Raw genomic sequence first — 57,193 nt, forward strand, 5'->3', positions numbered from 1 at the left:
GCCAAAAATCAGACCGTTGCGCCAATAACATCAGCGCGCCCGCCTAAATCATTCCCTAAGATGCCCACCGTCTCTCCGATGCGTCCGGCCGTCTCTCCAACCCGTCCCACCGTCTCTCCAGTGTGTCACAAGCGCCTCAGCAGCGCCGGTGAAGGGGTATTTACGGATTAGGTCTGGGACCTGCAACCCCCAATCTGAAAAAATTTTGCAATTCTTAACAGAAACTTCCATAGGTTAATGAAAACAACAGGTTATCTTAATAATTCTCTCTTCCGAGCCGGTAACGGAACGCACGGAACGGGGGAAAGATCAGCCCCTGGGAGGAATCGTACCCAATGCTGGGTATGCGCCCGGAACCGGGGCAAACAAAACGCCGCCCGAGTCTCCTCGGACGGCGTAAATTCTGCGAAGGTCGCAGGCTTACTTCAGATCGAACCTGTCTGCATTCATGACCTTGTTCCAGGCCGAGACGAAGTCGCAGACAAATTTGCCTTCTGCGCCTGCCTGACCGTAGACCTCGACCAGAGCCCGCAGCTGCGAGTTGGAGCCGAAGACCAGATCGACGCGGGTACCGGTCCACTTGACCTCACCGCTGGCGCGGTCCCGACCTTCATAGACGCCTTTGCCCGCGGGTTTCCATTCGGTGCCCATGTCCAGCAGGTTGGTGAAGAAGTCGGTGCTGAGCGTGCCGACGCGGTCGGTCAACACACCATGCTTGGTGTCACCAAAATTGGCGCCGATCACGCGCAGACCGCCAACCAGCGCGGTCATTTCAGGCGCCGACAGCGTCAGCAGCTGGGCTTTGTCGACCAGAAGCTCTTCGGGCGAAACCGAATAATCCGTCTTCTGATAGTTGCGGAAGCCGTCGGCCTCGGGCTCGAGCACGGCAAAGCTGTCCACATCGGTTTGATCTTGCGTCGCATCGGTACGGCCCGGGGTGAACGGAACCTCAACCTCCTGACCGCCGGCCTTGGCGGCCTGTTCGACACCCACATTACCGGCCAGAACGATCACGTCGGCCAGAGACACTTTCTTGCCCCCGGATTGTGCGCCGTTGAACACCGCCTGAACGCCCTCAAGCGCGGTCAGTGCCTTGGCCAGCTTCATCGGTTCGTTCGCGTCCCAGTCTTTCTGCGGAGCAAGACGGATACGCGCGCCATTGGCACCGCCGCGCTTGTCCGAGCCGCGGAAGGTCGAGGCCGAAGCCCATGCGGTCGAAACCAGCTCGGACACTGAGAGGCCAGTGGCCGCGATCTTAGCCTTCAGCTCGGCCACATCCGCGTCACCGATCAGCTCGTGATCCACGGCGGGGACATTGTCTTGCCACAGCAGTTCCTCGGCCGGAGATTCCTCGCCGATGTAATTCGAGCGCGGGCCCATGTCGCGGTGGGTCAGTTTGAACCATGCCCGGGCGAAAGCGTCAGCGAATTCATCCGGGTTCTCGTGAAAACGCTTTGAGATCGGACCATAGATCGGGTCCATGCGCATCGCCATGTCGGCGGTGGTCATCATGGTTTTGACCTTCATCGACGCGTCATGCGCCGCCGGGGCCATGTCTTCTTCTTTGACATTCACCGGTTCCCAGATCCACGCGCCCGAGGGGCTTTTGGTCAGGTTCCAGTCATATCCGAACAGCAGGTCGAAATAGCCGTTATCCCATTGGATCGGATTTGCGGTCCAGGCGCCCTCGACCCCCGATGTCGTGGTATCGTCACCCTTGCCGGACCCAAACTTGTTGATCCAACCAAAGCCCATCTCTTCGATCGGGGCGGCTTCGGGTTCGGGGCCGACCAGATCGGGATCGCCCGCGCCATGCGCCTTGCCGAAAGTGTGACCACCAGCAACCAGAGCAACGGTTTCCTCGTCATTCATTGCCATCCGGCCAAAGGTGTCGCGGATGTCACGACCCGAAGCCAGAACGTTGGGCTCTCCGTCCGGACCTTCAGGGTTTACATAGATCAGGCCCATCTGCACTGCGGCCAGAGGGTTTTCCAGATCGCGCTCACCGGAATACCGGCTCTGCGGATTGTCGGTCGGGGCCAGCCATTCTGTCTCGGTTCCCCAATAGATGTCTTCTTCGGGGGCCCAGATATCGGCACGGCCGCCGGCAAAACCAAAGGTTTTGCCACCCATGGATTCAATGGCGCAGTTACCTGCCAGGATCATCAGGTCAGCCCAGGAAATCTGGTTTCCGTATTTTTGCTTGATCGGCCACAGCAGACGACGCGCCTTGTCGAGGTTACCGTTGTCCGGCCAACTGTTGAGCGGCGCAAAACGCTGGTTCCCGGTCGAGGCCCCGCCACGGCCATCTGCCGTCCGGTAGGTGCCTGCACTATGCCAGGCCATCCGAATGAACAGACCACCATAATGGCCATAATCCGCCGGCCACCACTCCTGTGAATCCGTCATCAGCGCATATAGGTCTTCTTTCAGCGCCTTCATATCCAGCTTTTTGAACTCTTCAGCATAGTCGAAATCCGAACCCAGAGGATTCGAAGCCGCTCCGTGCTGGTGCAGGATCGACAGGTTTAGCTGGTTCGGCCACCAATCCCGGTTGGAACGGGTTCCAGCGCCGTGCATCACAGGGCATCCGCCTGCTTTGGGGTTATCACTTCCGTCCATATCGGTCTCCAATCCTAGCTAATATCCGGCGATCTTGCGCAGTGAAATTCGTGGTAATCAAGAACACAGATTCAAGACACGTCTTCCCCATCCAAATACACTGAGCATCTGGCAAGGGTATCGGTATTCCTGAAGTCCTGACCTAGTCAGAAATAGCAAATTGCATTCATGCATAAAAGTTTTGTTTAATGATGAAAACCATAGGAAATAATTATGAAGAGAACATCCCCGGATCCCGCGCAATCGGAGCAATTTTCAAATCCCTGAATAACCTTGGGTCACATATAGACCACAGCCCTTGTTTTTCATCCGTATGCGACCACTGTCTTTATGAACGACACGAGCGCGGGTTCTTTTGTTCGGATCCGCGCCTAATACAGATTGACCGGCGTATTTGACTGCCGGTTCCGAAAATTTTTGGAGTCTGAATGCAATTTGACTATGTAATTGTCGGCGCAGGATCCGCCGGTTCGGTTCTTGCCGGTCGTCTGAGCGAAGATCCTGGAATACGTGTCTGCCTTCTTGAAGCCGGAAACGGCGGCAACGGCATGCTTACCAGATTGCCCGCGGCAACAGTGGCCTCGCTGCCGGGGCGGCCGAAAATCAACAACTGGGCATTTGAAACCGTGGCCCAACCGGGGCTGAACGGCCGCAAAGGATATCAGCCGCGCGGCAAGACGGTGGGCGGGTCCAGCGCGATTAACGCAATGTTGTACGTCCGGGGTCAGCGTCAGGACTATGATGGCTGGGCTGAACTGGGCTGTGCCGGTTGGGACTGGGACAGCGTCCTTCCCTATTTCAAGATGTCCGAACATAACGAAGATGGCGCCGACGACCATCACGGCGACAGCGGCCCTCTGCACGTGTCAAACCAGAAACAGCCGCGCCCGATCACGCTTGCCTTTATTGAAGCTGCCGAACAGATGCAGCACCGCCGAAGCCGGGACTTCAACCGGGGCGATAACGAGGGCGTTGGTCTGTATCAGGTCACACAGTTTCACGACCCGTCGAAGAATGGCGAGCGATGCTCGGCAGCGGCGGCCTATGTCTTTCCGGTCATGGACCGCCCGAACCTGACGGTCATTACCGACGCCCATGCCAAAGAGCTGACCTTTGAAGGAAAGCGGGCCACCGGCGTGGTGTACAGGAAAAAGGCCAAAGGTGCGGATATCACTGTCTCCGTCAGGCGCGAGGTTCTGGTTTGCGCCGGTGCACTTCAAACTCCGCAGTTGTTGCAGCTATCCGGGATTGGTGCCGCTGATGATCTGGTCAAACATGGGATCGAGGTGCGGCACGACCTGCCGGGCGTTGGCAAGAACCTGCAGGACCATCTGGATTTCACGCTGCTCTATAAAACCCGGGACACCAACACATTCGGCATCGGTGCCGCTGCCGCATTGAATTTGGCAGGACATATTTGGCGCTGGCGTAAGACCGGTAAGTCGATGGCGGCCACGCCATTTGCCGAGGGCGCCGCGTTTCTGAAAACCTCCCCGGATTTGGATCGCCCCGACATCCAGCTGCACTTTGTCATTTCCTTGGCCGATGATCATGCAAGGAAGCTGCATTATGGCTATGGGTTCGGCTGCCATGTGTGCAAATTGCGCCCCGAAAGCCGTGGCACGGTCGGGCTGCACAGCGCCGATCCCTTTGCCGCTCCGGCCATTGATCCGGCTTACCTGTCCGATGACCGCGATCTGGACACGCTGATCAAGGGCGCGCGTATGACCAAAGACATTCTGCACGCGCCGGCCTTCAGTAAATTCCGGTACAAAGCGATGTACGGCATAGATGACGCTCAAACCGATGCGGATTGGGAGCACCATATTCGCGCTCGCGCAGATACGATCTATCACCCGGTCGGAACCTGCAAAATGGGTGTGGATGCGATGGCCGTGGTTGACCCCGAACTGCGTGTGCGCGGGATCGAGGGGCTGCGCGTGGTCGATGCATCGGTCATGCCTACTCTGGTTTCGGGAAACACCAACGCCCCAACCATCATGATCGCCGAGAAAGCCGCGGACCTGATCAAAGCCACCGCCCGATAAGGGCTCAGCCGTCCTTCATCAGGGCCTGCAGTCCAGCGCGGTAATCCGGATACAAAAGCCGGATACCCAGTTCATCCTTGATCCGGTCATTCCTGACCCGCTTGTTTTCATTATAGAAACTTCGGGCCATCGGGGACATATCGGCCTGGTCGAACGGAACCGCAGCGGGCAGAGGCAGGCCTTGCAGTTCAGCCGCATAGGCGATGACATCCTGTGGCGGCACCGGCTCATCGTCACAGACATTGTAAATCGCACCTGGGTTCGGCGATGCCATCGACGCCGCAAGCACCTGCGCGATGTCCGCCACATGGATGCGCGAGAACACCTGCCCCGGTTTGATTATGCGGCGCATTCCCACCCGTTTAAGTTTGGAAAATGGGCCGCGCCCGGGGCCATATATCCCGGCAAGGCGAAAGATGTGGACGGGCAGGCCCGTAATGTCTTGCCATTGTGTCTCGGCCCGGACGCGCCACCTGCCGCGCTCGGCCATTGGTGAAGGAAGGGTCGCCTCGTCCACCCAACCGCCTTTGTGGTCCCCATAGACTGCGGTTGTGGAAAGGTATCCGACCCAATCGAACTGACCTGCGCGGTCAGCGATTTTGTCGCCAAGCGCCGCCAGCACCGGATCTCCGCCCGCATTCGGCGCGGTCGAAATCAACAGATGTGTTACCCCGTCCAAATCAACCGTCTGACCGGGCCAGATCACCGGTTCGGCACCGGATGCGCGGACCGCACCCGATTGCGCCGGATCGCGCGTAGTTCCGAATACGCGCCAACCCGCCGGTTCAATGTGCCGCGACAGGGCCTGCGCCGAATATCCGTGACCGAATGAAAAGAGTGTCTTAACCATATCCTTCTTGATGATCGCCAATGGTCCAAGATGCAAGCACCCGCCACTGGATACTTGATTCGAATCCCCACATACGCCTTTCATGAGTCATGAGTACAAAATCGCCAGACCTGCATGCAGCTTATGCGCTAGACAGCCCCGAGGACCACAAACGGCTTTATGCCGAATGGGCCGGCGACTATGATGACGGTTTTGCGGCGCGCGAGGACTATCAGTTGCATATCCACACCGCCCGCGCCTTTGTCAGCGCCGGGGGACAGGGTCCGGTTTTGGATGTCGGTGCAGGCACCGGGCTTTGCGGTGCGGTACTGGCCGGGTTGGGCGTTGGTCCGATCGACGCCACCGATATCAGCGCCGAGATGCTGGATCAGGCCCTGCGCAAAGACATCTACCGCGACGCGATTGAGGCTGACCTGAACCAGGGCATCCCGGTGCCGCGCGACAGCTATTCGGGCATTGTGTCCTCGGGCACATTTACCCATGGCCATCTCGGCCCCGAGGCCCTGCCCGCGCTGTTGAACGTGGCCCGGACAGGCGCGCAATTCGCTCTGTCGATTAACGCGAAACACTACGAATCTCTGGGATTTGCTGACGCACTGCACCAGCTTGCCCATGGGCAGATACAAAACCTGTCCCTGCCCGAAGTTCGAATCTACGGCGACCTGGCTACCGGGCCCAACCGGGACGATACCGCCCTTATCGCAATGTTCGAGAAGATCTGAACCCGCTCAGCGCCCTTTCCAGACCGGGTCGCGTTTCTCGGCAAAGGCGCGCGCGCCTTCGAGGTTGTCTTCAGAACCATATAGAATGTCCACCGTCGGCAACTGCCGCCCGGTGATCCGGTTCATGGCATCCTGAAACTTGGAATCTTCGGCGTCGCGCACGATCTCTTTGATCGCCGCGTAAACCAGCGGGGGGCCGCTGGCCAATAAACGGGCCAGTTCCCATGCCCGGTCTAAAAGCTGATCACCTGGGACGATCTCGTTGATCAGGCCCCAACCTTTTGCCTCAACCGGATCGAACCAGCGGCCAGTCAGCAGCAGTTCCATCGCGATATGGTAGGGGATGCGTTTTGGCAGCTTTACACTGGCCGCATCGGCCACGGTGCCCGACCGGATTTCGGGCAGGGCAAAGCTGGCATGCTCTGCAGCGATGATCATATCCGCACTCAGCGCCAGTTCCAGCCCTCCACCACAGGCAATCCCGTTCACCGCGGCGATGACAGGCTTGTTCATATCCCGCAATTCCTGCAGCCCGCCAAAACCGCCGACTCCATAATCTCCGTCCACGGCGTCTCCGTCCGCGGCGGCCTTCAGGTCCCACCCCGGGCAAAAGAACTTTTCGCCACCACCGGTCAGGATGGCCACGCGCAACTCAGGATCATCGCGGAATTCGCGGAACACTTCACCCATGACCCGGCTGGTGGCCAGATCAATGGCATTTGCCTTGGGTCGGTCCAGAGTGACCTGCAGAATCGCGCCATCGCGCTTGGTTTTAACCGGGTTCATATACGTGCCTTTCGGATCAGAGCATCCACGGCCACAGCGCCATCGGGATTGCAGATGAGTGGATTGATTTCAACTTCGCTGACATGGGCTGCATTGGCAATAACATAGGCTTGCACAGCCTCGGCTGCATTCAGGATCGCCTCGGTATCCGCCGCCGGTTTACCGCGATACCCCGCAAGCAACGGCGCACAGTTCAGCTTGCCCAGCGCCTGACGGACCACGTCCCGGGATGACGGGATCAGCACTGAAACACTGTCGCGCAGAATTTCGGTCAGCACGCCTCCAGCCCCTAGCGTCAGAACATAGCCATGGGCCGGATCACGGGTGACGCCGATCAATAACTCGGCAACACCGCCTTGGGCCATCTCTTCGATCAGAACTTCGTCGGTTCCAAGCTCGGTCGCAACCGCGCTCAGATCGTCCAAGCCGACGCCAAGGCGCACCGCACCGTGTTCGGATTTATGCGCAAGCCCGACGCCCTTGACCGCGAATGGAGCCGTCAGATTCGATGCAGCATGCGCAGCCTTGTCCGGACGCGTCACTACGGATTGAGGAATCCGCAGACCATGATCTGCCAGCGCCCGTTTGGCCTCTGCTTCGGTCAAGACATGGTTTGCCTCAGCCTGCGAGGGCAACAGTACCGGATCAGCCGGTGCCGCAACCGGCCGCGCGGCGGCCTCAACCGCAGCCAAGGCTTCATGCAGACCGGCAAAAGGCACCACACCGCCGACCAGCAGGCGCTGCGCCACTTCCTCTGGCAAAAGTTCTGGTAGGGTCGCGGCAACGGCAAAAGGTCGCCCGGTTTGGGCGGCGCAGTTCAACGCCGCTTGGGTGGCACATTCCCAATCCGATGCGTCGGTATGAGGATAGTCGACAATCGCAATGGTAATGGCTTGTTCCGGCCCGGTCATCGCCGACCACGCGCGGGTCATCGCTTTGGTATCGCGCCATATATAGGTGTGGTAGTCCAGCGGGTTCGCCAACGCCACCATGGGCCCCAAAGCTGCGCGCAGGTCAGCTTGCTGCACCTTGGTCAATGGCGGGAAATGCAGATCGCGCCCCTCGGACATATCTGCGGCTAGGCTGGCCTCACCGCCCGAGCAGCTGATGGTACCCAACCCGCTGCCGCGCAATCGCCCCGTAACATGCAACAGCTTGAGACATTCCAAAAAGCTGGGAATGTCGTCCAACCGTGCGATTCCCAACCGGTCCAGAAACGCCTGCGCGCCCGCATCACCACCTGCCAAAGACGCGGTATGCGAAATCGTCGCCGCCTGCGCATGGGACGAGCGGCCCATTTTCAAAGCAACGACCGATACGCCCCGTCTGCGTGCCTTGTCGGCCAAAGCCTCCCATTTTCGCAGATCGCCAAACCCCTCGATATGAACACCGATAGCGGTGATCCGGTCGTCGTCCAGAAGTGTTGAGGCAACGTCAGCCTGATGTGTCTGCGCCTGATTCCCGCAGGTCAACATGAACGCCAGCGGTAGGGCCCGGCGTTGCATGGTCATGTTGATTGCAATATTCGAACTTTGCGTCAGGATCGCTACGCCTCGTTCCACCGGTTGCATCCCATGCTGATCCGGCCAGACTGCGACTTGATCCAGCCCGTTGACGAAACCATAGCAATTGGGACCCAGAACAGGCATTTCCCCGGCGGCTGCAATCAACTGGTCCTGCAGATCGGCGCCCAGATCATCCTCGGCTCGCGCCTCGGTGAACCCCGACGCGAAACAAACCGCACCCCCTGCCCCGATCGCTGCCAGCGCCTGAACCGCCTCGATTGTTGCATGACGATTGATGCCCACAAAGGCCACATCCGGGGCCGTGGGCAAATCCTCGAGCCGCGCAAAAACGCGCTCTCCGGCGACCTCGGCGGCTTTGGGATGGACCGGCCAGATATCGCCCTGAAACCCGAACTTGCGCGCCTGTTGAATGACTGACGCGCACCAAGCCCCACCACCGATCACAGCAATGGAGCTGGGGTTCAACGCCCGTGCCAGCGCCGTTGTCATGCGCCAAGTGCCCGCAACAGCTCACGACTGATGATGTGACGCTGAATCTCGCTGGTACCGTCCCAGATGCGTTCGACACGCGCATCGCGCCAGAACCGTTCCAGCGGGTAATCGTCCATCAGCCCCATGCCGCCATGTACCTGAATCGCGGCGTCAGTCACCCGTGCCAGCATTTCGGACGCATAGAGCTTGGCCGAGGCAATCTCGCGGTTTGCAGGCAGCCCTTTGTCCAGCCGGTCGGCCGCTGCCAGCGTCAACAGGTCAGCGGCATCGATTTCGGTGATCATATCGGCGATCTGGAATGACACGCCCTGGAACTTGCCGATTTTCTGACCGAATTGTTCACGCGTGGCTGCATAGTCCAGCGCATAGTCAAAGGCGCGACGTGCGCGTCCGACCGACATGGTCGCCACGGTGATGCGGGTGGCATATAGCCAGGTATTCATCACCTCGAACCCGCCATCGACCTCGCCCAACACCTGACTGTCGGGCAGGCGACAATCGTCAAAATCCAGGACCATGTTCTTATAGCCCCGGTGGCTGACCGATTTATACCCGTCCCGGATGGTGAATCCCGGCGTGCCGCGATCCACAAGAAAGGCTGTGATCCGTTTCTTTGGACCTTTTGGCGTCTGATCTTCACCCGTCGCGATGAAAACGATGATGAAATCGGCATGCTCCGCGCCCGAGATGAAATGTTTGGTCCCGTTGACGACCCAATCTCCGCCGTCTCGAACTGCGGCACATTTCATACCACGCACATCCGAACCTGCACCTGGTTCGGTCATCGCCAGTGCATCCATCCTTTCGCCCCGAACTGCGGGCATCAGATAGCGTTCGACTTGCTCGCCCTCGCAGGCCATCAGGATGTTTTGCGGACGGCCAAAGAAGTGGTTCAAGGCCATCGATCCCCGGCCCAGTTCGCGCTCGACCAGTGCAAATTCCCGATGGTTCAGCCCGGCACATCCGACGCTTTCGGGAAAATTGCAGGCATAGAAACCCAATTCAATTGTCTTGCGCTTGATCTCATCCGCTATTTCCTGCGGAACCTCGCCGGTACGTTCAACCAGCTCTTCATGTGGATAGATCTCTTTCTCGACGAAACTGCGAACAGTCGCGGCGATCATCTCTTGCTCGTCGGTCAGGCCATATTGCATCTGCGGTCTCCACATCTGGGGCTTGCGATATCGTGGCCCGGGTTGCAAAGTTCATCGTGCAGAAATAGACGTTAACCATGCGAAGATGGACAAAATCGCCTGCCGCGATGCAGCAATTCGGGGTTCTGCTTTTTGATGGGTTTTCAAACCATTGCCTTGCCAACACGGTCGAACCCCTGCGCGCGGCCAATTCGCTGGCTGGAAGAAAACTGTATGACTGGGAATTCCTGTCGCTGACAGAAGGGCCGGTCACATCATCCTCGGGGTTGCAGGTTACGCCGCACGCAAGACTGCAATCTGCCCGCGGCGGTACATTGATGGTGATGCCATCATATGGGTTTCGCGCGCATGGCGGCTGGCCGACGCTGACCGGATTGCGATCCGCCGCAAATCGCTATGACGTTCTGGCTGGGCTGGACACCGGAAGCTGGCTGCTGGCGCTGGCCGGACTGCTGGACGGGTATCGCGCCACCATCCATTGGGAAGAGCTGACCGGCTTTACCGAGCGGTTCCCCGAGATCGACGCCCGGCGCGAGCGGTATGTCTTAGACCGGAATCGCATTACCTGTTCCGGCGCCATGGCAGCTTTCGATCTTGTGTTGCATCTGATCGGTCATGACCACGGGCAGGCACTGGCACTGGAAGTCGCGCAGTTGTTCATGACCCGTGATTCCGCTCGGTCGCATTCCGGAGGGGCTGGGGCGACTACCGGCTATGTAAACAAGGCTCTGGCGCTGATGCAGGAGAATCTTGAAACTCCGCTGCCCATTACGGATATCGCCCGACAGGTCGGACGCTCGCACAAGGCATTGTCCACAAGGATGCAATCCGAACTGGGTGCGGGTCCGGCCCAGGTCTATCGCCGCTTGCGCCTGAATTTAGCGCGGAAGCTGGTGGCAGAAACCGACCTGACTGTCAGCGAGATCGCCCTGCGGGCCGGATACGATGATCCCAGCGCCCTGACCCGCGCCTTCCGAGCCGAATTCGGGATCACCCCCCGTGCCCTACGGGTCGGCTAGGTATACATCTGCTTTTTATAAGCCCGCGTGCGCGTCGTCGCCTCGGCTGAGCCGTCATGATAGGTGCCAAACCACTTGTCGAACGGGATCTCTGAGGTGCCATAGTTGCACTCGAAATACCGGTGATGCAGCTGGTGGAAAAAATCGCCTGCGCGGGCGGCCTCGGTCTCCCCGGCTTTCAGCTTTTCGAACCCGGAATGGGACAGAACCGGGCTGACCTGCTGGAAATAGGCGTGGAATAACAAATGTATCGGGTGCGACGGCACGATCAGGTGGATGAAATAGGTGGTGAAGTACAACAGGTTCTCAAACCAGTGATTTGATATCCCCGACCACGGCCCGATATTGACGTTGCGGTGATGCACCGCGTGGACATGTTTATACAGCTTGGGGTGATGTTCCAGCCGATGCACCCAATAGAAATGCAGCCCCGACCACATGGGGATTAGCGACATCCAGATCACAAACCAGACCGGTGCGGCGGACCATGTGACCGTGGGGACATAGCCATTTGCCATCGCCCAATAGATCCCCCATTGGTAAATCGTGGCGACACTCATGGCGCTGCCCAGGGTCCACCAGATATTGTCCCAGACCTGATTGCGAAAGGTGAAGGTCCCGTTGTCCCGGGTCAGATCCCGGCGGTCGAACTTCTTGTACATGCCCTGCCCTTTGCGCATGTACAGCCACCAATGCAGCCCGCCCGCGACCAGAATCTGAGGCACCATGTTCAGCAACCAGATTCGGAACATCCAGCCGGGCTGGAAGGTCTTCATCGTCTCTAAACCCGGGAAAAACAGCACATAGGCCACCACCGCAAGCCCCAGGCACAGGGTCAGGGCAGTGACCTGAAGCCATGCACCACCATACCATTTCAACACTGCAGACAGGCGGGGCGGCCAGTTAAACAGCGGGTTCAAAGCCACAGGCCCATCGGGGTGGTAATTCCAGCGGGCGGCCTCGGGATTTTGGTCAGTGTCCGGCATCACGGTCTCTCGTCAGCTTGCGTAATCCGAGCCTTCGGCATCCAACAGGGCCTTGATCTCACGCAAATGTGCCTCGGCCTGATCGGGATATTCTTCCAACTCCTGAGCTGTCTTTTCCGCAATCTCGTCTGACAAAACGCGCAGGGGTTGGCCCGTCTGTAAGGCACGGATATACGTTTCAGCAGCGCGCTCGAAATAGTAGAGTCTATTAAAGGCATCTGCCGGGTTACTGCCCAAAATCAAAACCCCATGATTACCCATGATCATGACTTTCTTTTTTGGGTCTGCCAGCATGGTTGCGCAACGTTCCCCCTCGCTTTCGAAAGCAAGTCCACCAAATTCGTGATCGACCACATAACGGTTGTAAAACGTAGTGGTGTTCTGATCGATCGGCGGCAATGTGCTGTCGGCCAACGAGGCCAGAACCGTGGCAAAGATGGAATGCACATGCATTACACAGCGGGCATGAGGACAGTGCCGGTGAATCGAACCATGCAGGCCCCAGGCAGTTGGGTCCGGTGCGCCGGGTTGGGTCATGACATCAGCGTCTTTGGCATCCAGAAATAGCAGGTTCGATGCTTTGACTCGTGCAAAATGCATCTGATTGGCGTTCATCAAGAATTGCGTGCCGTCCTGATTCACCGCCAAGCTAAAATGGTTTGCGACCCCTTCGTGCATATTCAGACGTTCAGCCCATCGAAATGTGGCCGCCAAATCCACACGTTCAGGCCAATGGTCAATATTGGGGCGCAAGCTGGCAACGCTCATTTCCGTCTCCTGTCAGCGGATTGCTTGATTGGAAAATCGTGCCCGCAGTAGAAAAAATTGACCAACGAAAAAATCGCGCCTATTTCATAAGCTGAACTAATGGCCAGGTTATGCCCATGCAAAAACAGCTGCCCCCGTTGGGTTGGCTTCGGACTTTCGAGGCCGCGGCCCGCCACCTGTCCTTTACCGCTGCAGCGCGCGACCTGAACATGACACAAAGTGCAGTCAGCCAGCAAATCAAGTCGCTTGAGGCCTATCTTGGCCAACCGCTTTTCCTGCGCCGTCCCCGCGCACTTGAACTGACCGGGGCCGGGATCAGCTATCTCCCTGTCGTGCGTGAGGCATTTCGCACATTACTGCGCGGAACGCGGGCCGTGACCGGGGCCCAGCAGAACGCGGTGCAGGTACAATGCAACATCACTTTTGCGGTCAACTGGCTGGCCCCCCGCCTTCCAATGTTTCAGGCCGAACACCCGTCTGTACAGCTGAACATATTCACCGAGTTGTGGGAGCCCCGGGAAATGGCGGAGGGGGCTGCGGTAGAAATTCGATTTTCGCTCAGACCTTCGGACACGGTGCGAACCGAACTGCTGCGATCCGATCATTATTATCCGGTTTGCGCGCCGGGCTATGAGGTGTCGCTGGATACACTACAGCGAACCCCTTTGTATGACTGCTCAAACCTGCTGTCGAATTGGCAGAATTGGATCGAAGATCAGGGTCTAATTTGGGAAAATCCTCCAATCACATATTCCACCACCTATCTGGTCAGCCTGTCGGTTGCGATGGCCGGGGGTGGCTTGTGCCTGACACATGACACAATCGCGCGCGACTTGATTGATGAAGGTCGATTGGTTGCACCATTCGAATATCGCGCAGTTGTGCCAGAGGCCTATTACCTGTTGCTGTCGCCTCAGGCAGAAGAGTCACCTGGAGCGATTGCCTTTGCCGAATGGGTCCGGCGCGAGATTGCGAAAACGTTCTCTGGCTAGGCTGTGGCTCTCCTGCCTAACATAGCGGCTCTTACGGGACCTTCACGGGGCTAGGCACAACAGCGCTGACGCGCTGCATGACGGAATCATGATAACTGCCGAGCAGGGGTTGCACCTTTCCGTGCGTTCGGGAAAGTTGGGCCATGGAATTCACACCTTTCCCAAGCTGGCCCGATACCGCCCCCCGTCTGATCGCTGTCGCCGCAGGGCGTCAAGCCGCTGACCTTGTTGTCCGTAGCGGGATCTGGGTTAACGTGCACAGCCGCGAAGCCCTGCCCGATCATGACATCGCGATTGTCGATGGACGTATCGCCTATGTTGGCCCTGATGCTTCGCACTGCGTCGGCCCGAACACCCGGATCATCGAGGCAGAGGGGCGGTATATGCTGCCCGGCCTGTGCGACGGGCATATGCATATCGAATCAGGAATGCTGACCCCGGCCGAATTTGCGGGGGCCGTTATCCCTCATGGCACGACAAGCATGTTCACTGACCCGCACGAAATAGCCAACGTCCTGGGGCTGGACGGCGTTCGTATGATGCATGACGAGGCGCTGATGCAGCCCGTTAACATTTTCACCCAGATGCCCTCTTGCGCGCCATCGGCGCCGGGGCTTGAGACCACCGGTTATGAGATCACCGCCGAGGACGTTGCCGAAGCAATGAGCTGGCCGGGCATCATCGGGCTGGGTGAGATGATGAATTTCCCTGGGGTGATCAATGGTGATCCCGTGATGCTGGCCGAGATTGCCGCGACCCAACGGGCAGGGAAAACCGTTGGCGGGCACTATGCTTCGCCTGATTTAGGGCCTGATTTCGCAGCTTATGTCGCAGGCGGCCCTGCCGACGACCACGAAGGCACCTGCGAGGCCGATGCCATCGCGCGGGTGCGTCAAGGGATGCGGTCGATGATGCGATTGGGATCGGCCTGGTATGACGTGGAAACTCAGATCACCGCCATCACCGAGAAAGGGCTGGATCCGCGCAACTTCATCCTGTGCACGGATGATTGCCATTCTGGTACCCTGGTCAATGAAGGGCATATGAACCGCGTGGTGCGCCATGCGATTGCCTGCGGCTGTGATCCGTTGATCGCGTTGCAGATGGCGACCATCAACACAGCCACGCATTTCGGGTTGGAACGCGATATCGGCTCGATCACGCCCGGGCGCCGGGCGGATATCATCCTCAGCTCGGACCTGAAGGACCTGCCCATCGAGCTTGTCATAGCGCGCGGCCAAATCGTGGCTGAGGACGGCAAGATCACCGCGGACTGCCCGCATCTGAATTGGCCTGCTGCCGCTCGAAACACCGTGCATCTGGGCCATGCCCTGACCAGCGCGGATTTTCAGATCGAGGCCCCTAAGGGGGCGAACCGCGTTCAGGCCAATGTGATTGGTGTGGTCGAAAACCAGGCCCCGACCAAAGCGCTAAAGGCCGAACTGCCCATCATTGGCGGCCTGGTTGAAGCCGAGGGTGAGGTCTGCCAGATTGCGCTTGTCGAACGCCACCGCGCAACGGGCGGGGTCACAAATGCCTTTGTCTCGGGGTTTGGATATCAGGGGCGCATGGCAATGGCTTCGACCGTGGCCCATGACAGTCACCATATGATTGTTGTTGGGACCGACCGCGAACAGATGGCCCTTGCCGCAAATCGGCTGGCCGAGATCGGCGGTGGCATCACCATTTTCCGAGACGGTGAGGAACTGGCGCTGGTGGAATTGCCCATCGCTGGACTGATGTCTGATAGCCCGGCAGCCGAAGTGGCCGCCAAGGCCGAACAAATGGTTCGGGCGATGCAGGCCTGTGGCTGTAAACTGAACAACGCCTATATGCAGCACTCATTGCTGGCCCTGGTGGTGATCCCTGAATTGCGGATCTCGGATGTCGGGCTGGTGGATGTGCGCAAATTTGAAAAGATCGATCTTTTGGAACCCCTTGCATGACAATAATACGAGCACCTAAGGCCCCCGCGCCCGAGAACTTCACCGATCCCGCAGCCGCGGTCGCAAGGTTGGAAGAACTGTACGAGCAAGCCACCAGCTTCCTGTGCGAGAACTTTGCCAATGTGATCGAGCACGGAGCACCAACTGAACGCTTCAGAGCCTATTACCCGGAAATTCGCATCAAAACCTCCTCCTATGCGCGGGTCGACAGCCGGCTAAGTTTTGGTCACGTCTCGGAACCGGGCATCCACTCGACCACTGTAACGCGGCCAGATCTGTTCCGGTCCTATTTGACCCAACAGATTGCCCTGTTGATCAGAAACCATGACCAGCCGGTCACGATCAGGGCTTCGGACACACCCATTCCGGTTCATTTCGCCGTGGCCAACAATCCTGATCTGATCGTTCCGCATCAGGGCGCCGCCGGATTTACCCTGCGCGATGTATTCGACGTACCAGACCTGACAACCACCCATGACGACATCGTCAATGGCGTCCATGACCACGAGGAAGAAGATGGCCCGCTGTCTTTGTTTACTGCGCAAAGGGTCGACTATTCACTGGCCCGGCTGGCGCATTACACTGCGACTGATCCCAGTCATTTCCAGAACCATGTGCTGTTCACCAACTATCAGTTCTACGTCTCGGAATTCGAAAACTATGCACGCGCGCAGCTGGCCGAACCAGACAGTGGCTATACCAGCTTTGTCTCGACCGGAAATGTCGAGATCACCACCGAAGGCGGAGTGCTGGAACAACCCCTGAAGCTGCCGCAGATGCCGACCTATCACCTAAAGCGGGCGGATGGATCGGGTATCACGCTGGTCAATATCGGCGTCGGACCGTCGAACGCCAAAACCGCGACCGATCATATCGCAGTGCTACGCCCGCATGCCTGGCTGATGGTTGGCCACTGTGCCGGGCTGCGCAACACACAGGCATTGGGCGATTTTGTTCTGGCCCATGCCTATCTGCGCGAAGACAAGGTTCTGGATGATGATCTGCCGGTCTGGGTGCCGATTCCTCCTTTGGCCGAAGTTCAGGTTGCGCTGGAACAAGCTGTAGCCGAGGTCACCGAGCTGGAAGGTTATGAGCTGAAACGGGTCATGCGCACAGGCACCGTCGCTTCGGTCGATAACCGCAACTGGGAACTGCGCGACCAGTCCGGCCCGGTACAGCGGCTCAGCCAATCACGGGCAATCGCGCTGGATATGGAAAGCGCGACCATTGCCGCCAACGGTTATCGGTTCCGTGTTCCCTATGGCACGTTGCTCTGTGTTTCAGACAAGCCGCTGCACGGCGAATTAAAGCTTCCTGGCATGGCCTCTGCCTTCTATACCACGCAGGTCAGCCGCCATCTCGCGATCGGAATTCGTGCGATGGAGCACCTGAGGGGCATGCCGCTGGAGCGCCTGCACAGCCGGAAATTGCGTTCCTTTGATGAAACGGCCTTTCTCTGAAGCAAAAAAGCAACGAATTCCCCCTATTTTTAGGGTTTTCGACGCTACTATTCGTTGTGTTCACCTACAATATCCCGTTACAGTTACGCGGTGAGGCCCTATTTATCGGGCACGTTAAGGAGACCAAGAAATGGCAAAGCCTATGACAAAGACTCAGCTGGTTGCTGCTCTCGCTGAGGAAATGGGAACCGACAAGAAAGCTGCGAACACTGCGCTGGAGGCCATGACCGGCCTGATCACCCGCGAAGTGTCGGCGGGCGGCGCGGTGACCCTGCCTGGTGTCGGCAAAATCTACTGTCGCGAGCGCCCCGAGCGCATGGTGCGTAACCCTGCCACCGGCGAGCAGTTCAAGAAAGAAGCCGACAAAGTGGTCAAAATGACCATTGCGAAGGCGCTAAAGGACAGCGTGAACGGCTGATCCAGCTTTCACTGCAAAACGATCAAGGGCCGCCGCTTGGGGGCCCTTTTTCTTTTACCCCCCTATTGAAGCCAGTTTTTTGTAAGGCTTTGGGAGGCCGGCCGTGGTCAGCCTGGTGTTATGCAATCTGAGATCAGCGAAGAATAAATCTAGCGCCGCGCTCATTAGCTGGGTGCGCAACAGGACCGGTGGCCTAAGCTGGCGAATGCCACAAATTCGCGAGGCTGGCCCCGTCACAGAACAAGAACGGACAATATCCGGTCGACTTTCGGACCAGTAATTTGTTTTGCCGCACTCGCCCCAAAAAGAAATTCATTCTCGGCGATGGATATTTTGATTGGCTCATCCGAACCAATTTTTAGTCATGTGTCACCTTTCGAAGCGAGTGAACTGTCTAAAGTATTGAAAATAAATGATTTCATTAGATATCTTGGCGACCCCGGCAGGATTCGAACCTGCAACCTGCCCCTTAGGAGGGGGCTGCTCTATCCAGTTGAGCCACGGGGCCGCGCAAAACTCTCTGTAGCGTGGTTTTTTCGGGTTGTCATCGGCTTTGAAGGGCAGTTGTAAAATGCGTCCTGTTCACGCTACCATCGGACAAAACAACAACGCAGGTGCATCCCGTGACCACAGAAAACAAACGCCCACTCACCCTTCGTGATGTTTCTGAAGCGTCCGGAGTGTCTGAGATGACGGTCAGCCGGGTTCTGCGCAATCGGGGTGACGTGTCGGATGCGACCCGCACACGCGTTCTGGCCGCAGCAAAAGAACTGGGATACGTGCCGAACAAAATCGCTGGTGCGCTTGCCTCAAGCCGGGTGAACCTTGTGGCGGTGATCATCCCGTCGCTGTCGAACATGGTGTTCCCCGAGGTGCTGACCGGGATCAATCAGATTCTTGAGGATACCGAGCTACAGCCAGTGGTCGGCGTCACCGATTATTTGCCCGAAAAAGAGGAAAAAGTCCTGTACGAGATGCTCTCGTGGCGGCCCTCGGGCGTGATCATCGCCGGATTGGAACATACCGATGCCGCACGCGCCATGCTGGATTCGGCGGGGATTCCGGTGGTCGAGATCATGGACACCGATGGTAAGCCGGTGGACGCGATGGTCGGGATTTCCCATCGCCGCGCTGGGCGTGAGATGGCACAGGCGATCCTGAAAGCGGGCTATGAACATATCGGCTTTATGGGCACCAAAATGCCCCTGGATCACCGCGCCCGGAAACGGTTCGAAGGCTTTACCGAAGTGCTGGGCAAGCATGGGATCGAGATCGAAGACCGCGAGTTTTATTCCGGGGGCTCGGCCTTGGCCAAAGGCCGCGAGATGACTCAAGCCATGTTGGAACGCTCACCGGATTTGGATTTCCTGTATTATTCCAACGACATGATTGGTGCTGGCGGGTTGCTGTATCTGTTGGACCAGGGGATAGACATTCCAGGCCAGATCGGTTTGGCAGGGTTCAACAATGTCGAACTGTTACAGGGTCTGCCGCGCAAGCTGGCCACAATGGATGCATGTCGACACGAGATTGGGCGCAAGGCAGCCGAGATAATCGCCGTTCAGCTTTCCGATCCCGCTTCCGAGGTCGAAAACCGCATAACTCTGACCCCCAAGATCAGTTATGGCGATACGCTGAAACGCCGCTGACCCATGGCGATGCAAAGGCTGAACAATCGGGCGGCCCGCGCCCTGTTCATGGACCGGCACGCGCTGGCAGAACAGCCGTCCGGGGCTGCGAAAGGGCATGACCTGCTTGAATTGATCAGGCGTCTGGGATTTGTTCAGCTGGACAGTATCAACACGGTCGCCCGCGCCCATGACATGATCCTGTTTTCGCGCAGGCCCGCCTATCGCGCCAAAAACCTCAAGCATGTGTATGAACGTGACCGTGGGCTGTTCGAACATTGGACTCATGATGCCGCAGTCATTCCGATGGAGTTCTACCCCCATTGGCATCTACGGTTTCAGCGCGACGCTGACCTGCTGAAATCGCGCTGGAAAAACTGGCGTCGCGATGGGTTCGAGCAGCAATTTGAAACCGTATTGCAGCATATACGCGATCATGGGCCGGTTTCGTCATCGGATGTGGGAAAAGACGAAAAGAAAGGCTCCGGCGGATGGTGGGATTGGCACCCGTCGAAAACCGCGCTTGAATTCCTCTGGCGCTCGGGCGCGCTGACCGTGATCGGCAGGCAGGGGTTCCAGAAACGCTATGACCTGACCGAGCGGGTGATCGAGACGCATCTTTGCCCCGGCAATATGCCTTGTGACGCCGAACATACCGTGGATTGGCTGTGCCATGCGGCACTTGACCGGCTTGGGTTTGCGACTTCGGGCGAATTGGCGGCGTTTTGGGACACGGTCAGCGCAGCTGAGGCGCGAGACTGGTGCAAAACCGCCTTGACCGAAGGCCATGTCGAAGAGATCGAGATCGTATGCGCCAATGGCCAGGCCAGAAAGCTGTTCGCACGTCCAGGAATCGCGGAACAGGCCGCGCAGATCCCCCCAGCGCCGGGTCGGATCAGAGTGCTGAGCCCGTTTGACCCCATGCTGCGTGACCGTGACCGTGCGCAGCGGCTGTTTGGGTTTCACTACCGGATCGAGGTGTTTGTCCCCGCCCCGAAACGCACCTATGGCTATTATGTTTTCCCGCTTCTCGAAGGCGACCGGCTGATTGGCCGGATCGACATGAAGGCCCATCGCGATCAGTCGGTGCTGCGGGTCAGCGCCCTGTGGCCAGAACGAACAGTACGGTGGTCAGATGCCCGCACGCGCCGCCTACAGGCCGAACTGGACCGGGTTCGTCGCTTTGCCGGGTTGGATGACATAGAATTTGCCGAGAATTGGCAAAAAGACCCTATTTAGGGTCTGATATACTCAATTTGACCGGCAGCAACCCGTCAATCTCCCCCTCCAGTGAATCTCCGGGCTGAACCGGTCCTACACCAGCCGGCGTTCCGGTCAGGATCAAATCCCCTGGTCGCAGATGATAATAGCCGGACAAGTGACTTATGATCTCGTCAATCGACCAGATCAGCTCATCCAAGGTTGCGTCCTGCCGGGTTTCGCCATTAACGCGCAAAATGATGCGTTTTTGCGGGTCGGGTTGCCAATCGCTCACGCGGGTCAGAGGGGCAAATACGGCTGCATTCTCGAAATCTTTTCCAAGATCCCAAGGGCGCTGTTTGTTGCGCTCGCGAATTTGCAGATCACGTCGGGTCATGTCCAGGGCGCAGCCAAAGCCAAACACCGCTTCCTGCACCTGAGAAGTATCAGCTTGAAAAACCGGCTTTCCGATTGCAACAGCCAGCTCCATCTCATGGTGGAAATTTTCGGTCCCCGGAGGGTAAGCCGTCGTCACCCCAGACAGGACCGCGTTTGCAGCGGCCTTGGTGAAATAGAAAGGGGCCTCACGGTCGACCTCATGTCCCATTTCAGCCGCATGTGCGGCATAGTTCCTGCCCACACAAAAGATTCGCCCAACCGGGTATGTGTCGTCCTCGCCGGTAACCGGCAAAGCGATCGGATCAGGAATAGAGAACAGGCTACCCATCATCATGCCGCCATAACACAGGTTAGTTAAAGTGGATATTAAAGGGCATAAACCAGAGCAAGTCGCAATCCTTGGAAACCCGCACGCCGGTTTTTGCCGACAATTCGGGGATGATTCGGCACAGGCTTGCCCAAATCGAACCGGTAAGCCTGCGCGTGTTTCAAAATTCGCAGACATGGCTACTTATGGCGCTGGGCTTACTTTCAACATGCGACTGAAAACACTGCGACAGCTCATTCAGATTTTAGCCGTCAAACCTTGGAAAACTGCTGTATCGCGCTAGCTTATTGCTAACAGAAAGCGTTCAGCACTGAGACGTCACCACTCACAAAGGCGGCGGACCACCAATCCTCCGCCTTCTTGCGAAGACACCCGCGTGGACGGCAGAAATCGCTGAAATCCGGGTGCGAGTATTCAGAGGACCACGGCCAAACACCCATCCCCCTGGGTAAGTTTGCGCCTGAGAAACCCCGATTTTCGGGGTCTGATGTTCTCTGAAACGTTGCCGGATCGTTTGAACACCCCTCGTATCCGGCTGTAGGCCAGGCACATGGTCCACTCGGGCCTGGCCACTCCGCCAGAGAGGTCACAAAGGCCCTCTGGCGGGGCCCACACACTGTTAGTCCCGAGAATCTGATTGTAATTTCAACTCGTGCAGATCGTTGAGAAGATCCAGCAACGCCTCATGCCGCTCTGGTCCCAGCGTGTTGCGGATTTCTTCAGCCAAAAGCAACGTATAGTCGATGTTATCCCGGATAATCCCTGCCCCTTTGACCGTGATCTCAACAATCTGCCTGCGCTTGTCGACCGGATGGCTTTTCCGCACGACAAGGCCCTTGGCCTCAAGCTTTTGCAGAATGCGGGTCAGGCTGGGCAAAAGCAGACAGGCACGGTCAGCAATATGCGTGGGCTCTTGAGGGCCTTCCTCTTCCAGCACCCGCAGAACTCGCCATTGCTGTTCGGTTACGCCCGCTTCGACAAGCATTCTACGGATAGGCCCCATAACCCGTTCCCTCGCGCGCAGCAGCGCAATAGGCAAAGACCGGGACGTCAATGGAATTTCATGAGCCATGTTAAATTCTGGCCGAATTCGGTTCATTCTTCAACTGACCTTTCCGTGTTTGGAATTCTAGGCATTTATCGCTTATTAGAGCCTAAATTATTCCATTTCTCTCTGCGGAAACATGTTCAGATAAATCTCAGACCACTGGATTCCTGCAAAGGGCGTTGACGTTTCAACCCGGATATTCATCACTGGCACAGGATCGAAAGCGGTGTTCAGAGAAGATTGGAAGATAAAATGAACTGGGATGAATTCTCGGATTGGGGCGCCAAGATTGCTGAGTGGGCACAGGATTACCATCTGACTGTCGGCGACAATCCGGTTCGGGCCAGAACGGAACCCGGTGATATTCTTAACGCCTTACCCGCGCGCCCTCCCGAGCGCTCCCAGGCGATGGAGGAAATCTTTCACGATTTCGAACAGATCGTGATGCCTGGGATTACCCATTGGCAACATCCTCGCTTTTTTGCCTATTTTAATGCAAACGCCTCGGCCCCGTCGGTTCTGGCCGAGTTTCTAACCAGCGCCATCGCTCCGCAATGCATGTTGTGGCAGACATCCCCCGCCGCGACCGAGATGGAGACGCGGATGATGGATTGGTTGCGGCAGGCCCTGGATCTGCCCACGGGCTTTGCAGGTGTCATTCAGGATTCCGCCTCGTCCGCGACCCTGGCCGCTGTGCTGACCATGCGGGAAAAGGCGCTGAATTGGCAGGGCAACCAACATGGGTTGTTCGGACAGAAACCGCTGCGCGTATATTGCTCGGCCGAAGTCCATACCTCGGTTGATCGCGCCATATGGGTTGCGGGGATCGGGCAGGAAAATCTGGTGCGGGTGCCCATACAAGGCGACTGGCGCGGGATGGACCCACAGGCGCTGGAAGCAGCAATTCAAGCCGATTTAGACTCTGGTTATCAGCCAACCGGCGTGATCCTCTGCGTCGGCGGCACCGGAACCGGCGCGGCCGATCCGGTAGAGGAATGTCTGAAGATTGCGCAAAAATACGGGCTATATTCGCATGTCGATGCAGCTTGGGCTGGCTCGGCCATGATATGCCCCGAATACCGCCATTACTGGGAAGGAGTCGAGCATGCCGACAGCATCGTGTTCAACCCGCATAAATGGCTGGGCGTTCAGTTCGATTGCTGCGCCCATTTTCTGAAGGACCCCGATGATCTGGTACGGACACTCGCGATCAGCCCGGAATTCCTGAAGACCCACGGCAAGGACGGGATCATAAATTATTCTGAATGGTCGGTACCGCTGGGCCGCAGGTTCCGAGCCCTGAAACTGTGGTTCGTCATCCGCGCCTATGGTCTGGAAGGGCTACGTGAAAGGTTGCGCAATCATATAACATGGTCAGTGGCTCTGCATGACCGGCTGAAAGCGGAATCCGATTTCGAAATCACCACTAACCCTATGTGGTCATTGTGGACATTCCGCTATGCCCCCCCTGGATCAACCGATCTGGACGATCTGAACCTACGGCTGGTCAATGCGATCAATGATGATGGTCGCATTTACTTGACTCAAACCCGCGTTGATGGCGACTTGGTGATCCGCTTTCAGGCCGGTCAGTTTGAAACCACGCAGGCAGACGTCCAAATGGCATTTGACGTGATCACTGAAATCGCCCGCTCGCTAAACTAGAGGTTCCACATGTCCGCACCCGTCAACACGTTCAAACAAGCCCTGAAAAACGGCGACCATCTGATTGGGTGTTGGTCCAGCTTTGCTGAGGCGGTAACAGCCGAGATCATGGGCACTGCCGGATTCGACTGGCTGGTGATCGACGGTGAGCACGCGCCGAATGATATCCGGTCCATCCGGGATCAGCTGATCGCGCTGGCCGCCAGTCCGACACATCCCGTCGTGCGAATCCCGGTGGGCGACACCGCATTGATCAAGATGGTGCTGGACGCAGGTGCTCAGACAATCCTGGTACCGATGGTGGAAAGTGCCGAACAGGCGCGCGATCTGGTTCGTGCCTGCCACTATCCGCCCCAAGGTGTGCGGGGCGTCGGCGCGATGGCCTCACGCGCAACGCAATACGGAACGGTTCAGGACTACATTCAGACCGCAGACGATCAGATATGTCTGCTGTTACAGGTGGAAAACCGCGCCGGTATCGCCGCATTGGATGCCATTGCACAGGTAGAAGGCGTGGATGGCGTGTTTATCGGTCCGTCTGACCTGTCCACTGACATGGGTTTTCAGGGAAACAGCGCCGCGCCCGAGGTCCAGGCGGTGATCGCCGACGCGATGAAGCGCATCGTTGCAGCAGGCAAAGCCCCGGGCATTCTTGGTGTCACGGATGAGGCATCGCAGGCCTATAAGGACATGGGCGCCCAGTTCCAGGCGGTGGGGATCGACGTGATGCTGCTGACACAGGCGGCGCGTGCCCTGGCCGCAAGGTGGAAGGCCTAAGCCCGCATCGCCGAGGCCGCCTGAGCATACCCGCCCGAGGCACCATCGACGAAATGGACGTGATCGTCACGGGTGGCCGAGGGGACAAAGCAGGTCATCATCGCCTCATCCTGCGCGTGCAGCCCGTATCGGATCCTGCCCTGTTTCCGGGCCTGTTCAAGAACGGTCTGAATCTGGTTCAGGGTGGCCGGGTCACAATCCAGCGTCATTTTCAGCCCGTCATCGAATTTGCGGAAATCCGCATTGCGACTAACCGTGCGCTTATAGTGTTCCGGCTCAAAATTCCCCAATCGCTTGCCAGATTTGAACAGCAGCCCGATCATCAAATTCTGCGCCAACAGCTTGATTTTCTGCTGCAAAAGATTGCGACCCGCACGGGACACATGGGCGTCCAGCGCCAATCCAGGCGGCGGCCAGCGGATCGGAGGGCCGCTTTCCGGCATCGGGTGGCCGGACCGGTCCAATCCTTCAGCGGCCACTAGAACAGCCCGTGACAGGTCGGCGAAATCGGTCTCGGTAGCGCGGGCAGTTGGCTGCACCACCACCGAGACAATCTGACCATTCTGCGCCTTGCTGTTGGACCAGCGGCAGGACAGCCCGGTCAAATCCGGCAGCGCACCGGGGGCTGCGTACGGAACCTCAAACCGGCCTGCTTTCATCTCGGCCTCGGCCCAGGCCAGACCACCGCCCGAGAACATCGCATAATCCACCCCCTCGGATGGCGCGTAACGCGCAACCCGAAGATCCTTGCCCGCCTGCCGGATTTCGGCGACGGGCACGACGGCCCCGCGCAGTGCGATCTCGAACTCTTCTTCCGCCCAGCGCCGCAAATCGGCCAGAACGCTACGTGCTGCCTCTGCCGCGCTTGCCGGTACGGCGAACCCGGCACCATCACCCCCAAAGACATAGGGAAATTCTTGCCCGCGAAGCGCATTGATCATGGCCGAGATCACCGCGGCCCCAACCATGTTCACGGCCTTGTATCGTCCCCGCTCTATCTGACCGGTGGAATCCGCGACATCTGCGACACCAAGAACCCATTCCGTCGGCACCGCGGTAAAGCGTTCAGGATCGGTCAGATTGTTAAAGTCCCGCAACAGCGGAAGGCTGTCATAAAATGCGGCCTGTGCATCTTTCATTGGTTCCTCGACAATATGAATAGACCTTCAGATAGCCCAAATTTGCTCGATGTCCGCTGAAAACATCATAGCACACGCGCTTGTACATATCACGGGGACATGCCAAGCATTTGCTGGCGGGTTGGGCGAAAGAGGCGTCTCATGAAAACCGGACTGGTGGTTCTGTGTCTGGGCTATGTGCTCAGCCAATTTTTTCGTGCCTTTCTTGCCGTGCTCAGCGTCGATCTGGGGCGTGACATCGGGGCAAGGCCCGAAGATCTGGCCTTTGCTTCGGGGCTTTGGTTTCTGGTCTTTGCCGCCATGCAACTGCCAGTGGGTTGGGCGCTGGACCGGATCGGGCCGCGTTTGACGGCTGCGGTTTTGTTGCTGGCAGGCGGCGCGGGCGGCGCTACGTTGTTTGCAGTGGCCAGCACCCCGTTTCATATCGCAATCGCGATGGGGCTGATCGGAGTCGGGTGCTCGCCCGTTCTGATGGCATCCTATTACATCTTTGCCCGCGAATACCCGCCCGCCCGCTTTGCCACGCTAGCAGCCATCATGCTGGGCGTTGGGTCGGTCGGCAATCTGGTGGCCTCCTACCCCACAGCACTTGCGGTCGAACTGATGGGCTGGCGCGCCACAATGGCTACACTGGCCGTCGTTTCGGCCATTATCGCAGCGGGCATCTGGATCAGCGTTCACGACCCCAAACCGGTTGAGACCGAGCATCGCGGGTCAGTGCTGGACCTGCTGAAAGAACCTGCCCTTTGGGCCATCCTGCCGCTGATGCTGGTGGCCTACGCCCCGGCGGCTGCGACACGAGGCCTGTGGGCAGGTCCATATCTGAACGACGTTTTCGCCCTCAGCACCACGCAGATCGGAACCGCGACGCTGGTCATGGGGGCGGCTATGATTGCCGGCACCTTTGCCTATGGGCCCCTGGACCGGCTGCTGGGAACACGGAAATGGGTAATCTTTGGCGGTAATGCTTTAGGCGCGGCGGCGCTGGGGCTGTTGTGCCTGTGGATCGACATGGCGGTCTGGGTGTCAGTAAGTCTGATGGCGGTGGTCGGTTTCATGGGCGCCAGCTTTCCGGTCATCATGGCCCATGGCCGCGCCTTCGTGCCGCCGCATCTGGTCGGGCGTGGCATGACCCTGTTAAATCTGTTCGGCATCGGCGGAGTGGGTCTGGCGCAATTTGTCACCGGCCGCGTCCATGCCGCGACAGTGGACATCAGTCCAACCGCGCCCTACACAGCGATATTCGGCTTTTTTGCAGTCACGCTTGCCATTGGATGCGTGATTTACCTATTCAGCCGCGACAGCGTTGACTGACGCTGGAACCACCGGGAGAGCCCATGTCCGACCCTGTTGTCATCGCACCCAACCTCAAACGCAGGCTGTCCGGCGTGACCGCGACGATTGCGCGGCTGGTGCCTTTGCAGGTGCAATGGATCGACATCGCCGCCACCGGACCGGGCCTTCCAGCCGACCTGCCCCATATCCCGCTGGGCCGCCTGCCCTTTCTGTCGCGCAAGACCACGCGCGTCTGGCATGCGCGCCGCAATACCGAGATGCTGTTGGGCCTGTTCCTGCGCAATGTCTTTCGTCTGCGCCTGAAACTGCTATTCACCAGCGCCTCGCAGCGGTCGCATACGGGCTATACCAAATGGCTGATCGACCAGATGGACGCGGTGGTTGCCACCTCGCGCAAAACCGCCGGATATCTTGAGCGGGACGCGCAGGTCATCATGCATGGCATCAACCTGCAGAATTTCACCCCGCCCGCGGACAAAGCCGCCCTGCGGGGCAAACTTGGCCTGCCCAGTGGTCTGCTGCTTGGGTGCTATGGCCGTATCCGGCACCAGAAAGGCACCGATGCTTTCGTCGATGCGATGATCGACCTTTGTGGCCGTTTCGAAGACGTCCATGGCATCGTCATGGGCCGCGCGACCGAAAAACACACCGGCTTTCTGGCCGAGTTGAAAGACAAGGTCGCCAAGGCGGGCCTGTCTGACCGCATCCTATTCAAACCCGAGGTCACTGTGGATCAGATCGCCGAGTGGTACCAGGTGCTGGACTTGTTCATCGCGCCGCAACGCTGGGAAGGCTTTGGTCTGACCCCGCTCGAGGCGATGGCCTGCGGCGTGCCTGTGGTGGCAACCGATGTCGGTGCCTTTGCAGAGATCGTGACCGACCCCTCACTGGGCCATGTGGTCGAACCGGGGAACATTCCCGCCCTGGCTGATGCCGCCGCTGAAATGCTGTCGAACCCCGAGTCGCTGGCGCTATCCGGCAGCGCCGCCCGCGTCCATGTGGAACAGAATTTCGACATCTACGGCGAGGCAAAGACCTTGGTGGCGCTCTATGAACGGCTTCTAACCGACGCCTGAGGCGATGCACCGCGTCAAATCGGTGTCATTGGGGGAAATATCCCGTGAAACCTCTTTTTTCTTTGCTGCAACGCGGCTATGAACGCGCGTCCTTAACTTTGGAGACATGAAATGGGCTATCGCGTCGTAGTCGTCGGCGCCACAGGTAATGTGGGCCGCGAAATGCTGAACATTCTGGCAGAACGCCAGTTCCCCATCGATGAACTTGCCGTGCTGGCAAGCCGTCGGTCGCTGGGAACCGAAGTAAGCTTTGGCGACAAGACACTCACGACCAAAGACCTGGACACGTTTGATTTCACCGGCTGGGACATGGCGCTGTTTGCCGTGGGATCCGAGGCGACCAAGGTCTACGCCCCCAAGGCGGCGGCGGCTGGCTGCGTGGTGATCGACAACTCGTCCCTGTATCGCTATGACCCTGCAATTCCGCTGATCGTGCCGGAATGTAACCCCGAGGCGATCCACGACTATAAGAACAAGAACATCATCGCCAACCCCAACTGCTCGACCGCGCAGATGGTTGTCGCGCTGAAACCGCTGCATGATCGCGCCAAGATCAAGCGCGTCGTCGTGTCGACCTATCAGTCGGTTTCCGGCGCGGGCAAAGAAGGGATGGATGAGCTGTGGGATCAGACCAAAGCCATCTACAACCCCACCACCGAAGTTCCGCCGAACAAGTTCCAGAAGCAGATCGCCTTCAACGTCATTCCGCAGATCGACGTCTTCATGGAAGACGGCTCGACCAAGGAAGAGTGGAAGATGGTTGTCGAGACCAAAAAGATCGTCGACCCGTCGATCAAGGTCACAGCCACCTGCGTCCGCGTACCGGTATTCGTCGGCCACTCTGAGGCCGTGAATATCGAGTTCGAGGAATTCTTGGACGAAGACGAAGCCCGCGATATCTTGCGCGAAGCTCCGGGTATCATGGTGATCGACAAGCGTGAGGACGGTGGCTACGTCTCGCCGATCGAATGCGCGGGTGATTTCGCCACCTTCATCAGCCGCATCCGTCAAGATTCAACCATCGAGAACGGCCTGAACCTGTGGTGCGTCAGTGACAACCTGCGCAAGGGCGCAGCGCTGAACGCGGTACAAATCGCCGAATTGCTGGGCCGTGAGGTCCTGAAGAAGGGGTGAGCGATACGCACAACCCTTAGCATTGATTAAGTAAACCCCGCTGCATGGTCAGCGGGATTTTTTTATTTTATTGAACGTCGGCAAGGCGGACAAAACTGCCATTGGAGAAAAGCGAGGTAATGCTTGAAAAATCTTGCTTCCGCTGGGATGGTTTATCCGACAGTATTTTCTGAGGAATTTCGAATGCATTTTCCCAAACTTGCCGCAGTTTCGTCGATTGCTCTTGCAATAACCAGTTCGCAAGCGCTCTCCCAGGATGGGGGACCGATACTGTTCACAAACGTCAACGTGTTTGATGGTGTGAATGAGGAAATGATTGCAAATGCCAATGTCGTTGTAACCGACAATCTGATTACAGAAGTTTCCTTAGAACCCCTTTCAGTCGCTAATGGTATCGTCATCGACGGCGGTGGACGCACGTTGATGCCTGGCCTGATCGACGTACACTGGCACACGCTTTACTGCTGCAATCCGCAGAGCGTGGTTGTGACCGGCGATATTCTTGAGGTCGCGGTGCGGGGTGCCATCGGGTCCGAAGGCACATTAATGCGCGGCTTCACTACGGTGCGCGACGTTGGCGGCAATTCATTTGCCATAAAACGGATGATTGACGCAGGCGAGATCGAAGGCCCTCGTATCCTGCCGTCCGGCCCGCCCGTGACACAAACCGGCGGCCACTTTGACTATCGCCCCTACCAAGCGGTTCCGACGAACGGCGCGGATTCGCAATGGTACTGGTACAGCGTTGGTTTGATGGCGCAGGCTGATGGTGTTCCGGAAGTGGTCAAACGCGCGCGTGAGATCATGCGCATGGGCGCGACCCAGCTTAAGATTTCCACCGGCGGCGGGGTGTCATCTACCTATGACCCTCTGGATGTACGCCAATACACCAAGGCCGAAATCGAGGCATTCGTAGAGGTGGCTGACACCTACAACACCTATGTTGCATCTCATGTCTTCACGGACGAGGCAGTGGAGATAGCCGTTGCCGCTGGCGTTAAGTCCATCGAGCATGGCTTCTTGATGAGCCGCGAAACGATGGAACTGATGCGCGACAACGACGTGTGGTTGTCAGTGCAGCCTCTTCTGGATGACGAGGATGGCTTTTCTTTCGACGACCCTGTTAGCCAGCAGAAATGGATCGACGTCACCAACGGTACAGATTTCACCTACAAAACGGCGAAAGAAGTTGGCGTGAAAGTCGCTTTCGGCACCGACATCCTGTTCGATCCCAAACTGGCCGAACGTCAAGGCGCGTTCCTTGCCAAGTTGCAGCGCTGGTACACGCCATACGAGGTGCTGAAAATGGCGACTTCAACCAATGCTGAACTGCTCAAACTCTCAGGCCCGCGCCACCCCTATCAACAAGGCGATTTGGGTGTAATCGCAAAGGGCGCTTATGCCGACTTAATCCTTGTGGACGGCAATCCGCTGCAAGATATCGACCTGATCGCAGACCCGCATGAGAATTTCGATCTGATCATGAAAGACGGCAAAGTCTACAAGAACACGCTGGACTGAGTTCCAGATGAAGTCCTTTGCTCAAAGCCAGCTTTGTAACGACTGCTCGGGGCTCAAAGCCGCCATCCGAATACACCTCGGGGTCCTCTAAATCACCCCTGCCCCTCGACCAGCGTTTTCAGATTATCCAACCCGCGCTGGTAATCTCCGCCAACCCATTTATCCATCATCAGCCCCATCCAGCGGGACATGGGATTCATACCCAATTCGGATTCAAACCCCCAGGTCACTTTGGTGCCGCTGCCCTCCGGCTGCAGTTCAAACATGGCAATGGCAGTGCCCATTGGACCAAAATCCAAGGCGGTTCTGACCATCTGGTTTTCAACGCTTTCGGTGATCTCTTGCGAACCGGTGCCGACCTGCCGGTGATCCGACGACCAGTTCAGCACATTCCCGACCCCAGAATCAGGCCCGCCATAGGTCAGCTTCGTCTCGGCATCACGAGATAACCATGGCGACCATTTCTCGGTCTCCTGCATGGAGTTGACATAAGGAAAGATGACCTCGGGCGGCGCATCAATCGTGATGCTACGCGAAACTTCTGCTTTGCCTGGCAATATAAAGGACACCCCTACCAGAACCAGAATCAAGACTAGCAAAGTGACAAGAACACGTTTGATCAATCGCATGGAATGCTCCGAATCCCTAAAATGACATCCCAAACTTATCAAAAAAACAGCGCGGAATCAGTAGTCTGATCCGCGCTGCCTGAAATCGTCGAAAATCCGCCAGGTCAGACGACCACGAATTTCTTTTCGCCGGGATCATAACACTGAAGGCCACCTTCACCGATATCTGTCCACAAACCGTGCAGGCTGAGCGAGCCGCTCTCTACCGCCGCGGAGATGAAGGGGAAGGTCATCAGGTTTTCGAGCGAAGCAACAACCGCCTGCCGTTCGAACTGGCGTGCTTGGTCGGTGCTGTCTTCGATATCGGCAACCAGATCATATTTTGGTTTGAGGATATCCATCCAGCGACCAACAAAGCTTTCTTTGGCTTCCAGTAGTGGTGCCTGGCCCTTGCACATGTCGATACAGCCCTGCACACCACCGCATTGGGAATGGCCCAGCACGATCAGATGCGCCACTTTCAGCGCGGTCACCGCGTATTCGATGGCAGCACTGGTGCCGTGATGATCACCGTCGGGCGCATAAGGCGGAACCAGGTTTGCAATGTTGCGGTGAATAAAGAACTCACCCTGATCCGCCCCAAAAATCGAGGTGACATGAACCCGGCTGTCGCAACAGGAAATCACCATGGCCCGCGGACGCTGTCCTTCGGTGGCCAGGCGGCGATACCAGACCTGGTTTTCCGAATATGTGGTGGCTTTCCAGCCATGATACCGATTGACCAGATAGTTTGGCAAAGGTTTGGCGAATTCCATTCTTGTGTCCCTGTTCATGTCTCGGTGGACTGCTGTAACCTGAATTCGAAGAAAATTCGAGCCATTATCCTGCCCCATGGCAAGGTTTTGCAAAGGAATTGCGCACCACATTCGGGCTATGCCGTGGGGGCGTATAGGATTGGGGTGAATGTGGTGGAAAAGATCGTCACGCTTGAACACAAAGAAACAGTGCGGCTGGATTCGGATCGTCTGAATGGGCTGTATCGACAACTGGGTGAGAAAAACGCGTTGGACGTGCTGTGTCGCACGGTCGAGGAATTGGCGGTGCGCCTGTCGAATTGCGAGCGGTTCTGGAGACAGCGTGACTGGGCCGGGCTGCGCAAATGTGCGCGATCCATTGTGGCCATTGCCGAACAGATCGGAATGATGGCGCTGGCCTGTGTGGCGAATGATGTGGCGCAGAATGTGGACGCGGGCGACTCGGTCGCCGCCGGGGCCACCCTGTCGCGGTTGATCAGAGTGGGTGAGAAATCGCTGACTGTGATCTGGGATCAGCAAGATCTTTCGGTCTGACAGGGCTTGCGGACGGTCCATGGACGGCTAGGTTGGGCATAAGCCGCAACAGTCGAGATTTTCATGACCCTGTCCTTCGCATCACCATCGGATCCATCTGTTCCCCTTCACGTCATTGCGCAGCCAGATCTGGACGACTGGCTGGAGGGCCAGCCCGAAGCCGTGACGACCTGGGCCAAGATCAGTGGATTTACCGGTGCACTGGGTCAGGTTTTGCTGATTCCGGGCGCTGACGGTGCGGTACAGTCTGCTTTGGCGGGGTATGGCACAACCACAGGCCGGGCCCGCAAGCGGTTTCCGCTGGCCGCCGCCGCCGAGGCCCTGCCCGAAGGCACATATCACATCGCATCGGGCATAGACCAAACGGATCTCGAAACCGAATGCCTGGGGTGGTTGCTGACCGGCTATGCCTTTGACCGCTATGCCAGCCAATCCCCGGCCAAGGCCCGATTGGTTGCACCCGATGGTATCGACGCAGCCCGGCTTGAAATTCTGGCCGGGGCCGAGGCCTTGACCCGCGATCTGGTCAATACACCGGCCTCTGATATGGGGCCGGAACAGCTTCATAGCGCAGCCGAAGCCCTGGCACAGGAATTCGGCGCCTCTTTCGAGGTTGTTCTGGGCGACGCCCTGCTAGAGCAGAACTTCCCCATGATCCACACGGTTGGCCGCGCCGCCGCACAAGCGCCCCGTCTGATCGAGATGAACTGGGGCGTGACTGGCCCAAAGCTGACCCTTGTCGGTAAGGGCGTCTGCTTTGACACTGGAGGGCTAAACCTGAAACCCGGCGCCTCGATGGGGCTGATGAAGAAAGATATGGGCGGGGCCGCAAATGTATTGGGGCTGGCCCGGATGATCATGGCCCTAGAGCTGCCCGTGCAGCTGCGCGTGCTGATCCCGGCAGTAGAGAATTCCGTTGCGGGCAACGCCTTCCGGCCCGGCGACATCCTGACCTCGCGCAAGGGGCTGACCGTTGAGATCAACAATACCGATGCCGAAGGGCGCTTGGTTCTGGCCGATGCATTGGCGCTGGCGGATGAGGGCGAACCGGATCTGGTGATCTCGATGGCGACGCTGACCGGGGCGGCACGTGTGGCAGTGGGCGCCGATCTGGCGCCGTTCTATACCGACAACGATGCCGCGGCTGATGCCTTGACCCGCGCTGCAGGCAGAGCAGCCGATCCTGTTTGGCGTATGCCATTCCATAACCCCTATGAGGGTCTGATTGAACCCGGCATTGCCGACCTGGATAACGCACCAGCGGGTGGTTTTGCAGGCTCGATTACTGCCGCCTTGTTCTTGCGCAGATTTGTTGGTGACAGTCCCTATATGCATTTCGACATCTTCTCTTGGCAACGCAGCAAAGAACCCGGACGCGGCAAGGGCGGATTCGGTCAGGGGCCCCGCGCCCTGCTGACTGCGCTGCCTGAAATTTTGGGCCTTTGACCCGGCACCGCATCATACAACCGGTCATCGACCTGTTGCGCGCCCCGGACGGGCCGCGAGATCGCCAGCTTTTGTATGGGGATGGTGTTTGCACGCATGAAGAGAACAAGGGCTGGAGCCGGATCACCTCGGACAAGGACGGCTATGCGGGCTGGGTCCGGTCAGACTGTCTGGCTCCCGAATTGCCTGCCACCCATTGGATCACCGCGCCCTCAACCCATGCTTATGAGCAGCCCGCGATGAAATCCCGGGACCGAACCTCGTTAAGCTTTGGCAGCAAGGTTCAGGCCCTGTCCGAACAGAATGGATTTCTTGAGACGGAACTAGGCTTTATCCCGGCCATACACGCCAAACAGATCAACGTCACCCTGACCGATCCGGTCGCCGTGGCCGAGCTGTTTCTGGGAACGCCCTATCTTTGGGGCGGCAACAGCCGGTTCGGACTTGATTGTTCAGGTCTGGTTCAGGCCGGAATGCTGGCTTGTGGGCTGCCCTGCCCCGGTGATAGTGGCGACCAGGAGCGTGATCTGGGTCAGGCGCTGACCCCTGGCACACCCGCTCAGCGCGGTGATCTGCTGTTCTGGAAAGGGCATGTGGCCTGGGTCTACGGCGACAATATGCTGCTGCACGCAAATGCGTTCCACATGGACGTGACCTTTGAGCCGATGGATGTTGCAATCACGCGCATTCTGGAACAGGGCGATGGGCCCGTGACCGCCCATAAAAGGCTCTAATCCAAGTCGACCGACCGTATCAGCTTGCGTTCCAATACCCGCAGAACCGTGCGCAGATCATGACCGCGTTTCAGGATGCGACCATCCATACCGACCACCGAATACATCCCTTGTCGTGCCCGCAGACGCGGGTCCTTTTCAACCCGATAGATCGGATGTTCTGCTGTGCGCCTGAAAATGGAAAACACCGCCATATCACACAGGTTCGAAATCCCGTAGTCGCGCCATTCTCCGGCGGCGACCATCCGGCCATAGACAGAAAGGATTTGGGACATCTCGTGCCGATCGAACGCGACGGGCATCTGGGTCGAGTTTGCAGAATACCGGCTGGGAGGCTGCATGTTCATGGTTCAAGCCTTGCCGGAAAACGCGTTCGAATCAAGCCCATCCGCAAATAGGTGTGGTTTTTTGGTCAAGTCTAACGCTGTCGCCCGACTTGCCGACAGATCAGGATCACCGGCAGCAACCCCACTGCCAATATGACCAGCGAGGGCACAGCAGCGCCCTCTAACCGCTCGTCTGATGCCAGCCTATAGGCCTGCACCGCCAGCGTATCGAAATTGAAAGGCCGCATGATCAGGGTCGCGGGAAGCTCTTTCATCACGTCCACAAAGACGATCAACAAAGCTGTCAGCAAGGAGGGTGTCAGAATCGGCAAATGCACCCGGCGCAACGTCCCTAGCGGCGTCTGCCCCAAAGACCGCGAGGCCGCATCCATATTGGCATGCACCGTGCTCTGCCCTCCCTCATATGCGCTGAGCGCGGCGGCCAGAAACCGCACCATATAAGCGGCTACCAACAGCCAGATCGAACCGGTAACAAGCAACCCGGTCGACAGGTCGAAATTCTGCCGCATCCATGCATCCAGTGCGTTATCGAAACTGGCAAAAGGCACCATCAGCCCGACGGCGATCACACCGCCTGGAACCGCATAGCCCAGCCGCGCCATGTACCCGGCACCAGAGGACACCCTCCCCGGCCGCAATCGCTGGAAGAACCCAACGCTGATGGCCGCAAAGACCGTAACAAACGCCGCCACACCGGCCAGCGTCAGCGAATTCTGAATGAACCCGAGATAGCGCCGTGACAGAAGGTTCTGTTCGGACTCCATCCCCATCTGAACCAGAATGAACACCGGCAACAGAAATCCGAACAGCACCGGTATGGCACACAGGGCAAAAGCCGCGCCCGCTTGCCAGCCCTTCAGCCGGGCGGATGGTAGCGAGGCGTGGCTTTTGCCTGCCTGATAGTATTTGGCCTTCCCGCGCTGCATCCGTTCTGCCACGGCCATGACCAGCGCAAAGCCCAGAAGGCAGAGCGCCAGCTGCGCCGCACCCACCCGATCACCGATCGAAAACCAACTGGTATAGATACCCGTGGCAAATGTCTGCACCCCGAAATAGGCCACGGTGCCGAAATCGGCGATGGTTTCCATGATGGCAAGCAGCACGCCACCCGCAATCGCGGGACGCGCCATTGGCAGCGACACGTGCCAAAAGGCCAGCCACGGACTTTTGCCCAACGCGCGCGCTGCCAGAAAGGCCGTTGCACTCTGCTGCAGAAAAGCGGCCCGGGCCAACAGGTAGACGTAAGGATACAAGACCAAGATCAACATCACCGCCGCACCCTCGGTCGACCGAATCTCGGGGAACCAATAGTCGCGCGGGCCCCAGCCCGTTACCTGACGCAGGGTGGTCTGGACAATGCCCGGGTGATCAAGAATGAATGTATAGGCATAGGCCAGCACATAGGCCGGAAAGGCCAGCGGCAGCACCAACGCAATTTCCAGAATGCGCACGCCAGGGAACCGCGTCATCGTCACGAGCCAAGCTGCGCCCACGCCGATGGAAAACGTGCCCGTGGCCACCAGCACGACCAGTATCAGCGTCGTCATAGCATAGCCGGGCAGAACAGTTTCCAGGAGATGCGAAACCGTATCCGTGCCGCCCGTCGTAGCGGCCAGAACAACCGCAAGCATCGGCAACAGACAGGCTGCCGCCACAAGGCAGGCCACTACGCCGACGAGGCGTGTACCTACAGCGCCGCGGTTGCGCCGTCCGTGCTCAGAGATTTCGATATCGGCCATGATCCCGGCTTTAACTGGCTAAGGCGCAGAGTCCGTCTTTAATCGACCAAAACGCTCGGAAACACCAGTGGGCAGCGAAACAAATCTGCGACACATACTGCCGCAGAGTTGCACAGCCTTCATTCGTAGACGCGCTGATCCTCGATCACCAAACCATCTTTCGGCAGCGATCCCGGCGCCACGACTTCGATCGCGCCTTTCAGCTTCAGCACCTCGACGACGGATTTCGCATAAACCAAGTCATTTCCGCCGGCGCTTTCGATCTGAACCGTCATCGTGTCCATCTCACCCTGGCGGGCGGCAATGACGCGCGCCTTGACGATTTCATCATGCTTGTCGACCAGCGCCGCGACCTGTTCAGGGCGCACGAACATACCCTTGATCTTGGTTGTCTGATCCGCGCGTCCCATCCAGCCCTTGATGCGCATGTTGGTACGACCGCAAGGTGACTGACCAGGTTGAACCGCCGACAGGTCACCGGTGGCAAACCGGATCAGCGGATAATCGGGGTTCAGTGAGGTCACGACAACCTCACCCACTTCACCCGGCGCGACCGGGTTTCCGGTTCCGGGGGTGACGATCTCGACGATGACATGCTCATCAATGATCATCCCGTCCATCGCCGGGCTTTCATAAGCGATGCTGCCCAGATCGGCGGTGGCATAGCATTGCAGACAGGCGATACCGCGATTGGCGTACTCCTGACGCAAAGACGGGAACAAAGCACCGCCGCCAACAACGGCAGTCACGAAATCCAGTGCCACGCCCATCTCATCGGCCTTGTCCAAAATGACCTTGAGGTAATCCGGTGTGCCCGCATAAGCAGTGCAGCCGACATCGCGCGCGGCGGTTACCTGCAGTTCGGTTTGGCCGGTGCCGGCAGGCAGCACAGCAGCCCCCACCGCCCGCGCGCCACTTTCAAAGATCATGCCCGCCGGGGTCAGGTGATAGCCAAAGCAGTTCTGAACGATGTCTCCGGGCCCGACACCTGCTGCGTGCAGGAACCGCCCCATCCGCCACCAGTCGTGATCGGTGCTGCCGGGCTCATAGATCGGGCCGGGCGACTGGAAAACATGATGGAAATGCCGGGCCGGTTTGACGGTAAACCCGCCAAAGGGCGGGCGCGACGCCTGCGCCTTAGCCATATCGGACTTGCGCAGAACTGGCAGCTTCACAAGGTCGTCCAGCGACTTTACAGCTGCCGTATCAACATCCGCCATATGCGCTGCAAACCCCGGAGCCGAGTTCGCGCGCGCGATCTGTACCTGCAACGCCTCAGACTGTTCAGAGGCGCGCTGGTCGGCCGAGCGGGTTTCTAGCGCATCGTAGAATTTCGTCATCGCCAAATCCTCCATCCGCCTACAGCCACCTCTTGCGGCGGCGGTATGAGCGCACATCGCGGAAGCTTTTGCGGCCGTCATCCGACATGCCCAGATAGAATTCCTTAACATCGGGGTTTTCGCGCAGCTCGGCAGCTGGACCATCCATCACCACGCGGCCGGATTCAAGAATATAGCCGTAATGTGCGAACCTGAGCGCCACATTGGTGTTCTGCTCGGCCAGCAGAAACGAGACACCCTCTTTTTCGTTCAGATCTTGGACGATGCTGAAAATCTCTTCGACAAGCTGCGGGGCCAGTCCCATGGACGGCTCATCCAGCAGGATCGTCTCGGGCCGCGACATCAGCGCCCGACCCATCGCAACCATCTGTTGCTCTCCGCCCGACGTGTAACCCGCCTGGCTGCGGCGGCGTTCCTTCAGACGTGGGAAATAGGTGTAAACAAGGTCCAGATCCTGTTGGATCGCGGCCTTACCATCTTTGCGGGTATAGGCGCCGGTCAGCAGGTTTTCCTCGACCGTCAAATGTTCGAAACAATGGCGACCCTCCATCACCTGGATGACGCCTTTTTGCACCAGATCGGCAGGCTCACTTTCATGCACGCTGGTCCCGCGATACTTGATTGATCCCTTGGTGACTTCGCCCCGTTCCGAATGCAGCAGGTTCGACACAGCCTTGAGTGTGGTGGTCTTGCCTGCCCCGTTGCCGCCCAGCAGGGCCGTAATGCCCCCTTTGGGCACCGTTAGGCTGACGCCTTTCAGCACAAGGATCACATGATTGTAGATCACCTCGATATTGTTGACCTCAAGCAGGGTTTCCTCCTGCACGTCAGTGGTTTGTGCCGCATCCAGCATCAGCGCGTGTCCTCATGCCTGTCCCGAGAGGGACCGTTGGGATAGAGCGGCGGCTACCCGCCGCTCTGGTCAGTTTCGCGGCCCCGGATCAAGACCGGGGCCAGCCACTTATTCACACCCAGGTGTGATGTTGTTTTCCGCTGCATAGGCTGCAGAATCTTCTTCGATCAACGTGTTGATCACATCTGCATCGGTCGGCTGGAAGTCCTGAACCGGGTTCCAGGTTCCGGCCGCAGCATCCCACTGCACAACGCCGACAAGGCCGGGTCCGCCGTGATTTTCGCACGAGACCGAGAATTCAGGCCCGAAACCGGTCATGCCCAGCGCTTCCATCTTGGCGTTGGTCATTTCCAGCGCCTCCATACCATCGCGCATCATGGATGCATCGATATCAGCGGTATTGTGGATTCCCTGTGCAGTCTTCACAGCTTCAGCGGCCAGCATGGCGGCATAGAGACCGCGGTTATACTGAACCGAGCCAAGCTGATCGCCCGCACCCGCCGCTTTGCCTGCATCCACCACGTATTTCTGCAGATCTTCATAGACCGGATAGTCCATGCCCAGCCCGGTAAAGGTCAGTGCCTTATAGCCGTTTGCCTTGTCGCCCGCGGGCTGCACGTCAAATTCAGCGCCAGACCACCAGACACCGATGAAGTTTTCCATCGGGAAGCGGATGTTCGCAGCTTCCTGCACCGCGACCTGGTTCATCACGCCCCAGCCCCACATGATTACATAATCAGGCTTTTCGCGGCGAATTTGCAGCCACTGCGATTTCTGTTCCTGACCGGGGTGGTCAACAGGCAGCAGCGTCAGGTCGTACCCGTGCTTTTCAGCCAGGGTCTCCAGCGTGCGGATCGGTTCCTTGCCATAGGCCGAGTTGTGATAGACCAGTGCGATTTTCTTACCGTTCAGGTCACCATCGTTTTCGCTCAGCAGATAGTTGATCGCGCCCGACGCTCCGTTCCAGTAGTTGGCCGGATAGTTGAACACGTGGCTGAATACCTTGCCGTTCGCAGCAGAGGTCCGGCCATAGCCCATCGTGTGCAGCGGAATGCCATCTGCGGTCACTTTTGGGATCAGCTGGTATGTAATGCCGGTCGACAATGGCTGATATACCAAGGCGCCTTCGCCCTTTGTGGATTCATAGCATTCCACGCCTTTTTCGGTGTTATAGCCGGTTTCGCATTCGATCACATTGGCTGAAACACCTCCGATGCCGCCATCACGCTCGTTGAGCAGTGTGAAATAATCGGCATAGCCGTCAGCAAACGGGATACCGCCTGCCGCATATGGTCCCGTCCGATAGCTGAGCGACGGGAACACAAGGTCGGCCATGGCCGGACCTGCGGCCATCATGGCGCCCAGCGCCAGGGTTGCCAGTTTCGTCTTCATCGGGTGTCTCCTCCCTTGATTGGTCCGATGTTGAATTCGGGCTTTGCACCCGTCTTGTCTTTGGGCCTGCCCGTCAGTGCGGAAACGGCCAGAGTCTGAGTTTCTCTTTCGCCACACGCCAAAGCTGCGCCAGTCCATGCGGTTCCAGAATCAAGAACATGATGATGAGTGCGCCGACGATCACCAGATTGAGATGCGCAACGATATCAGTGGGCCAGCCCAGTAGATCGACACCGACCACCTTCAAAACAACCGGCAGCAATACCAAGAATGCTGCCCCGGCGAAGGAGCCGAAGATAGACCCTAATCCGCCGATAATGACCATGAATAGGACCAGGAACGATTTCTGGATGCCAAAGACTTCGCCAACCTCAACCGCGCCCAGATAGACCGCAAAGAATAGCGCCCCCGCGATACCCACAAAAAATGAGCTGACAGCAAAGGCGGTCAGTTTTGCCTTGAGCGGGTTTACCCCGATGATCTCGGCCGCGATATCCATGTCGCGGATTGCCATCCATGTCCTGCCAGTCGTTCCCCGAGTCAGGTTCCGTGCAATGATGGCGCAGAAGGTCAGGAAGATCAGGCAGAACAGATAGGTTGCCCAGGCCGGAGCATTCGGGCCTGTGATGATGATGCCGAACACATCCCGCTCGGGCGCGTTGATCTGCCCAGATGCCGAGTAGTTGTAGAACCACGGCACACGGTTGAACAGCCACACCAGAAAGAACTGCGCCGCAAGCGTGGCCACGGCCAAATAGAACCCTTTGATCCGAAGCGAAGGCAATCCGAACAGAACACCGACAATGGCGGTGATCCCGCCCGCAAGGATGACATGGATGAACATGCTGACTTCGGGAAAGGCCGTCATCAGCTTGTAGCAGGCATAGGCCCCCACAGCCATGAACCCACCGGTACCCAGCGACACCTGCCCGCAATAGCCAACCAATACATTCAAACCGATGGCGGCGATCGCATAGATCAGAAACGGAAGCAGCAGCGCGTTCGCCCAGTAGTCATTGATGATGAATGGAATGATCCCAAATGCCACTGCCAGCACCACATAGTACCGATACCGGTCAAATTTGATCGGAAAGGTCTGGCTGTCTTCCACGTAAGAGGTTTTGAAATCTCCGGCCTCGCGATAAAACATGTCTTACTTTCCCCATTCTTCCTGCGCCCGGTCGCGGGCAGCAGTGTTCAGTTGGCTGGAGCCTTTGGCATATCCGCTCGCCTCTGAGGCGCGCACAAGTTTCATGTAGGCCATGACACCCGTGACCAACCCGGCAAAAGCCAGGATCGCGGCGATCGTCAGTTGGCTGTCGGTCAGATCGTCCGAGGTCAGGGCGATATACCCAAACGCCCAGAACCCGGCCCATGCGATCACGTTGAGAATGGCGATGAGCTTGGTCATGACTACACCCTTTCGATGATCTTCTCGCCGAACAGGCCCTGCGGCCGGAACACAAGGAAGATCAGCGCAAGCACGTAGGCAAACCAGTTCTCGGTCGCACCGCCAACCATCGGGCCAATGGCGAACTCGAACAGTTTCTCACCCACACCGATGATCAACCCTCCGACGATGGCTCCGGGGATCGAGGTAAACCCGCCCAGCATCAGCACCGGCAACGCTTTGAGCGCGATCAGCGACAGTGAGAACTGCACACCAGACTTGGTGCCCCACATGATGCCCGCGACCAGCGCTACAAACCCGGCCACAGACCAGACCATGATCCAGATGAAATTCAGCGAAATCCCCACCGACAGCGCCGCCTGATGGTCATCCGCCACAGCGCGCATCGCCCGGCCCTGCTTGGTATATTGGCTGAACACAACCAGCGCCGCCACCAGCAGCGCCGCAATTACCGTTGCCACAATGTCCAGATTGTCGATGAAGAACCCATAGCCGAAGACGTTAAAGGTCGCCTCATCGAGCCAGAGGTTGATGCCCTGCGGCAGGCCTACATCCAGCGTCTTGATCTCGGACCCCCACATCAGGTCGGCCACGCCCTCAAGGAAATAGGCCAGCCCGATGGTGGCCATGAACAGGATGATCGGCTCTTGGCCAACCAGATGGCGCATCACGAACCGCTGCACCGCCCAAGCCAGCAGAACCATCACCGCCATAGTCAGAATAATCGCCAGCAGCGCAGGGACACTCCAGCCAAAGTAATGGATATGCGTCCCGAAAGTCGCATTGATCAGATGTGCAAACGGCACCTGCCCGTTCATGATCCCGACCAGAGTCATCGCGGCAAACAGGGCCATAACCCCTTGCGCATAATTGAAAATCCCTGACGCCTTGTAGATCAGCACAAAGCCCAGCGCGACCAGCGCATAGAGCACCCCGGCCATAAGACCGTTGAGGATGACTTCCATCGCAAATACGAGTTGTTCAGGCATCCTATGTCCTCCGAACAGATTTCATCTGGCGCGTCATCCCGGAAAATTCGTCGAATTTTCTCAGCCCGTTCCGTAGATCAGTCATGGCTCACCCCCAGATAGGCATCGATGACTTCCTGATTGTTGCGCACCTCATCAGGCGTGCCGTCGCCGATCTTCTTGCCGTAATCCATCACGACCACCCGATCGCTCAGATCCATCACCACGCCCATGTCATGTTCGATCAGGGCGATGGTGGTGCCGAATTCATCATTCACGTCGAGGATAAAGCGGCTCATGTCTTCTTTCTCTTCAACATTCATCCCGGCCATCGGCTCATCCAGCAGCAACAGCTTGGGTTCAGCGGCCAGCGCCCGGGCCAGTTCGACCCGCTTTTTCAAGCCGTAGGGCAGGCGTGAAACGGGCGTCTTGCGGATATGCTGGATTTCGAGAAAGTCGATGATCCGTTCGACTGCCTCTCGGTTTTCGGTCTCTTCGGCCTCGGCCTTACCCTTCCACCAAGCCTGCTGCAGGATATTTGTCTTCATATAGTTCAGGCGCCCGGTCATGACGTTGTCTAAAACGCTCATCCCTTCGAACAGGGCGATGTTCTGGAATGTTCGCGCAATCCCCTGCCGCGCAACCTCATAGGGCCGCATTGGAGGGCGCTTGGCCCCGTGAAACCAGACCTCGCCCTCTTGTGGGATATAGAACCCCGAGATTACGTTCAGCATCGAGGACTTACCCGCCCCGTTCGGACCGATAATGGCGCGAATCTCACCCTCACGGATGTCGAACGAGATATCCTTGATCGCCACCACACCGCCAAAGCGCAGAGTGATGTTCTTCATCTCCATCACGACGCCGCCGATCTTGCGGCCGTCTTCGGTGACATATCCTTCGGAACTATCCAACATCAGCCCCTCCTTGACTTACGCAATACACGGAATGGCGGGCGGGCGATGACCATAGATCGAGCGGCGCAGGACCGGACTTCATTCCGCCGCTACCTTGTGTTGCGCGACCGTTACAACCGGCGCATCCACGATCTCAAGTGTGGCACTGATCGAACCCTTGCGGCCGTCCTCATAGGTCACCTCGGTCGTGGTCGAAACGCTTGAAGACCCGTCGTAAAGGGCGGTGATGATGTCGTGGAATTTCTCTTCGACAAAGCCCCGGCGCACTTTGCGGGTTCGGGTCATCTCACCGTCATCCGCATCCAGTTCCTTGTGCAGCACCACAAAGCGATGCACCTGACAGCCCGACAGCATTTCATCGGCGGCGACCGATTTGTTGACCGCTTCCACATGGGACTTGATTGTCTCTAACACTTGCGGATGTGCCGTCAGTTCCTGATAGGACCCATAGGCGACGTTGTTGCGTTCGGCCCAGTTCCCCACGGCGGTAAGGTCGATATTTATGAACGCCACGCAGCGATCCTTGCCATTGCCGAACAGCACGACCTCAAGAATATCGGGATAGAACTTCAGCTTGTTCTCAACATATTTCGGCGCAAACATCGAGCCATCGACCATTTTTCCGACGTCCTTGGCGCGGTCGATGATCCGCAGATGACCGCTGCTTTCCTCAATGAACCCGGCATCACCCGTGGCCACCCAACCCTCGGCATCCTTAGTCGAGGCGGTCGAGTCCGGGTTGTTGTAATATTCGACAAACACACCTGGCGAGCGATAGTAGATCTCGCCCGTTTCGGCGATCTTCAGCTCGACATCTGGCGCGGGCACACCAACCGTATCGGCGCGCACCTCGCCATCGGGCTGCACGGTGATGAAGACCGTCGCCTCGGTCTGCCCATAAAGCTGCTTCAGGTTAATCCCCAGCGAGCGGTAGAAATCGAAAATCTCAGGCCCGATCGCCTCGCCTGCCGTATAACCGACCCGGAACCGGCCATACCCCAGCGTATCCTTCAGCGGCCCATAGACCAGCAGATTGCCCAGCGCGTATTTGATCCGATCACCAAACCCAACCGCTTTGCCATCCAGCAGTAACCCACCCACCTTTTTGGCATGGGCCATAAAATGGTGGAACATACGCTGCTTCAGCTTGCCCGCATCTTCCATCCGGATCATGACGTTGGTCAGCTGCGTTTCAAATACCCGCGGCGGGGCAAAGAAATAGGTCGGACCGATCTCGCGCAGGTCGGTTATCATCGTGTCAGCGCTTTCGGGGCAGTTTACACAGAACCCGCACCAATAGGCCTGACCGATGGAAAAGATGAAATCACCTACCCAAGCCATTGGCAGATAGGACAGGATGTCCTCATTCCGGGTCAGGTGGTCAAACTCTGCAGAATTCTTGGCGCTTTCGATTACATTGCGGTTCGACAGCACCACGCCTTTCGGCTTGCCTGTGGTGCCCGAGGTATACAGCATCACACAAGTGTCGTCATAGGTGATCGCAGCGATACGCGCATCCAGCTCGGCATCAAAGCGCGCATGACCTGCGCTGCCTTCGGCCTTGATGTCGTCCAGCGCGTTCATCTGGGAATGATCATATTTCCGCATCCCACGCTTGTCAGTGTAGAGGATGTGTTTGATCTGGTGAACTTTTTCCTGAATCTCGATGACCTTATCGACCTGTTCCTGGTCACCGCAGACGACATATTTCGCACCGCAATGTTCCATCACATATGTCATCTCTTCGGCGACCGCGTCCTGATAGAGCGGCACCGGAATCGCACCCACCATTTGGGCCGCAACCATCGACCAGTAATGCGCCGGGCGGTTCCGGCCTATGACGGCGATATGGTCGCCCTTCTCAACGCCAATCTCAAGAAACCCCAGCGCAATGGCGCGGATTTCCTTGGCCGCCTCGGCCCAGGTCCAGCATTGCCAGATCCCGAATTCCTTTTCGCGATAGGCCGGGGCATCCCCGAACTGAATCACATTGCGGTGTAGCAGCGCCGGAAGAGACTGCATCCCTTCAGCGCCTGACTGCGTCTGAGTCAATCTTTTTCTCCTCCCCACCCGGCCCCTCCCCGGGCCGGAAATGGCGGGTCCGGGTCTGGCCCGGACGCCAACGCCCCGATTAAGGGACGTCGACACGATCAGCGTCAAGTTTTGCCTGATGTTTTCTCAATTCTTACGAAATGTAACAAGTTGGGCCGTGCCGCCCGGACCATACACCTCGTCAGAGACCCGACCCGAGATGACCACAAACTGTTCCGCGAACTGCAAATTTGCAGCAGGTAAGCGCATTCATCCACGCATACCGGTATTGGCTAAGGGTTTTGTATGTTTACCGCGCCTGGAATTCACCGTATGCATCCAGCAACTGAGTAGGATATTCAGAGCGGTTTTTCATGCCCATTTACTATGCATGTGTATCGACCGAAGGCATCGGTTATGCGGAATGATCCAGATCGCATGACCAAAACCGCTCGAATTGTGCGATCAGAGGCGTGCGCCTTTGAAATCAACCGTTTTCTTGGACGGTCGGGCAGCACGAATTCCGACCCCTTTCCCACCCCAATACGCAAGGCAGGACTGCCGAGATGAATGTCACTCACCAGAGCATCACCAATGTGCTTTCTCAGCATTATGACCTGACACCTTCGACCGAATTGGTTGAGGAAATGCAGGAGACCTATGCCCGGATGGACCGAGTGGTGACGCTGCCGGATTTCGCGATCTATGCGCCCTATATCAAGGCGATCAATGCGCTTAAAAAAGAGCGGAACGCGGTCATTCTGGGCCATAACTACATGACGCCTGAAATTTTCCATGGCGTGTCAGATTTTGTGGGTGACAGTCTTCAACTGGCGATGAAGGCCAGCGACGTCGAAGCCGATGTGATCGTACAGGCGGGCGTGCACTTCATGGCCGAAACCTCGAAAATCCTGAGCCCCGAGAAAACCGTGCTGATGCCGGACATGGCCGCGGGCTGTTCGCTGGCCGAAAGCATCACCGCCGAGGGGATTGACGAGATGCGCGCCAAATACCCCGGCGCGCCGGTCGTCTCTTATGTGAACACCACCGCCGAGGTGAAGGCGGCATCCGATATCTGCTGCACATCGTCCAATGCCGTTCAGATCGTCGATGCGATGGAATCCGACACCGTCATCATGACGCCGGATCAATATCTGGCGCAGAACGTGGCAAATGAAAGCCGCAAGAACATCGTGTACTGGCCGGGCTCGTGCATCGTGCATGAACAATACACCGCGCAAGACCTGCGCGATTTTCGCAAATGGAATCCGGGCACGCGGTTGATTGCCCACCCGGAATGCCCGCCCGAAGTGGTGGCCGAGGCCGATTTCTCTGGCTCGACCAGCGGGATCATCAAGTATGTCAGCACCGAAAAGCCCGAAAAGGCGATGCTGATCACCGAATGCTCGATGGCGTCCAACATCGCCGATGAATTGCCCGAGGTCGACTTTGTCGGCCCCTGCAACATGTGCCCCTACATGAAGAAGATCACGCTGGAAAAGATCCTCTATGTGCTGCACACGATGGAAAGTCAGGTCGAGGTCGACGCCACGGTCGCGGAAAAAGCGCGTCATTCGGTGCAGGCGATGATCGACCTGTCGCGAAAGCTGGGTCTCTGATCCGAGATGGAAACCCTCACCACCGACCGCGTTATCATCGTGGGCGCCGGGCTGGGCGCGCTCTATGCTGCGCTGAAACTGGCCCCGCATCCGGTGGTGATGATCTCTCCTGAAGCGTTGGGCGAGGGTGCTAGTTCTGCCTGGGCGCAGGGGGGAGTGGCTGCGGCGATGGACGCCGATGACAGCCCGGAAAGCCACGCGGACGACACCGTGAATGCCGGTGCGGGCACCGTTGATCCGCAGGTGGCTGAATTGGTGACGCGTCAGGCGCGCGACTATATTCTGGACCTGACCACGCTGCGTACGCCTTTCGACCGGACCGCGGGCGGCGATTACGTGCTGTCACGCGAGGCCGCGCACAGCTTTGCCCGTGTCGTCCGGGTCAAGGGCGATCAGGCAGGCGCGCAGATCATGGCCGCCCTGATCGAACAGGTGCACGAAACCCCGTCGATCCAGGTTCTGGAGGGCACCATGGCCCTTGGGCTGGACGTCGAAGACGGGCGCGTTACCGGCGTCAGCATTCAGCGTGCGGATAATGGCGGGTCAGCCCCGGTGATGCTGCGCGGGGCTGCGGTTTTGCTCGCCGGGGGCGGGTCAGGCGGGCTCTATGCGCTGACAACCAACCCGCCGCGTATTCGCGGGCAGGTGATTGGCATGGCGGCACGCGCGGGGGCGCTGATTGCGGATGCCGAATTTGTCCAGTTCCACCCCACCGCGATGGATGTAGGTGAAGACCCCGCGCCGCTGGCGACCGAAGCGCTGCGCGGTGAAGGGGCCATTTTGATCAACCGTCATGGCGCGCGGTTCATGCAGGCCATCCACCCGGATGCCGAGCTTGCCCCGCGCGACGTCGTCGCCCGCGCCATCTATGCGCAGGTTCAGGCGGGCAACCGTCCCATGCTGGACACGCGCGAGGTTCTGGGCGAGGCGATCAAGGCACAGTTCCCCTCGGTCGCCGAATATTGCGCCCGCAATGGCATCGACCCGGCGCAGGAACCCATCCCCGTTGCCCCCGCTGCGCATTACCACATGGGTGGCATCGCGACCGAAACCAGCGGATGCGCCAGTATCGACGGCTTATGGGTCTGCGGTGAGGCATCCTCGACCGGGTTGCACGGTGCCAACCGTCTGGCCTCGAACGGTCTGCTTGAGGCGCTGGTCTACGCCCGCATCTGCGCGGAAGGCATCGCCCGGACCCTGCCAACACCTGGCGCGACGCCGCCGCTGGAAATCACCTTTCAGGACGGCGGCACCCCATCTGACCCTGCCGCCGTGACAGAGCTGCGCCAGACCATGACCCGCTATGTTGGCGTTATCCGTGATCGCAAGGGCCTGATCAAAGCGCTTGGCATCATCGCGCGGCTAGAGGCAGCAAACAGCGACAACCCGTCTTTCCTGAACATGTGCGCCACCGCCACTTTAATCGCGGCGGGCGCTTTGGCGCGCGAAGAAAGCCGCGGCGCGCATGAACGATCCGATTTCCCCGACCCCTCGGCCGGACCCGGCAAACGATCCGAAATGTACCTTTCCCAAGCACTCGCCATCCGCGCGCTGGCCTGCAAGGAGCAATCATGAGCTTCTCTACCGTTCCCGATCTTGTCCTTGAACCGATGATCCGCATTGCCCTGATGGAAGATCTTGGCAGCTATGGCGACGTCACCACCCGCGCGGTGATCCCGGCGGATACCACCTATGATGCTTGCCTGAACGCGCGCGAGGATGCGGTCGTGTCCGGCATGCAAGTCGCGGCGCTGGCGTTTCGCCTGATCGACCCCTCATTGGACATCACCACGCATATTGCCGATGGCCAACCCTGTAAGGCAGGCGATACGCTGATGACCATCAAGGGATCGGCCGCCTCAATCCTGTCGGGCGAACGGGTGGCCCTGAACTTTGCCGGTCGCCTGACCGGGATCGCCACAAAGACCGCCGGCTTCGTGGCTGAAACTAAAGGCACAAATGCCCGCGTCACCTGCACCCGCAAAACAACCCCCGGCCTGCGTCTGGTTGAAAAACTGGCCGTGCTGCATGGCGGCGGGTTCAACCACCGATACTCTCTGTCAGATGCGATCCTGATCAAGGACAACCACATCGCAGCCGCTGGCGGGGTGCGTCAGGTGCTGGAGGCCACCAAGGCCCATGCCAGCCACATGATGGCCGTCGAGATCGAGGTCGACCGTCTGGACCAACTGGCCCAAGTGCTTGAGGTCGGAGGCGCCTCGGTCGTCCTGTTAGACAATATGGACAATGACATGCTGCGCGAGGCGGTGGCGATGGTGGATGGCAGGCTCAAGACCGAAGCCTCGGGCAATGTGAAGCTGGATCGCATCGCCTCAATCGCGGCAACGGGTGTTGACTATATCTCTTCAGGTGCATTGACCCATTCGGCGCGCACCGTGGATTTGGGATTGGACTTTCCGGTCTAGACCACGGTCGCGCGTCAGCACTGGCACATGGGCTACAGCTGCTAACCCTGTGCAGAAAGCTCCACCATTTCCCTGTGCCGGTCCCGCGCCTGCCCCTGTACACGCTTGACGAAGGGCTGAGGCAGCTCCGGGCCAAGGCGCGTCCCATATTTTTCGCAGGATTTATCACCGATCAGCTCAGCGAACCTGACCCATGTCCGAAAGGCAAAAACGTCCCGCAAGCTGAGGATCGGTTTGGAATTGCTTGGTCTTTCCGGGGCAGGCATCGGAATGTCCGTGAAATACGCCTCTTCGATCCCGCTCCAATCGGATGGTGTTTCAAAGTCGTCCCCCGCACCCTCGGAATACTTAAACGCGGGGTATTCCATACTGTATTCAGAACATCCGTGGGATATTTTTGAGTGAACCCCAGTGATCTCAAATTCCGCCTGTGCGGCACGGAAAATCGCAAGACACTCTTTCGCCTCTGCGATCGACTCACAATAGATATACGCCTTATAGGGAAACTTGACCGCTTCGCGCAGCTCGATCATGCTTTTTCTGGCATTGTCCCTGGGCAGCTGCAGGTTGAGCAGCAAGAAATAGACCTGAAACATCCCCTCAAGGTTCTCAGGCAGGATCTGCACCTTGTAGCACTCGTGGCACAGTCCACAAATCACCTTGGTTTCTTCAAAGAAATTCAGGCGTTGGCCGCAATTCCCATGCTCGCCATTGATGGTGATGGTTTGACCCACATAGATCTGGGCGATGGGCACGGCCAACTGGATTTTCTGTGTGTCCAGGGCTTTCATCCAACCAGAATAGGCGGCGGTCTGCCGTCCGGTGTCGACCAGGGCTGCCTGCCAGCCCTTTTTCAACCCGCCCGTCACCTCAAGCTGCGCTTTGCTGTAGGCGCCCAGATGCTCTTTCGGTAGGTTGGAGTATTCCAGCATCGTCACAAGCTGCCGGATGGCCTGTCGGTCATTGGGCTTGAGTGAAACCCGCTTCTCAAGACGTTCCAGCTGCGCGTAATCCATCACTCTGGCCTCCTGCTTCGGGTTTGGCCCGCCAGTTTTTCTTGTGATTGCGCCGAATGAGGTCGCCGTCAACTGAAATGCGCGAAACTGGCTAGCTGCCGGATTGTTCTGAGACGATCTCTCCGAGCCGGGTAAAGAATTTCCCCGACAGTTTCTTGGCAGTCCCGGCAATCAAACGGCTGCCAAGCTGGGCGATCTTGCCGCCGACATCCACCTTAGCAGTATAGGCAAGAACCGTCTCGGACCCGTCTTCGGTCAGGGTCACATCGGCACCGCCCTTGGCAAACCCCGCAGCCCCGCCCTTGCCCTCGCCCTGCAGCGAAAATCCGTCCGGTGCCTTGGATTTATCCAGCGTGACCTGACCCGCGAACCGCGCTTTCACCGGACCGATTTTCAGAACCACCTTTGCCTCAAGGTCTTGCGGCGAAGATTGGGTCAGCTCTTCGCAGCCGGGGATACATTCCTGCAGGATATCGGGGTTGTTCAGCGCCTCATACACCACGTCCCGCGGGGCAGCGATGCGGATTTCGTCACTGAGTTCCATTCTGGCATCCTTCGCACAACAGCTTTGTGCCTATCAATACCGCGGTTTTTGCCAAATGTTTCAATTTTTTGTTTCAGATCAGGATACGCGACCCCAAATCTTACCTAATCGGGCGCCACCGGTTTGCGGTGACGCCCAATGCGGTCAGTCGCTGATCGCGCCCTCTTCGTCGCGGCGCTGATGCATCTTGGCTTTGACACGCGCGCCTACAATCAGAGGCAGAACAAATCCGATCAGGGCAATGGACCACAAGCCGATGGCCAGCGGGCTGTCAACCAGCGTCCACCAGTTGCCATTGTCGATGGTGACCGCACGGCGCAGGTTATTCTCCATCGAGTTGCCCAGCAGCGTGCCCAGAATGATCGGCACCAGCGGCACGTCCAGCTTGCGCAGAACCCAGCCCATGACACCGAACCCGATCATCACCAGCAGATCAAAGCTGGACCCCGAGATGCCGTAAATACCCACAAAGCTGACCATCGCCACGACGGGCATCAGGATACGCGAGGGCACCATCAGGACGCGGGTGAACAGGCCCACCATCGGGATATTCATCGCGAGCAACATAAAGTTGGCAATGAACAGTGCCGCAATCAGGCCCCAGACCACATCCGGGTTCTGGGTGAACAGCAGCGGTCCGGGCGTGATATTCAGCGCCAACAGAACCGCCAGCAGCACGGCGGTGGTCCCTGACCCCGGCACGCCCAGCGCCAGCATCGGCACCAAGGCCCCCCCGGCGGCGGCGTTGTTGCCGGCCTCGGGCGCGGCGACGCCACGCGGATCACCGGTGCCAAATGTGTTGTCCTTGTCGACCAACCGTTTCTCCATCGAATAGGAAATAAACGAGCCCAAAGACGCCCCGGCCCCCGGCAGAACCCCCGCCAGAAAGCCCAAGAATGAGGTGCGCAGCATGGTCGGCATGCATTGCTTGATCATAGACATCGGCGGGTAAAGCCGCCCGATATTCAACTTGCGCCCAGCGGCATCCGATCCGCCATGACGGTTCTCCAGAAAGATGAACACTTCGGACAGGGCAAACAGGCCGACAATGGCGACAAGGAAATCCAGCCCATCATACAGGTGCACCTCACCAAAGGTGAACCGCGGCACGCCGGTCTGGGTATCGACACCAATGGTTGCCAGCCCTAGGCCCAGCGCAGCGGCAAAGGCCGATTTCGCCTGATTGGTCGAGGACACGCCGCCCAGCGTCATGAAGGCCAGCGCGAACAGGGCGAAATATTCAGCCGGTCCAAACAGCAGCGCGATCTTGACCAGCTGCGGCGCCAGAAAGATCAGGCCCCATGTGGCCAGAAACGCACCAATGAATGAGGCGATACCGGACAGCGAGAGCGCCTCGCCCGCAAGGCCTTTTTTGGCCATCGGATGCCCGTCCAAGCAGGTCATCATCGCAGGCTCGTCCCCAGGGATGTTCAGCAGGATCGATGAGATTCTCCCGCCATACATTGCCCCATAATAAACACTGGTCAGCAGGATCAGAGACGGCGTCGCGCCCAGCCCCAGCGTGAACGCAAGAGGGATCAAAATGGCCACGCCGTTCGACGGGCCCAGACCGGGCAACGCGCCCATGATCGTGCCCAGAAAACAACCCAACAGGGCCAGCAACAGGTTTTGCCATGTCAGCGCGATAGCGAATCCATCGCCAAGGGATGCAAGAGTTTCCATGACGTTCCCCTTAGAAACCCAATGGTCCGCGAGCCAGTGACAGGCCCAGAACCAGATGGAAGATGACGTAGATACCGACAGAAGTACCGATTCCGACCACTACGCTTTCGATCGGACCAGATCCCAGCCGCCAAGCCAGGTAAGCCGCAGCAAAGGCGGTAGAGATTACAAATCCCAGAACCGGCAACAGCTCGGCATAGAAGATCATCACGACTACAGCGGCGCCGACTTCGACCAGCCGGCCCAGCGCGGGCCACTCGGGCTCGGCATCCGGGCGCAACGCGATGACCGCGCTGGAAAGGCCAAGGATGGCGGCGACAATCAGTGGAAAGGCCTTGGGGCCAACCGCGTCTGACAGAAAGCTCTCTTCAATCGCCAGCGCTGACAGGGCAAAGCCGATGGCAAGAAGAATGCCGAAGACCCCGAATATGCGATCACTCATGGGTATCTCCTATGTAAGGGAAGTATGGGTCTGGTCGGGGTGCCGCGCGCCCGGCGCGACACCCCGCTCTCAGGTGAGTGCTGGTCTTATTTGATGATCCCGATCTCTTTCGAGATGGTCTGGATCTGACCCACGGATTGTGCAACAAAATCCTGGAAAGCTGCGCCTTGCAGGTCCAGCGGGGCCAGACCATTGGCGGCCATGACCTCTTTCCATTCATCCGAGGCGTAAAGATCACCGATCTTACCAACCCAATCGCCATAGGCCTCATCGCTCATTCCGCCAGGGGCGTAAAACCCGCGCCAGTTTGCGCCGATGGCATCAATGCCCTGTTCCTTGGCCGTCGGGAAATCGGCGAATTCGCCGGGAAGACGTTCAGGCGCCAAAACGGCGATGACTTTGATATCGCCCGAGTCGACAAAACCCTTGGCTTCCGAGATGTCACCGGTAAAGGCTTGAACCGAACCGGCCAACAGCTGGGTCACAGCTTCGCCGCCGCCATCAAAGGCGATGTATTTGACCGACCGTACGTCCTCGATGCCATAGGCATTGGCCGCGATCAGAACCTTCAGGTGATCCCAACCGCCCACGGCGGAACCGCCCGCCACGGACACAGACGTCGGATCGGATTTGATCTGATCCAACAGGTCGGGCAGCGTGTTAACCGCGCTATCGGCAGCAACGGCGATCACGCCATAATCCGCACCGATGGCCGCTAGCCAACGCACCTGATCCATGGTGTTGCCTGGATAGGCGCCCTGCGCCAGGCGGGTTGCCGTGGCCGCACTGGCCGCTACGATCAGCTCATTATCCTCGCCGCGCTTGTTGACGACCTCGGCAAAGGCAACACCGCCACCGCCGCCGGCCAGGTTCACAACCTGCATGGTCTGGTCGATCAGACCCAGATCCTGCAGAGATTTACCGACCTGACGGCAGGTGAAATCCCAACCGCCGCCGGGGTTGGCCGGGGCAATACATTCCTGTGCGCTGGCGCTCACGCCGGACAGGGCAAAAACAGCAGCCGCAATCGCGCCGCTTGTTCCAAACAGTTTCATTCGTGTCTCCTCCTCTGGTCTTTTTGGGCTGCGTCCTGCAACCGAAACCTGTTCCCGCAAGGGACTGTCCTTGCGGGCTGGTACTGTTTACAGAATAATGCTGTCACGAACCTGTCACAGAAATTCAGGGCAGGGCGCGGGGGGACAATGCGCGTATTGATGATCGAGGATGCCGTAGATCTGGCCGAAGGCGTAATAGCTCATCTGGCGCGGTCGGGCGTTGTCTGTGATCTGGCGACCACTGTCGAATCCGCACGTGATTTCCGCGCAGTTCAAACCTATGACGCGATGCTTCTGGATATAAACCTGCCTGACGGGTCCGGCCTGAACTTTCTGGGCAAAATCCGAGACAGCGGCGACCGCACCCCAGTGCTAATGCTGACGGCACTGACTTCGGTCGAAGATCGTGTCGCGGCTTTGGACAAAGGTGCCGACGATTATTTGGGCAAGCCTTTTGACCAGCGCGAGCTTGAGGCGCGGTTGCGCGCCCTTGTCCGGCGCGATGCCGATCGCAAAAGCGAACAGATCACGCTGGGTCCGCTGATCTATGCCGCCAAGGATCGCAGCGCCACGCTGAACGGTAAACGCCTGAACCTAACCGCGCGCGAGGCGGCAGTCCTGGACGCCCTGATCCGGCACGAAGGTCAGTATCTGTCGAAATCACGGCTGTATAACTCGCTTTACGGGTTCGAAGACGCCGATGTGGGGGAAAACGCGATCGAGCTGTATATCGCGCGGCTACGCAAGAGATTCACCGGCAGCGCCATCAGCATAACCACCCAGCGCGGGGTGGGGTATCGGATCGGTCTGAATGACTAGGCTGCGCCTGCCCCACAGCCTGACGGCCCGCGTTCTGAGTGCGGTGGTTCTGATCCTGGTTCTGGGCGGGTTTCTGGTTGGCCTGTCGATCTGGGCCAATGGTCGGCTGGCGGCGCGGCAGGCCTATGACCGGCTGCTGCTGGGCGCGGCCAGTGACATCGCCGAATCCGTTCGCATTCAGGACGGCCAACCCTTTGTCGACCTTCCGGTTTCAGCTTTTCAGCTGTTGGCGCAGGCGCCGGATGACCGGATTTTCTATGCGGTACAGGTGCCTGATGGCCCGTTCATAACCGGGCTGGACCGGGACACCGCGATCGAGGTGCCGCCACAGACTGGCACTGCGCCGGTCTATTTCGCCTCTGATCTGAACGGGGAACCCGCCCGTTTCGTCCGCGTTACCCGCCTGTTTGCCGAGCGCGATTTCTCGGGCGAGGTGGAAATTCTGGTCGGCCAAACCCTGCGCGCGCGCCAATCCATGACCGTGGGCCTGATGCGCGATGCCTTGCTGCCCATGGCGGTGGCCGGGATGTTGCTGCTGATCATGTCGTGGTTTGTCACCCGCTCGGCCCTGCGCCCGCTTGAGGCGCTGTCCGATGACCTGACCCGTCGCGATCCTTATGACCTGACACCGATGGCCAGCGACGGGTTGCCACGCGAATTGCAGGTGATGCTAAGCGCAATGAACCGGTTCATGGGGCGGCTGGACCGGCAGGTAGACACGATGCGCAACCTGATTGCCGACACCGCTCATCAGCTGCGCACACCCGTGGCCGCCATCCGGGTCCAGGCCGAGATTGCGCAGGACGATCCCGACCTTCCAGCCCGCACGCGCGCGCTGGATCGGTTGTTGGGGCGCACCCGGTCACTGGGTACGCTGCTGGATCAGTTGCTGTCGCGCGCCATGGTGATCCACCGTATCGACAGCGCCCCGCGGCTGCCCGTCGACCTGCGCGAAGTGGCGCTGGACGTGCTGGAACACAGCGATCATGAATTGATGGCCCCCACCATCGAGGTGCGTCTGGAAATCGGAGATACGCCAGTTCTTGTGAATGGCGATGCCTTTTCGATCGGCGAAGCCGCCAAGAACCTGCTTGGCAACGCTCTGCGTCATGGTCTGCCACCCGTCCGTATTGGCGCCGCGCAAGAGGGCGCGCGCGCTGTTCTGTGGGTGCGCGATCAGGGGCCCGGGCCTGCGACCATAATCGCCGATCAGCTGGGGGACCGGTTCAATCGCAGCACAGGTTCGGGCGAGGACAGCACCGGCCTGGGCCTGTCCATCGTGAAATCCACCGCTGAGGCCTTTGACGGCCGAGTCGAGATGGGGCGGGATGAAACCGGGTTTCGCGCTGCGCTGAGTTTCCCGGCCAGAACAGAGGAGAGCAGCACATGATCCGAGCCCTAGCCCTTGTAGCGCTGAGTTTGATTCCTTCGCTTTCGCGCGCCCAAGAAGCCATCGCAGAATTCGGCGCAGGTCAGGATCCGATGTTGATCCG

At 58.4% G+C, this 57,193-nt stretch carries 51 protein-coding genes and 1 tRNA gene (1 of these 52 cut by a window edge); 24 read left to right on the plus strand and 28 right to left on the minus strand.

Annotated features, from left to right (window positions below):
• Positions 1-420 precede the first annotated feature (420 nt).
• Positions 421-2,622 (minus strand): catalase/peroxidase HPI, encoded by a 2,202-nt coding sequence (katG, locus tag AC2FH8_RS19255; RefSeq protein ID WP_496690496.1) that lies wholly within the window; start codon positions 2,620-2,622, stop codon positions 421-423.
• A gap of 428 nt (positions 2,623-3,050) precedes the next feature.
• Between katG and AC2FH8_RS19260 the strand changes: the two genes are divergently transcribed.
• Positions 3,051-4,670 carry a GMC family oxidoreductase gene (locus tag AC2FH8_RS19260; RefSeq protein ID WP_496690497.1) on the plus strand — a complete coding sequence of 540 codons (1,620 nt, stop codon included), beginning with the start codon at positions 3,051-3,053 and terminating at the stop codon, positions 4,668-4,670.
• 4 nt (positions 4,671-4,674) lie between these two features.
• Here AC2FH8_RS19260 and AC2FH8_RS19265 read toward each other — a convergent pair whose 3' ends face one another.
• Positions 4,675-5,520 (minus strand): SDR family oxidoreductase, encoded by an 846-nt coding sequence (locus AC2FH8_RS19265; RefSeq protein ID WP_496690498.1) that lies wholly within the window; start codon positions 5,518-5,520, stop codon positions 4,675-4,677.
• A gap of 89 nt (positions 5,521-5,609) precedes the next feature.
• Between AC2FH8_RS19265 and AC2FH8_RS19270 the strand changes: the two genes are divergently transcribed.
• Positions 5,610-6,242 carry a class I SAM-dependent DNA methyltransferase gene (locus tag AC2FH8_RS19270; RefSeq protein WP_496690499.1) on the plus strand — a complete coding sequence of 211 codons (633 nt, stop codon included), beginning with the start codon at positions 5,610-5,612 and terminating at the stop codon, positions 6,240-6,242.
• 6 nt (positions 6,243-6,248) lie between these two features.
• Here AC2FH8_RS19270 and AC2FH8_RS19275 read toward each other — a convergent pair whose 3' ends face one another.
• The 3 genes from AC2FH8_RS19275 to AC2FH8_RS19285 are packed head-to-tail and all read right to left on the minus strand — an operon-like array spanning position 6,249 to position 10,200.
• The gene (locus AC2FH8_RS19275) at positions 6,249-7,028 is read right to left on the minus strand and encodes a carnitinyl-CoA dehydratase (RefSeq protein ID WP_142637585.1); all 780 of its coding nucleotides are present in this window, start codon (positions 7,026-7,028) and stop codon (positions 6,249-6,251) included.
• On the minus strand, positions 7,025-9,043 hold the full coding sequence (locus AC2FH8_RS19280; RefSeq protein WP_496690500.1) for an acetate--CoA ligase family protein: 2,019 nt from the start codon (positions 9,041-9,043) through the stop codon (positions 7,025-7,027). Before AC2FH8_RS19280 ends, AC2FH8_RS19275 begins: the two co-directional genes overlap by 4 nt.
• Positions 9,040-10,200: an acyl-CoA dehydrogenase family protein gene (locus AC2FH8_RS19285; protein ID WP_496690501.1), complete on the minus strand. Its 1,161-nt coding sequence runs from the start codon at positions 10,198-10,200 to the stop codon at positions 9,040-9,042. Before AC2FH8_RS19285 ends, AC2FH8_RS19280 begins: the two co-directional genes overlap by 4 nt.
• Positions 10,201-10,277: 77 nt before the next feature.
• Between AC2FH8_RS19285 and AC2FH8_RS19290 the strand changes: the two genes are divergently transcribed.
• Positions 10,278-11,219 (plus strand): GlxA family transcriptional regulator, encoded by a 942-nt coding sequence (locus AC2FH8_RS19290; RefSeq protein ID WP_496690502.1) that lies wholly within the window; start codon positions 10,278-10,280, stop codon positions 11,217-11,219.
• On the opposite strand, the gene AC2FH8_RS19295 is transcribed toward AC2FH8_RS19290, so the two are convergent.
• Complete coding sequence (locus tag AC2FH8_RS19295) at positions 11,216-12,205, minus strand: sterol desaturase family protein (RefSeq protein ID WP_271952593.1); 990 nt, start codon at positions 12,203-12,205, stop codon at positions 11,216-11,218. The genes AC2FH8_RS19290 and AC2FH8_RS19295 overlap by 4 nt on opposite strands.
• A 12-nt stretch (positions 12,206-12,217) precedes the next feature.
• On the minus strand, positions 12,218-12,973 hold the full coding sequence (locus AC2FH8_RS19300; RefSeq protein ID WP_271952596.1) for a class II aldolase and adducin N-terminal domain-containing protein: 756 nt from the start codon (positions 12,971-12,973) through the stop codon (positions 12,218-12,220).
• A gap of 116 nt (positions 12,974-13,089) precedes the next feature.
• Between AC2FH8_RS19300 and AC2FH8_RS19305 the strand changes: the two genes are divergently transcribed.
• The 4 genes from AC2FH8_RS19305 to AC2FH8_RS19320 all read left to right on the plus strand — a co-directional run bounded on the left by AC2FH8_RS19305 (position 13,090) and on the right by AC2FH8_RS19320 (position 17,789).
• Positions 13,090-13,965, plus strand: coding sequence for a LysR family transcriptional regulator (locus AC2FH8_RS19305; RefSeq protein ID WP_271952598.1), 876 nt, complete (start codon positions 13,090-13,092; stop codon positions 13,963-13,965).
• 143 nt (positions 13,966-14,108) lie between these two features.
• A complete protein-coding gene (ade, locus tag AC2FH8_RS19310; protein WP_282027927.1) occupies positions 14,109-15,911 on the plus strand; it encodes an adenine deaminase in 1,803 nt (600 codons plus the stop codon).
• The gene (locus tag AC2FH8_RS19315; protein ID WP_496690503.1) at positions 15,908-17,371 is read left to right on the plus strand and encodes an AMP nucleosidase; all 1,464 of its coding nucleotides are present in this window, start codon (positions 15,908-15,910) and stop codon (positions 17,369-17,371) included. The genes ade and AC2FH8_RS19315 overlap by 4 nt, the downstream gene beginning before the upstream one ends.
• Before the next feature lie 130 nt (positions 17,372-17,501).
• The gene (locus tag AC2FH8_RS19320; protein WP_142637567.1) at positions 17,502-17,789 is read left to right on the plus strand and encodes an HU family DNA-binding protein; all 288 of its coding nucleotides are present in this window, start codon (positions 17,502-17,504) and stop codon (positions 17,787-17,789) included.
• A 431-nt stretch (positions 17,790-18,220) separates the two neighbouring features.
• Here AC2FH8_RS19320 and AC2FH8_RS19325 read toward each other — a convergent pair.
• Positions 18,221-18,297 (minus strand) — tRNA-Arg (locus AC2FH8_RS19325).
• 115 nt (positions 18,298-18,412) lie between these two features.
• Between AC2FH8_RS19325 and AC2FH8_RS19330 the strand changes: the two genes are divergently transcribed.
• Complete coding sequence (locus AC2FH8_RS19330; RefSeq protein ID WP_496690504.1) at positions 18,413-19,438, plus strand: LacI family DNA-binding transcriptional regulator; 1,026 nt, start codon at positions 18,413-18,415, stop codon at positions 19,436-19,438.
• Between the two features lie 3 nt (positions 19,439-19,441).
• A complete protein-coding gene (locus AC2FH8_RS19335) occupies positions 19,442-20,656 on the plus strand; it encodes a winged helix-turn-helix domain-containing protein (RefSeq protein ID WP_496690505.1) in 1,215 nt (404 codons plus the stop codon).
• On the opposite strand, the gene AC2FH8_RS19340 is transcribed toward AC2FH8_RS19335, so the two are convergent.
• The gene (locus AC2FH8_RS19340) at positions 20,649-21,347 is read right to left on the minus strand and encodes a fumarylacetoacetate hydrolase family protein (RefSeq protein ID WP_496690506.1); all 699 of its coding nucleotides are present in this window, start codon (positions 21,345-21,347) and stop codon (positions 20,649-20,651) included. The genes AC2FH8_RS19335 and AC2FH8_RS19340 overlap by 8 nt on opposite strands.
• 616 nt (positions 21,348-21,963) lie before the next feature.
• The gene (gene hpaR, locus AC2FH8_RS19345) at positions 21,964-22,416 is read right to left on the minus strand and encodes a homoprotocatechuate degradation operon regulator HpaR (protein WP_281973862.1); all 453 of its coding nucleotides are present in this window, start codon (positions 22,414-22,416) and stop codon (positions 21,964-21,966) included.
• 228 nt (positions 22,417-22,644) lie between these two features.
• On the opposite strand from hpaR, the gene AC2FH8_RS19350 reads away from it, so the two are divergent.
• Positions 22,645-24,057, plus strand: coding sequence for a pyridoxal phosphate-dependent decarboxylase family protein (locus AC2FH8_RS19350; RefSeq protein WP_496690507.1), 1,413 nt, complete (start codon positions 22,645-22,647; stop codon positions 24,055-24,057).
• 9 nt (positions 24,058-24,066) lie between these two features.
• Positions 24,067-24,834 (plus strand): HpcH/HpaI aldolase family protein, encoded by a 768-nt coding sequence (locus tag AC2FH8_RS19355; RefSeq protein ID WP_281973863.1) that lies wholly within the window; start codon positions 24,067-24,069, stop codon positions 24,832-24,834.
• Here AC2FH8_RS19355 and AC2FH8_RS19360 read toward each other — a convergent pair.
• The gene (locus AC2FH8_RS19360) at positions 24,831-25,973 is read right to left on the minus strand and encodes a DUF3095 domain-containing protein (RefSeq protein ID WP_496690508.1); all 1,143 of its coding nucleotides are present in this window, start codon (positions 25,971-25,973) and stop codon (positions 24,831-24,833) included. The two genes, AC2FH8_RS19355 and AC2FH8_RS19360, sit on opposite strands and share 4 nt — an antisense overlap.
• 141 nt (positions 25,974-26,114) lie before the next feature.
• On the opposite strand from AC2FH8_RS19360, the gene AC2FH8_RS19365 reads away from it, so the two are divergent.
• The 4 genes from AC2FH8_RS19365 (at position 26,115) to AC2FH8_RS19380 (ending at position 31,000) form a co-directional block, all read left to right on the plus strand.
• Positions 26,115-27,287 (plus strand): MFS transporter, encoded by a 1,173-nt coding sequence (locus tag AC2FH8_RS19365; RefSeq protein WP_496690509.1) that lies wholly within the window; start codon positions 26,115-26,117, stop codon positions 27,285-27,287.
• 23 nt (positions 27,288-27,310) lie between these two features.
• Positions 27,311-28,345 carry a glycosyltransferase family 4 protein gene (locus tag AC2FH8_RS19370; protein ID WP_496690510.1) on the plus strand — a complete coding sequence of 345 codons (1,035 nt, stop codon included), beginning with the start codon at positions 27,311-27,313 and terminating at the stop codon, positions 28,343-28,345.
• A gap of 111 nt (positions 28,346-28,456) precedes the next feature.
• Positions 28,457-29,479, plus strand: a complete 1,023-nt coding sequence (locus tag AC2FH8_RS19375; protein ID WP_496690511.1) for an aspartate-semialdehyde dehydrogenase — start codon at positions 28,457-28,459, stop codon at positions 29,477-29,479.
• Between the two features lie 183 nt (positions 29,480-29,662).
• Positions 29,663-31,000 (plus strand): metal-dependent hydrolase family protein, encoded by a 1,338-nt coding sequence (locus AC2FH8_RS19380; RefSeq protein WP_496690512.1) that lies wholly within the window; start codon positions 29,663-29,665, stop codon positions 30,998-31,000.
• 92 nt (positions 31,001-31,092) lie between these two features.
• On the opposite strand, the gene AC2FH8_RS19385 is transcribed toward AC2FH8_RS19380, so the two are convergent.
• Both AC2FH8_RS19385 and AC2FH8_RS19390 read right to left on the minus strand, forming a co-directional pair.
• Positions 31,093-31,629: an SRPBCC family protein gene (locus AC2FH8_RS19385; RefSeq protein ID WP_496690513.1), complete on the minus strand. Its 537-nt coding sequence runs from the start codon at positions 31,627-31,629 to the stop codon at positions 31,093-31,095.
• A gap of 104 nt (positions 31,630-31,733) precedes the next feature.
• The gene (locus AC2FH8_RS19390) at positions 31,734-32,384 is read right to left on the minus strand and encodes a carbonic anhydrase (protein WP_142637545.1); all 651 of its coding nucleotides are present in this window, start codon (positions 32,382-32,384) and stop codon (positions 31,734-31,736) included.
• A gap of 144 nt (positions 32,385-32,528) precedes the next feature.
• Between AC2FH8_RS19390 and AC2FH8_RS19395 the strand changes: the two genes are divergently transcribed.
• From AC2FH8_RS19395 to AC2FH8_RS19405, 3 genes are all read left to right on the plus strand, one after another.
• On the plus strand, positions 32,529-32,918 hold the full coding sequence (locus AC2FH8_RS19395) for a hypothetical protein (protein WP_496690522.1): 390 nt from the start codon (positions 32,529-32,531) through the stop codon (positions 32,916-32,918).
• Between the two features lie 63 nt (positions 32,919-32,981).
• Positions 32,982-34,364, plus strand: a complete 1,383-nt coding sequence (locus AC2FH8_RS19400) for a leucyl aminopeptidase family protein (protein ID WP_496690514.1) — start codon at positions 32,982-32,984, stop codon at positions 34,362-34,364.
• Positions 34,361-35,098: a C40 family peptidase gene (locus tag AC2FH8_RS19405; RefSeq protein ID WP_281996106.1), complete on the plus strand. Its 738-nt coding sequence runs from the start codon at positions 34,361-34,363 to the stop codon at positions 35,096-35,098. Before AC2FH8_RS19400 ends, AC2FH8_RS19405 begins: the two co-directional genes overlap by 4 nt.
• On the opposite strand, the gene AC2FH8_RS19410 is transcribed toward AC2FH8_RS19405, so the two are convergent.
• The 10 genes from AC2FH8_RS19410 to AC2FH8_RS19455 form a co-directional block, all read right to left on the minus strand.
• Entirely contained in the window at positions 35,095-35,445 is a 351-nt protein-coding gene (locus AC2FH8_RS19410) for a DUF2794 domain-containing protein (protein ID WP_271950694.1), read from the minus strand. The genes AC2FH8_RS19405 and AC2FH8_RS19410 overlap by 4 nt on opposite strands.
• A gap of 71 nt (positions 35,446-35,516) precedes the next feature.
• Positions 35,517-37,184 (minus strand): ABC transporter permease, encoded by a 1,668-nt coding sequence (locus AC2FH8_RS19415; RefSeq protein WP_281996107.1) that lies wholly within the window; start codon positions 37,182-37,184, stop codon positions 35,517-35,519.
• Positions 37,185-37,303: 119 nt separating this feature from the next.
• Positions 37,304-38,524 carry a phenylacetate--CoA ligase family protein gene (locus AC2FH8_RS19420; protein ID WP_496690515.1) on the minus strand — a complete coding sequence of 407 codons (1,221 nt, stop codon included), beginning with the start codon at positions 38,522-38,524 and terminating at the stop codon, positions 37,304-37,306.
• A gap of 19 nt (positions 38,525-38,543) precedes the next feature.
• On the minus strand, positions 38,544-39,377 hold the full coding sequence (locus tag AC2FH8_RS19425; RefSeq protein ID WP_496690516.1) for an ABC transporter ATP-binding protein: 834 nt from the start codon (positions 39,375-39,377) through the stop codon (positions 38,544-38,546).
• 108 nt (positions 39,378-39,485) lie between these two features.
• Positions 39,486-40,769 (minus strand): ABC transporter substrate-binding protein, encoded by a 1,284-nt coding sequence (locus AC2FH8_RS19430; protein ID WP_142637531.1) that lies wholly within the window; start codon positions 40,767-40,769, stop codon positions 39,486-39,488.
• Positions 40,770-40,842: 73 nt separating this feature from the next.
• Positions 40,843-41,919, minus strand: a complete 1,077-nt coding sequence (locus AC2FH8_RS19435) for a branched-chain amino acid ABC transporter permease (RefSeq protein WP_142637529.1) — start codon at positions 41,917-41,919, stop codon at positions 40,843-40,845.
• Between the two features lie 3 nt (positions 41,920-41,922).
• Entirely contained in the window at positions 41,923-42,180 is a 258-nt protein-coding gene (locus AC2FH8_RS19440) for a hypothetical protein (protein WP_271950685.1), read from the minus strand.
• A 2-nt stretch (positions 42,181-42,182) separates the two neighbouring features.
• Positions 42,183-43,169 carry a branched-chain amino acid ABC transporter permease gene (locus tag AC2FH8_RS19445; RefSeq protein WP_142637525.1) on the minus strand — a complete coding sequence of 329 codons (987 nt, stop codon included), beginning with the start codon at positions 43,167-43,169 and terminating at the stop codon, positions 42,183-42,185.
• 77 nt (positions 43,170-43,246) lie between these two features.
• The gene (locus AC2FH8_RS19450) at positions 43,247-44,065 is read right to left on the minus strand and encodes an ABC transporter ATP-binding protein (RefSeq protein ID WP_496690517.1); all 819 of its coding nucleotides are present in this window, start codon (positions 44,063-44,065) and stop codon (positions 43,247-43,249) included.
• 78 nt (positions 44,066-44,143) lie between these two features.
• Positions 44,144-46,087, minus strand: a complete 1,944-nt coding sequence (locus AC2FH8_RS19455; RefSeq protein ID WP_496679343.1) for an AMP-binding protein — start codon at positions 46,085-46,087, stop codon at positions 44,144-44,146.
• Positions 46,088-46,662: 575 nt separating this feature from the next.
• Here AC2FH8_RS19455 and nadA point away from each other — a divergent pair.
• The 3 genes from nadA to nadC are packed head-to-tail and all read left to right on the plus strand — an operon-like array spanning position 46,663 to position 50,141.
• Positions 46,663-47,715, plus strand: coding sequence for a quinolinate synthase NadA (gene nadA, locus AC2FH8_RS19460; RefSeq protein ID WP_496690518.1), 1,053 nt, complete (start codon positions 46,663-46,665; stop codon positions 47,713-47,715).
• Positions 47,716-47,721: 6 nt separating this feature from the next.
• Positions 47,722-49,290 carry an L-aspartate oxidase gene (locus tag AC2FH8_RS19465; protein WP_496690519.1) on the plus strand — a complete coding sequence of 523 codons (1,569 nt, stop codon included), beginning with the start codon at positions 47,722-47,724 and terminating at the stop codon, positions 49,288-49,290.
• Positions 49,287-50,141, plus strand: coding sequence for a carboxylating nicotinate-nucleotide diphosphorylase (gene nadC, locus AC2FH8_RS19470; protein ID WP_142637514.1), 855 nt, complete (start codon positions 49,287-49,289; stop codon positions 50,139-50,141). Before AC2FH8_RS19465 ends, nadC begins: the two co-directional genes overlap by 4 nt.
• 41 nt (positions 50,142-50,182) lie before the next feature.
• Here the strand turns inward: nadC and AC2FH8_RS19475 are convergent, their stop codons facing one another.
• The 5 genes from AC2FH8_RS19475 to AC2FH8_RS19495 form a co-directional block, all read right to left on the minus strand.
• Positions 50,183-51,157: a hypothetical protein gene (locus AC2FH8_RS19475; protein ID WP_281996111.1), complete on the minus strand. Its 975-nt coding sequence runs from the start codon at positions 51,155-51,157 to the stop codon at positions 50,183-50,185.
• A 91-nt stretch (positions 51,158-51,248) separates the two neighbouring features.
• Positions 51,249-51,701 (minus strand): SRPBCC family protein, encoded by a 453-nt coding sequence (locus AC2FH8_RS19480; RefSeq protein WP_142637510.1) that lies wholly within the window; start codon positions 51,699-51,701, stop codon positions 51,249-51,251.
• A 144-nt stretch (positions 51,702-51,845) separates the two neighbouring features.
• Complete coding sequence (locus AC2FH8_RS19485) at positions 51,846-53,384, minus strand: tripartite tricarboxylate transporter permease (RefSeq protein ID WP_142637508.1); 1,539 nt, start codon at positions 53,382-53,384, stop codon at positions 51,846-51,848.
• Between the two features lie 10 nt (positions 53,385-53,394).
• Positions 53,395-53,826 (minus strand): tripartite tricarboxylate transporter TctB family protein, encoded by a 432-nt coding sequence (locus AC2FH8_RS19490; RefSeq protein ID WP_142637505.1) that lies wholly within the window; start codon positions 53,824-53,826, stop codon positions 53,395-53,397.
• Between the two features lie 86 nt (positions 53,827-53,912).
• Positions 53,913-54,881, minus strand: coding sequence for a Bug family tripartite tricarboxylate transporter substrate binding protein (locus AC2FH8_RS19495; RefSeq protein ID WP_142637503.1), 969 nt, complete (start codon positions 54,879-54,881; stop codon positions 53,913-53,915).
• Positions 54,882-55,028: 147 nt separating this feature from the next.
• On the opposite strand from AC2FH8_RS19495, the gene AC2FH8_RS19500 reads away from it, so the two are divergent.
• The 3 genes in view from AC2FH8_RS19500 to AC2FH8_RS19510 are tightly spaced (each overlapping or abutting the next) and all read left to right on the plus strand, a layout consistent with a single transcriptional unit that may run on beyond the window.
• Entirely contained in the window at positions 55,029-55,700 is a 672-nt protein-coding gene (locus AC2FH8_RS19500) for a response regulator transcription factor (RefSeq protein ID WP_282022417.1), read from the plus strand.
• Entirely contained in the window at positions 55,693-57,090 is a 1,398-nt protein-coding gene (locus AC2FH8_RS19505) for a sensor histidine kinase (protein WP_496690520.1), read from the plus strand. The genes AC2FH8_RS19500 and AC2FH8_RS19505 overlap by 8 nt, the downstream gene beginning before the upstream one ends.
• On the plus strand, positions 57,087-57,193 hold the start of the coding sequence (locus tag AC2FH8_RS19510) for an ABC transporter substrate-binding protein (protein ID WP_142637498.1). It continues 928 nt past the right edge of the window; the window shows 107 of its 1,035 coding nt (coding positions 1-107); it begins with the start codon at positions 57,087-57,089; its stop codon lies off the right edge, out of view. Before AC2FH8_RS19505 ends, AC2FH8_RS19510 begins: the two co-directional genes overlap by 4 nt.

Source organism: Ruegeria sp. CDSC025 (genome assembly GCF_059610805.1).

What these genes read in the sequence shown, in the direction of transcription:
- AC2FH8_RS19485 (WP_142637508.1), bottom strand. Translation starts at nt 53,384, where the DNA reads ATGGAAACTCTTGCATCCCTTGGCGATGGATTCGCTATCGCGCTGACA.
- AC2FH8_RS19320 (WP_142637567.1), top strand. Translation starts at nt 17,502, where the DNA reads ATGGCAAAGCCTATGACAAAGACTCAGCTGGTTGCTGCTCTCGCTGAG.
- AC2FH8_RS19465 (WP_496690519.1), top strand. Translation starts at nt 47,722, where the DNA reads ATGGAAACCCTCACCACCGACCGCGTTATCATCGTGGGCGCCGGGCTG.
- hpaR (WP_281973862.1), bottom strand. Translation starts at nt 22,416, where the DNA reads ATGGCTCATGAAATTCCATTGACGTCCCGGTCTTTGCCTATTGCGCTG.
- AC2FH8_RS19335 (WP_496690505.1), top strand. Translation starts at nt 19,442, where the DNA reads ATGGCGATGCAAAGGCTGAACAATCGGGCGGCCCGCGCCCTGTTCATG.
- AC2FH8_RS19420 (WP_496690515.1), bottom strand. Translation starts at nt 38,524, where the DNA reads ATGACGAAATTCTACGATGCGCTAGAAACCCGCTCGGCCGACCAGCGC.
- AC2FH8_RS19260 (WP_496690497.1), top strand. Translation starts at nt 3,051, where the DNA reads ATGCAATTTGACTATGTAATTGTCGGCGCAGGATCCGCCGGTTCGGTT.
- AC2FH8_RS19490 (WP_142637505.1), bottom strand. Translation starts at nt 53,826, where the DNA reads ATGAGTGATCGCATATTCGGGGTCTTCGGCATTCTTCTTGCCATCGGC.
- AC2FH8_RS19355 (WP_281973863.1), top strand. Translation starts at nt 24,067, where the DNA reads ATGTCCGCACCCGTCAACACGTTCAAACAAGCCCTGAAAAACGGCGAC.
- AC2FH8_RS19275 (WP_142637585.1), bottom strand. Translation starts at nt 7,028, where the DNA reads ATGAACCCGGTTAAAACCAAGCGCGATGGCGCGATTCTGCAGGTCACT.
- AC2FH8_RS19450 (WP_496690517.1), bottom strand. Translation starts at nt 44,065, where the DNA reads ATGTTGGATAGTTCCGAAGGATATGTCACCGAAGACGGCCGCAAGATC.
- AC2FH8_RS19425 (WP_496690516.1), bottom strand. Translation starts at nt 39,377, where the DNA reads ATGCTGGATGCGGCACAAACCACTGACGTGCAGGAGGAAACCCTGCTT.
- AC2FH8_RS19455 (WP_496679343.1), bottom strand. Translation starts at nt 46,087, where the DNA reads ATGCAGTCTCTTCCGGCGCTGCTACACCGCAATGTGATTCAGTTCGGG.
- AC2FH8_RS19290 (WP_496690502.1), top strand. Translation starts at nt 10,278, where the DNA reads ATGCGAAGATGGACAAAATCGCCTGCCGCGATGCAGCAATTCGGGGTT.
- AC2FH8_RS19295 (WP_271952593.1), bottom strand. Translation starts at nt 12,205, where the DNA reads ATGCCGGACACTGACCAAAATCCCGAGGCCGCCCGCTGGAATTACCAC.
- AC2FH8_RS19505 (WP_496690520.1), top strand. Translation starts at nt 55,693, where the DNA reads ATGACTAGGCTGCGCCTGCCCCACAGCCTGACGGCCCGCGTTCTGAGT.
- AC2FH8_RS19305 (WP_271952598.1), top strand. Translation starts at nt 13,090, where the DNA reads ATGCAAAAACAGCTGCCCCCGTTGGGTTGGCTTCGGACTTTCGAGGCC.
- AC2FH8_RS19350 (WP_496690507.1), top strand. Translation starts at nt 22,645, where the DNA reads ATGAACTGGGATGAATTCTCGGATTGGGGCGCCAAGATTGCTGAGTGG.
- AC2FH8_RS19440 (WP_271950685.1), bottom strand. Translation starts at nt 42,180, where the DNA reads ATGACCAAGCTCATCGCCATTCTCAACGTGATCGCATGGGCCGGGTTC.
- AC2FH8_RS19475 (WP_281996111.1), bottom strand. Translation starts at nt 51,157, where the DNA reads ATGGATTACGCGCAGCTGGAACGTCTTGAGAAGCGGGTTTCACTCAAG.
- AC2FH8_RS19495 (WP_142637503.1), bottom strand. Translation starts at nt 54,881, where the DNA reads ATGAAACTGTTTGGAACAAGCGGCGCGATTGCGGCTGCTGTTTTTGCC.
- AC2FH8_RS19300 (WP_271952596.1), bottom strand. Translation starts at nt 12,973, where the DNA reads ATGAGCGTTGCCAGCTTGCGCCCCAATATTGACCATTGGCCTGAACGT.
- AC2FH8_RS19280 (WP_496690500.1), bottom strand. Translation starts at nt 9,043, where the DNA reads ATGACAACGGCGCTGGCACGGGCGTTGAACCCCAGCTCCATTGCTGTG.
- AC2FH8_RS19315 (WP_496690503.1), top strand. Translation starts at nt 15,908, where the DNA reads ATGACAATAATACGAGCACCTAAGGCCCCCGCGCCCGAGAACTTCACC.
- AC2FH8_RS19285 (WP_496690501.1), bottom strand. Translation starts at nt 10,200, where the DNA reads ATGCAATATGGCCTGACCGACGAGCAAGAGATGATCGCCGCGACTGTT.
- AC2FH8_RS19390 (WP_142637545.1), bottom strand. Translation starts at nt 32,384, where the DNA reads ATGGAATTCGCCAAACCTTTGCCAAACTATCTGGTCAATCGGTATCAT.
- AC2FH8_RS19400 (WP_496690514.1), top strand. Translation starts at nt 32,982, where the DNA reads ATGACCCTGTCCTTCGCATCACCATCGGATCCATCTGTTCCCCTTCAC.
- AC2FH8_RS19270 (WP_496690499.1), top strand. Translation starts at nt 5,610, where the DNA reads ATGAGTACAAAATCGCCAGACCTGCATGCAGCTTATGCGCTAGACAGC.
- nadC (WP_142637514.1), top strand. Translation starts at nt 49,287, where the DNA reads ATGAGCTTCTCTACCGTTCCCGATCTTGTCCTTGAACCGATGATCCGC.
- AC2FH8_RS19265 (WP_496690498.1), bottom strand. Translation starts at nt 5,520, where the DNA reads ATGGTTAAGACACTCTTTTCATTCGGTCACGGATATTCGGCGCAGGCC.
- AC2FH8_RS19340 (WP_496690506.1), bottom strand. Translation starts at nt 21,347, where the DNA reads ATGATGGGTAGCCTGTTCTCTATTCCTGATCCGATCGCTTTGCCGGTT.
- AC2FH8_RS19360 (WP_496690508.1), bottom strand. Translation starts at nt 25,973, where the DNA reads ATGAAAGATGCACAGGCCGCATTTTATGACAGCCTTCCGCTGTTGCGG.
- AC2FH8_RS19410 (WP_271950694.1), bottom strand. Translation starts at nt 35,445, where the DNA reads ATGAACATGCAGCCTCCCAGCCGGTATTCTGCAAACTCGACCCAGATG.
- AC2FH8_RS19375 (WP_496690511.1), top strand. Translation starts at nt 28,457, where the DNA reads ATGGGCTATCGCGTCGTAGTCGTCGGCGCCACAGGTAATGTGGGCCGC.
- AC2FH8_RS19370 (WP_496690510.1), top strand. Translation starts at nt 27,311, where the DNA reads ATGTCCGACCCTGTTGTCATCGCACCCAACCTCAAACGCAGGCTGTCC.
- AC2FH8_RS19365 (WP_496690509.1), top strand. Translation starts at nt 26,115, where the DNA reads ATGAAAACCGGACTGGTGGTTCTGTGTCTGGGCTATGTGCTCAGCCAA.
- nadA (WP_496690518.1), top strand. Translation starts at nt 46,663, where the DNA reads ATGAATGTCACTCACCAGAGCATCACCAATGTGCTTTCTCAGCATTAT.
- AC2FH8_RS19430 (WP_142637531.1), bottom strand. Translation starts at nt 40,769, where the DNA reads ATGAAGACGAAACTGGCAACCCTGGCGCTGGGCGCCATGATGGCCGCA.
- AC2FH8_RS19435 (WP_142637529.1), bottom strand. Translation starts at nt 41,919, where the DNA reads ATGTTTTATCGCGAGGCCGGAGATTTCAAAACCTCTTACGTGGAAGAC.
- AC2FH8_RS19480 (WP_142637510.1), bottom strand. Translation starts at nt 51,701, where the DNA reads ATGGAACTCAGTGACGAAATCCGCATCGCTGCCCCGCGGGACGTGGTG.
- AC2FH8_RS19500 (WP_282022417.1), top strand. Translation starts at nt 55,029, where the DNA reads ATGCGCGTATTGATGATCGAGGATGCCGTAGATCTGGCCGAAGGCGTA.
- ade (WP_282027927.1), top strand. Translation starts at nt 14,109, where the DNA reads ATGGAATTCACACCTTTCCCAAGCTGGCCCGATACCGCCCCCCGTCTG.
- AC2FH8_RS19385 (WP_496690513.1), bottom strand. Translation starts at nt 31,629, where the DNA reads ATGCGATTGATCAAACGTGTTCTTGTCACTTTGCTAGTCTTGATTCTG.
- AC2FH8_RS19445 (WP_142637525.1), bottom strand. Translation starts at nt 43,169, where the DNA reads ATGCCTGAACAACTCGTATTTGCGATGGAAGTCATCCTCAACGGTCTT.
- AC2FH8_RS19380 (WP_496690512.1), top strand. Translation starts at nt 29,663, where the DNA reads ATGCATTTTCCCAAACTTGCCGCAGTTTCGTCGATTGCTCTTGCAATA.
- katG (WP_496690496.1), bottom strand. Translation starts at nt 2,622, where the DNA reads ATGGACGGAAGTGATAACCCCAAAGCAGGCGGATGCCCTGTGATGCAC.
- AC2FH8_RS19415 (WP_281996107.1), bottom strand. Translation starts at nt 37,184, where the DNA reads ATGGCCGATATCGAAATCTCTGAGCACGGACGGCGCAACCGCGGCGCT.